This window comes from Variovorax sp. 01N429 (genome assembly GCF_056399425.1).
In genome coordinates this window covers 1-57671 of record NZ_JBFTRG010000026.1, presented here as the reverse complement: position 1 = coordinate 57671, position 57671 = coordinate 1, and the positions used below count along the sequence as shown (strand labels likewise).

The following is a 57671-nucleotide window of genomic DNA, read 5'->3' as shown; positions in this document are numbered from 1 at the left end:
ATGCACAACAAGCTGTTCATCGCCGACAACGTCATGGCTGTCGCGGGGGGCCGCAACCTGGGGGATGCCTACTTCGGCAACGACAAGAGCGCAAACTTCATTGACCTCGATGTGCTGGCGGCAGGACGGATTGTGCGCGACCTTTCACGGACCTTCGACGCCTATTGGAACAACGAGCGAGCCTATCCGGTGCAGTCCCTCGTCACGCGCAAAGAGCTCGACAAGTTGCGCAGCGACGCACGGGCGGCGGACGCCACAGAGCGAGAACGCGCCCCGAGTGGCGCCGCACCGCCTCAGGTGGATGGTGCACCCCCCTCCGCCGCTCAGCGTGCTCACGCATGGGACGAACAACCGATGGATCTCCGCGAGGCCGCGTTCGTATGGGCTCCCGCGGTCGTACTCGTCGATAAGCCAAACAAGATTCCCCTCGACGGATCAAAATCAGATGCGAGCGACTCCAAACTTGCACAGGCCCCGGTCGTCAGCGGCAAGTCGGCACGTCCTCCAGGCTCGCGCCCGAACAGTTCCATGGATGCGGCAGCCAACGCTGCAGAAGACGGCGACACCGTCGTCGAAGGCCTTTTGCAACTGATCGGCCTCGCCCGACACGACCTGCTGATCATCTCTCCCTACTTTGTCCCCGGTCCGGAAATCAAACATGCCTTCGCCGCCGCTCGCGCACGCGGCGTCAGTATTCGCGTACTGACGAACTCGCTTTCATCAAATGACGCTCCCATCGCTCATGTGGGCTACGCGCGGCATCGGGAGGAACTTCTCTCGATGGGCATCGAACTCTACGAGTTGCGCAGCGAACAAGCGGGCCTGAGTAGCGCCCTCGGCGCAGGGAGCAACGTTGCCGGCGAATCACGGTCGATGCTCCATTCGAAGGTGCTGGTTCTTGATGGGCGTCTTCTGGTGGTCGGTTCGATGAACCTCGATCTGCGCTCGCAACTTCAGAACACGGAAATCGCATTGCTGATTCGAAGCAATGAGCTTTCACGGATAGCGACCGACAATATCGAGAAGGCCTTTCGAGAGGGTGCATGGCACGTTGAGCAACGCGATGGCCATCTGGTTTGGCGGGCGCCGGCAGGCAGCGGGGTGGCGGACGCCATGTCCGAGCCCGACACCAGTGCCAGTCTGCGTTTGCTGCTCAAACTGCTGGGTCCACTCGCCCCCGACAAACTGCTTTGAGAGGCGCTTCTCGGCGCCTAGACCTGATCCCGCACACGGGTGAATACTCGCCAGAATGCAGCATCCTGCCCCGTTGCGAAGTTGATGCGCATCAGCGTGGTCGGAGGTCGTCTTGCATGAAATAGCGAGCCTGGCGCGATCAGATAGCCCTCGTCGAGCATGCGTTGCGTCAGTACATCCGTGTCGACGCCCGTGTCGAGCCAGCCGAAAAGTCCAGCGGGTTCCGAAGCCAGCGTGCATCCCGCACCCAGGGCCAGCTTGACTGTGCGCCCGCGTGCGCCATCGAGGCGCAGTCGAATTCGCTCTGCGTGCCGGCGCAATTGACCTTGATCGATGCACCAGGCCAATGCTCGCTCCAACAACGACGGCGTGGTCAAAGTCGCGATCAGCTTCGTCTCCAGAAGTCGCCCGACCATCTCCGGTGAAGCCGCCAGAAAACCGATGCGCCAGTTGGGCGCGAGGATCTTTGCAAATCCGCTGACATAGATGGTGCGCTGCAAGCCGTCGAGCGCGCAAAGACGGGTCGCGTACTCGGGCGCGAGGTGGCTGTATGTGTCGTCTTCGACGATGTGAAAGTCGTGCTTGTTGGCCAACTGGAGGACGCGGTGGGCGCTGCCGGGCGACAGGCTGTACCCGGTCGGGTTGTGCAGCACGCTGACACTCACGAAGAGCTTGGGACGGTGACCTTCGCCCGCGTTGCAATAGCGCTCCATCACGTCCAGGTCCGGGCCGTCGGCATGGCGCGGGACGGGCAGGATTCGCATGCCGAGCGCTTGGAGCCGCGCGAACTCGAGCGCCCACCCGGGTTCCTCGACCATCACCGGATCTCCGGGCCGCAGCAATGTCCGGCTCACGATGTCCAGCGCATGCGTAGCGCCCACCGAGGTCACGATCTGCTCGGGACCCGCCGGTACGTTGATGCGCGCAAGCTTGGTGGCCAGGCTTCGCCGGAGCCCACTGTCGCCCGCTGGCTCGCCGTACTGCAGCGAAAACTCTTGCAGCGACTTGGTGTTCGTCACGCGACGCACGGCCGCAGGCATGAAGGTCGATTCCAGCCAATCGGGCGGAAACACACCCATGCCGGGCTGTGGCTTGTCGCTGGGCCGGTAAAACATGCCGCGGATCAACATGCTGGCGTCTGCTGCGACCGTCTGCGCCTGCGGTGGCTGCGCGGCAAAGGTCATGCGGGCAGGCGCGTTTCCGGCGGGCGCAGCAGAATCACGCACATAGAAGCCTTTTTGACGCCGCGCCTCGACCAACCCCTGAGCAAGAAGCTGGTCGTAGGCTGCAACCACCGTGTGCGCACTGACGCCCTGCTGCCGCGCACATTCACGGACAGAAGGCAAGCGCGCCCCCGGGGCGAGCAGGCGGTCCCGGATACGTTCGGCAAAGCGATCGGCGAGCTGCCCTGTGAGCGACTGTGTGGACGTTCGTGTCAGCATGCGATTCGGTTCTGTGTTGATCATCAGACCAATACAGACTGCCTTCATTGTTTGAGAAACTGTATAGGAACTGTAATGGTCATGAGTTTAGACTGTGGCCTATGAACTGGCAAGAATTCACCACGCTGCTGGTACTGGCCACGGCGATGAGTTTTTCGCCAGGGCCAAACACCACTCTGTCCACGGCTCTGGCTGCCAACAGAGGCTTGCCGCATGCCATGCGATTCGTGATCGCCGTCCCTGTCGGATGGACGCTGTTGCTGCTGCTTTGCGCAGCAGGCATCGGGGCCCTTGTGGTGGCGGCCCCATCCTTGCGGCTGGTCATCAAGGCCTTCGGCATCCTCTATCTCCTGTGGCTCGCATGGAAGCTCAGTGGAAGCGCCACGCTTGCGCAGGCAAACGGAAATAGCGAGCAACTCGACGTCGGCTTCAAGCAGGGCGTTCTGCTTCAGTTCCTCAACATCAAAGCGTGGCTTCTGGCATTGACGCTGGTTGCTGGCTGGATCGCGGGCCACGCTGATGCGTTGCACCGTTTCGCAATCGTTGCGCCCGTGATGCTCATCTACGCCTTCGCCAGCAACTTCAGCTATGCAGTGGCCGGCGCGTTGCTCCGCCACTGGCTGGCGCACGGCCGCCGGCTGCTCTGGTTCAACCGCGCCATGGCGGCCGTACTTGTGCTCACAGCGTGCTGGATGGTCGGCGTATGAAGATCAAGGACGAGACGCTTGGCATGTGGCTCGGCGTGCTCGGTGTCGCCTTCTTTGCCGTGACGCTGCCCATGACACGGCTCGCCACAGGCACGCAAGCGGCGCCGCAACTCTCGCCCTGGTTCGTGACGCTGGGTCGCGCGGCCCTCGCCGGCGTTCTTTCGGCCATCTTCCTGCTCGGCACGCGCGCTCCCCTGCCGCGGCCGCATCAATGGAAAGCGCTGGTCATGGCCGTGCTGGGCAATGCGATCGGTTACCCGCTGCTTCTGGCCTATGCGCTGCGTGTGGTCACTGCGAGCCATGCCGCCGTGGTCACGGCACTATTGCCGCTCGTGACAGCCGCGTGCGCTGCCTGGGTGCTGCATCAGCGTGCGAGGCTGGGCTTCTGGCTTTGCGCCATCGCAGGCAGTGCGCTGGTGCTGGTTTTTTCGCTGCTGCGCGCGAACAGCCAAGGCGCGAGCTTCGGCTTCGAATGGGCCGACGTGCTCTTGGTTGGAGCTGTGTTTGCGGCCTCTCTCGGCTACATATACGGCGCGCAAGTCACGCCTGCACTGGGCGCTGAACGTGTCATCTGCTGGGTCTGCGTACTTGCATTGCCTGTGACGCTGCCGGGAACGCTGTTGCTTTGGCCACAGCAACCGATTGCCGGGTCCGCCTGGGTCGGCTTCGTCTACGTCGGAGTGTTCTCGATGTGGGTCGGCTTCTTCGCCTGGTACCGCGGCCTGGCAATGGGCGGCGCCTTGCGCGTGAGCCAGACGCAACTGCTGCAACCTTTTCTTTCCATCCTCGCCGCCATTCCCCTGTTGGGCGAGCCGCTCGATATCGTTACGCTCGGCTTTGCCGCCGCGGTGGTCGCCACCGTGGTTGCGGGGAAGAAGCTTTCGCAACCGCGGGCCCGTGCCGCTCTCGCCACCGCTTCGCGATAACGATTCATACATTCACGGAGTCATGACATGAACTGGAAACTCGCCGCACGCGCCGAAAAGATGAATCCTTCAGTGATTCGCGAAATCCTCAAGGTGACCGAACGCCCAGGCATCATCAGCCTTGCCGGGGGCCTGCCCTCGCCCAAGACCTTCCCCATCAGCGAATTCGCCGAAGCCTGCGCCGAAGTTCTGCACAAGGATGGCCAGGCGGCCCTCCAATACGCTGCCAGTGAAGGCTACGGTCCGTTGCGCGAAACAGTCGCGGAAATGCTTCCGTGGAACGTGGACCCTGCACAGGTGCTGATCACGACCGGCTCGCAACAAGGTCTTGATCTGATCGCCAAAGTGCTGCTGGATCCCGGCAGCCACGTGCTGGTCGAAACGCCGACCTATCTCGGCGCGCTGCAAGCTTTCTCGCCCATGGAGCCCCTCCCCATCAGCGTCGCGAGCGACAACGAGGGAGTGGTCGTCGACGACATGGTTGCCAAATCGAATGACGCGCGGTTCGTTTACCTGCTGCCCAATTTCCAGAATCCGACCGGTCGCACGATGACTGAAGAGCGGCGTGCAGCGGTATCGGCCGCGGCGGCAAAGGCAGGCCTGCCCATCGTCGAAGACAACCCCTATGGTGAACTCTGGTTCGACGAAGCGCCGCCGCTGCCGCTCACCGCTCGCAACCCCGAGGGGTGCGTCTATCTTGGCTCCTTCTCGAAAGTGCTTGCGCCCGGCCTGCGCCTGGGCTTCATGGTGGCACCCAAGTCGATCTATCCGAAGTTGCTGCAGGCCAAGCAGGCGGCCGATCTGCACACGCCGAGCTTCAACCAGCGAATGGTCTCCGAAGTGATGCGCGAGGGCTTCCTGAGCCGCCACGTGCCGACCATCCGCGCGCTGTACAAGCGCCAGCGCGATGCGATGCTCGCAGCGCTCACTCGCGAAATGAAGGGCCTGCAGGTCGAATTCAACAAGCCTGCGGGCGGCATGTTCCTGTGGCTGCGCCTGCCCCAAGGCATGAACAGCGTCGAGCTCCTGCCCAGAGCGGTCGAACGCGGCGTCGCGTTTGTTCCAGGCCTCCCCTTCTACGCTGGCGAAGGCGATCCGCGCACGATGCGTCTCTCCTTCGTCACTGCAAGCGTCGACGAAATCGACACGGCCATTGCCGCCTTGGCAGATGCGGTTCGCGAGCAGCTTGCGCACAGTGCCGCGGCCGAAGTTCAGCGCCAGTTAGCCGCCAGCCCCACCTGAGATCGCACCAAGGTAGTCCGACATGCTCAACATCTGGGGGCGCATCAGCTCCATCAACGTACGCAAGGTAGTTTGGTGCGCACAGGAACTCGGGCTCGACTTCCAGCGCACCGAGGCAGGTGGAAAATTCGGTGTCGTCCAAACGCCGGAATACCTGCAGCTGAATCCGAATGCCATGGTGCCGGCGATCGACGACGGCGAAGGCGAGGACCGGGTCGTACTCTGGGAGTCGAACGTGATCGTGCGCTATCTCTGCGCCAAGCATTCGACAGGAAAGCTCTACCCGGAAGCCCTCGCTCAACGTTTCGATGCCGAACGGTGGATGGATTGGCAGCAAACCACCTTGAATGCGGTCAGCGGCGGCGCGTTCAAGCAATGGATACGCACCCCGGCATCGCAGCGACAGCCCGAAGTGATCGAATATTCAGTTCGCGCGACGGAGCCGTTATTCGCTTTGCTGGACGCCCATCTTTCGACGCGTGCTTTCATGCTTGGAGACCAGTTCTCGATGGCCGACATCCCGGTCGGTTGCGAAGCGCATCGCTGGTTAGGGCTGCCGCAAACCGAATATGCGCACCCCTCGTGGCCGAATGTGGAGCGCTGGTTTGCAGACCTGCGCAGTCGGACGGGTGCGCGCGGCGTGCTCGACCTTCCACTTGAATGACACAGATGAAAACTCGCCCGTTCAAACAAGTCGACGTCTTCACCTCGACGCCCTACTTCGGCAACCCCCTGGCGGTGGTGCTCGACGGGACCGGGCTCGACGACGTGACGATGCAACGCTTTGCGGCCTGGACACACCTGTCCGAGACCACATTCCTGCTGCCCCCCACCGATCCGGCGGCCGACTACCGCGTGCGCATCTTCACTCCTGGTGGCGAACTGCTCTTCGCGGGCCATCCGACGCTCGGCAGTTGCCACGCGTGGCTGCAGGCCGGCGGAAAGCCCAAGGCGGGCAACCGCATCGTCCAGCAATGCGAAAGCGGCCTGGTGCCGATGCACAGGGAGGGCGATCGCCTGACCTTCGCCGCACCGCCTTTGCGGCGCAGCGCACCCAGTCCGACGATGCTGGCGAAAGTGGCGGCAGCGCTGGGCATCCGCGCTCCACAGATCGTCTCGGCGCAGTTGCTGGACAACGGCACTGTCTGGCTGGGCCTGCTGCTGGCCGACGCTGACACGGTGCTTGCGCTCAAGCCCGACCATCGCGCCTTGTTCGAACTCGGCTACAAGGTCGGTGTCGCCGGATTGTCTGCAGCTGAATCACCCCAGCCAATCACGCGCTCGAATCGCGAAGCGCGAGCATTCGTGCGCTCGGACGAATCGGCCCCGGGCATCGAAGTACGAGGATTTGCAGCGCCGGTCGGCGTCGAAGAAGACCCGGTCACCGGAAGCTTCAACGCCAGCCTCGCGCAATGGCTGATCGCCGACGGCCATCTCCCGGAACGCTACGTGGCGACCCAAGGGCAAGTGCTGGGCCGCGATGGACGCGTCCACGTCATGCGCGACAGTGACGGCCAGGTCTGGGTGGGCGGCGACTCGGTCACCTGCATCGACGGAATCGTCACGCTCTAGGCTAGCGCGATGAAAGCGCGACTGGACCATCTGGTGATTGCCGCGGCGACCCTGGACCAGGGGGTGCAGTGGTGCGAGGCCACATTCGGTGTGCTACCCGGTCCTGGCGGCGCGCACCCTCTGATGGGCACGCACAACCGTCTGATGAAGATCGGCGCGGCAGATTCGCCGCGCCTGTATCTTGAAGTCATTGCGATCGATCCCGCCGCAGCATCGCAGCGGAACCCAATGAGACAGCGGTGGTTCGACTTGGACGATGCCGCACTGCAAGCGACGCTAGAGCGCGAAGGCCCACGACTGGTGCACTTCGTCGCAGAAGTCGCGGACGTTCATGCCGCAGTCCAGATGCTGAGCCAAGAGCGGCTCGATCGTGGCCGCGTGATCGAGGCATCGCGCGATACGCCAGCCGGTCGCCTGTCGTGGCAAATCACGGTACGCGATGACGGTCAGCGACTGTTCTACGGTGCATTGCCGACATTGATTCAGTGGGGCCCCGTGCATCCGAGCGACAGCATGAGCGATTCGCGAGTTGCCCTGCGTTCGCTGAGCATTGCACATCCGCGTTCGACGGACCTCGCCTCTGCGCTCCGCGCGATCGGCCTGACGGGCGTATCTCTGGCGAACGGCGCACCCGATCTTCACGCTGTGTTCGACACGCCGCGCGGCACCGTCGCGCTCCACTCCCGAGGAATCTGATCATGTTGACCGCCTCCGAATTCGCCTGGTTCAGCCTCGCCGCGCTCATACTGGTGCTGACGCCCGGGCCCAACATGATCTATTGCGTCTCGCGCGCGCTGTGCCAGGGCCGTGCCGCCGGCTTGATTTCGCTCGCCGGCGTGCTGCTCGGATTCGTCATGCACCTGATGGCAGCAGCGCTCGGCCTCACGGCGCTGTTGATCGCCGTTCCCTTCGCATTCGACGCCATCCGTCTCGCCGGCGCCGCCTATCTCCTATGGCTGGCCTGGCAAACCGTGAAGCCCAATGGCACCGCGCCGTTCGAAGCACGACTGCTGCCGCACGACAGGCCGGCCAAGCTTTTCAGCATGGGCTTCCTGACCAACCTGCTCAACCCCAAGGTGGCCATGTTCTATCTCTCCTTTTTCCCGCAGTTCCTGCATCCCGACCGCGGCTCCGTACTGTTGCAGAGCCTGGCGCTCGGCGCGGTTCAAATCCTCGTCAGCGGCGGGATCAATATGCTGCTGGTCTTGGGCGCGGCAAGCATCACGGGCTTTCTGTCGAGGAGCAAAGCTTGGCTCCTCGCGCAGCGGTACGTCATGGGCAGCGTGCTCGGCGCGCTCGCCGTTCGCATCGCCCTAATGGATCGCAAGTGATGAGATTCAGCCGCGAAGAGATCGAATCCGCGTTGAGCACCGTCCACTCGGCGATGCCGCCCACGCCGCAGTACGCATGGCCGTTGCTCGCGCAACGCCTGGGATGCACGGTTTGGACCAAGCACGAGAACCACACGCCGATCGGCGCTTTCAAGCTCCGCGGCGGACTCACCTATTTCGAGACGCTGGCACGCGATCAACCTCGGATTCGGCATGTCGTCAGTGCCACGCGTGGCAACCACGGCCAATCGGTCGGCTTTGGCGCTCGACGCCACGGTATCGCCGCCACCATCGTGGTGCCCCATGGCAACTCGCTCGAAAAAAATGCAGCCATGCGGGCGCTGGGCGTGACCCTGGTCGAGCATGGCGACGAGTTCCAGACGGCAAGCGAGCACGCCGCCGTGTTGGCCGAACGCGACGGATTGCATCGCGTCCCTTCGTTTCATCGCGAATTGGTGCGCGGCGTGGCAACCGGCTGGATCGAGTTCTTCGAGGCCCTGGCGCCTGCTCCGCCGGATGTCCTGTTCGTGCCGATCGGCCTGGGTTCCGGCTTTGCGGGCGCAGCGGCTGCCCGCGCACATTGCGGCGTGTCTACTCGGCTGATCGGCGTCGTCTCGTCGCACGCCACCGCATATCTCGACTCATTTCGAGCCGGAACGGTGGTCGAGGCACCCGTCAGCACCCGCCTGGCCGATGGCATGGCTTGTCGAACACCTGTCCCCGAAGCGCTGGAGGTGCTCAGGCGCGAGGCCGACGACATCGTCTCTGTCGCCGACGGCGAAATCGCCGAGGCGATGCGAATTCTTTTTACTGACACACACAATGTGGCCGAGGGCGCGGGTGCCGCCGCGCTTGCGGCCGCAATCCAACAGCGCTCCCGTTGGCAGGGAAAGACGGTCGGCATTGCGCTGTCCGGCGGCAATGTCGACGCCGATATGTTCGCGGGTGTGATCACCGGATCCTGATCCCAAAAGCACACGCAACCCCGCTGTTCGTTTGTCGTATGTAAGTGGTAGACGAAGACTACAATCCCGCTCCCTTCAGCAACCGACATGGGATTGCCATGAACAAGCGCGTCATCGTCGCTGACGATCATCCAATCATCAGAGCCGGCGTGCGTATGGTGTTGAAAGACGCCTTGGACATCTCCGTCGTCGCCGAAGCCGATTCGCCGCAAGCGCTGATCGCCGTGCTGGCCGAGACACCCGCTGACTTGCTGATCACCGATTTTTCGATGCCGGGCGGAGAAGAAGCAGACGGCCTCGCCCTCGTCCAGCGCATCCGCCGCCTGTACCCCGACATGCCGGTCATCGTGCTCACCATGATGAGCAACGTCGGCGTGCTCGGCGCCATCCTCGCCAGCGGTGTGCGCGGCCTGATCGACAAGGCCTCGGGCATGAACGAGATCGCGATCGCGATTCAGGCGGTGGGTCAAGGTCGCGACTACATCAGCACCACTTTCAAGCACAACCTTCAGCAAAGCCAGTTCGACACCGAAGTCGGCGCCTTCGCGCGCCTGTCGCCGCGCGAAGGCGAAGTCCTTCGACTTTTCGCTTCGGGATTGACCGTGTCCGCGATTGCGGAACGTCTTTCGCGCAGCATCAAGACCGTCAGCCGCCAAAAGTCCGATGCGATGGCAAAGCTGGGTCTCAAGAGCGATCTGGAGATCTACGTCTTTGCGCGCGAACACAACCTGATCTCCTGAGTATTCAGCTTTCCCGTCGCCGCCGCGACCTGAAGTTTCCGAACCACTGGTCAAAATCGAGCCATGGGAACTCTCTATCTCGTGCGCCACGGACAGGCCAGCTTCGGCGCAGCGGACTACGACAATCTCAGCGCGCTCGGCAAGAAGCAGTCGGTGCGCCTCGGCGAATACTGGCGCGAGCGCGGCATGCAGTTCGATGCCGTCATCACGGGCACCTTGAAGCGCCATCGGCAGACCTGGGAAGGCATCGCCGAAGGTTTGGGGTTGAAGCGCGACGACGTCCTTCCCTGGCCGGGACTGAATGAATACGACAGCGAAGCGCTGATTGCGACCATTCACCCGGACAAGCTGGAGCGAGCCGACACGCCGGAGATGTACCGGCACCATTTCCGCCTGCTGCGCCAAGGGCTAGACAGCTGGATGCAGGGTAGGACAGAGCCAACCGGCATGCCGACCTACGTCGATTTCCTCGCGGGCGTGACGAGCGCTCTGGACCATGTTCGAGACAAGCACCACGGCGCGAAGGTGCTGGTGGTGTCGAGCGGCGGCCCCATCAGCACCGCGGTGGGCCATGTGCTGGCTACCAGCCCCGCCACGACGATCGAGCTGAACCTGCGCATGCGAAACACGGCGGTGACGGAGTTTGCCTTTACGCCGAAGCGTCACATGCTCGTGACCTACAACACGCTGCCGCACCTTGATGGCCCGGCGTACGAAGACTGGGTGACCTACTCCTGAACGGGTGGGACACAGCCCCCTTCAACCCAGCTGAGATAGCCTGCCGATCCGCCGGCAACCGGCATGCGAATGATCTCGGGCGTCTCATAGCTGTGGCGCTCGAGGATGAAGGACTCCAGCGCCGCATAACGTGCCTCGAGCGTCTTGATGTGCAGCACCCACTCGGGCTCGCGATGCAACGTGTCCTGCCATCTGTACAGGCTTCGCACCCGCTGCACCGGCACGCAGGCGGCCAGCCGCTGCTCGACGATCTCGGCCGCGAGCGTTTCAGCCTCGTCTTCGGTGCCGAGGCTGGTGGTCACAATGCAAAAGGCGGAGTTCATGTCCTTCTCACTTCTCCATTCGGAACCTGTCCAGAACCTACCCTTGCCAGACGCCGTAGCCGGCCTGGCGCAGCGCGATGCCGAGTTCCACTTCCATGTCCCTGGCCGCCTCGTAGGGCATCGGGTTGTACATCGCATAGAGCGCCGGCAAAAGCCGAAGGCCATGATCACGGACAAAGCCATTGGCCTGGATGCCCGCCTTGTGCTTGTCAAAGCGCACGTCCGGATCAAGACCGGTCATCCCGACATAGACAAAGGGCATGCCCAGCTTGTAGTCGGGATTCACGCGGCGAAAGCGCGCGGCATTCCACACCTGATCGCCGAGTTCCACCACGTACACATGGTGGTGATGGCGACTTCGTGTTTTCCGAACCGGCATGTCCTGCACCCAGAGGCGGTGTCGCCGCCGCGCGAACTCACTTCCGCTTGATCAGGCCGTAAAGGACCAACAGCACGATCGCGCCGACCACCGAAGCGATGAATCCCGCGCCCTGACCCGCCGTGTACCAGCCCATGGCCTGACCCACGTAGGTCGCTATCAGCGAACCCGCAATACCGATCAGCGTGGTAACGATAAAGCCTGCGGAGTCATCTCCGGGTTTGATGGCGCGTGCCACAAGGCCCGCGACGAAGCCAATCAGAATGGTCCAAACGATGCTCATAGGGTTCCTTCGGCGAAGAGTCGCGGTGGGGTTTTCATGATAGCGCCCGAGCCCCCTGGCGTCCTACACACGCATGGGTCGGACCGCGCTATACAGGCAGCATGCTCGAAAAACTCCCCGATGTGATCGGCCACGCGCTGCACGACGTCCGGGCCGGTCTCGACCAGATAGCTTTCAACACACTCGGTTTGCGCCAAGGAATGGCTTCGATCAAGCTCGCCAGCCTGGCCTTTGCCGATCACGCCCCAGTGCCTTCGCGCTATACGGCCGATGGCGAGGGCGAGTCGCCACCGCTGCACTGGACCGAGGTGCCGACCGGCTCGACCTCGCTGGTCCTGCTGGTGGAAGACGCGGACTCTCCGACGCCGCACCCGCTGGTTCATGCGATCGCAGTCAATTTCCCGCCGGGCGATGGTAATTTGCCCGAGGGTGCGCTTTCGCGCGACGACGAAGAAGGAAAGGTGTTTCGTGCGGGCCTCAATTCGTATCTTCAGGCGAGTTGGCTTCCGCCCGATCCGCCGCCCGGTCACGGCGTGCATCGCTACGCTTTCCAGATCTTCGCGCTGGGCGCCCCGCATGACTTTTCGGCGACCCCTGGCCGCGATGAAGTTTTCGACGCGCTGAAAGAGCATGCCATCGCGAGCGGTCTCCTGATCGGCACCTGCGAGCGGCCCGACGGTTCGATCAAGATCAAGGATCTCGCGCCGACGGGGCCCTTGCCGGCCGGCTGAAGATCCGTGGGACCGCGGATCCGCTTTTCGAACGCTTCAGGGCAATGGCCCGGTGTTTGCTGTGGTCAGCGGCAAACGCGCCACTTCCGCCAGCAGGGCTGCCAGTTGCGCAGCGCTCGCTTCGACCAGCGCGCGGCCTTTTTCGGCGGTCGCCGCCGCGGCATTGCCGGCGGCGCCTTCTGGGTTGTAGTCTTCCATCGCCCAGCCGAGTTTGGCGCTCCGCCCGTTGCCAAGGACCGAATAGTCGACGGCCCGCTGTCGCGAAGTCGAGCCGAAATCGCGAGCGGCCTCCATGTCGACCTGACCGGGAGACAGGGCCAGCATCATCGAGGTCTCCATCTCGCCGGCATGGACGCCGAACCGATGCTCATCGTCGCTGAACTGAGTGGCAGCCTCTCCGAGCGGCAGGTTGAACCAGCTCGCGCTGTAGACGATAAGACCGTGCGCCGCACGAAGTTCGCGCGCCACGATGTCCATCGCACCGACGTGCCCGCCATGGGCGTTGAAGAGCACCAGCTTTCTGACGCCGGCACGCGCAACGCAGGCGCCAATCTCGCTCCACAAACGGATCAGCGTTTCCGAAGACAAAGTGAGGGTGCCGGGGAAGCGTGCGTGCTCGGGGCTCAGGCCAACATGCTGGGTCGGCAGGAACAGCACCGGCAGATCGGGCGGCAGCAGCGGAAGGGCAGCCTCGACGATACCATCCACAAGCGTCGAATCCACGCTGAGCGGCAAATGCGGACCGTGCTGCTCCGTGGCGCCCAACGGGAGCACTGCAACGGTGGTCGCCGGATCGAGCGCGCGAAAGTCGCGCGTCGTGAATCGAGACCAGTAGCGGCTGGGGGGAGCTTTCATCCGGGCAATCTTAGTGCCCTGCGAGGGGTTCCACTTCTGCTTCTGCTTCTACTTCTTCTTCGCCACCCGCCAAACCGTATTGCCCACGTCATCGGCGACCAGAAGCGCGCCGCTCTTGTCCAGTGCAACGCCGACGGGCCGACCCTGCGCCTTTTGGTCGGCATTCAAGAAGCCGGTGAGAAAGTCGACCGGGGGACCGCTCGGGCGACCGCCGACGAAGGGCACGAACACCACCTTGTAGCCCGCGAGCGGCTTGCGGTTCCATGAACCGTGTTCGCCGATGAATACGCCATTGGCGAACTGCGCCGGCATCCCTCGCGGGCTCGAAAAGACGACGCCGAGCGGCGCCCGGTGCGAGCCAAGGGCGTAGTCAGGTGCGATCGCCTTGGCGACCATGTCCGGTCGCTGCGGGACGACGCGATTGTCGACATGCCCACCGTAGTAGCTCCACGGCCAGCCATAGAACGCGCCCTCCTTCACCGAAGTGAGATAGTCGGGCACGAGATCGCTGCCAAGCTCATCACGCTCGTTGACGACCACCCAGAGACTCTTCGATTCGGGCTCCCAGGCCGCCGCGGCGGGATTGCGCAGGCCGCCGGCAAAGAGGCGCTTCTGCCCGGTCTTCGGATCGACCTCCCACACCGCGGCTCGTCCTTCTTCGGCCGCAAGACCGTTTTCACCGGCATTGCTGTTCGAGCCGACCGTCACGTAGAGCTTGGACCCGTCACTGTTCGCGACGACGTCCTTGGTCCAGTGATGATTGATGCCCGCGGGCAGATCGGTCACCCGCGTCGGAGTCGCCGTGACGGTCGTCTGGCCTTCGGCGTACGGAACCTTCACCAGCGCATCGGCGTTCGCGATGAACAACTCGTTGCCGACCAGGACCACGCCAAAAGGCGAGTTGAGGTTCTCCATGAACACCTGCCGCACATCGGCCACGCCGTCGCCGTTGGAATCCCGCAGGAGCGTGATTCGGTTGGCACTCGGCACGCCCGCCCCCGCGCGGTTCTGGACGACCTCCTGGACCTTTGCCCTGATGCGCGCCATCAGGCCGTCGCCGCCGTCATGGCTGCCTTCCGGCGGGGGCGGCTTGTTGCTTTCGACGACGAGGACATCGCCGTTTGGCAATGTGTAGACCATCCGCGGATGGTCGAGCCCCCGGGCAAGCGGTGTCACCGCAAACCCTTCGGGAGCCGTCGGGCCGGCAGTGTCCGTCCAGCCGATGGCAGGCGCGATGTTGAGCGTGGGGATCAGCGTGCTCGTGGGCGGAGGCAATTCGGGCGTTGCGCCGATGCCGGCGTCCGGCGGCAGTTTCGCGGCCTCGCCACAAGCGCTCAACGAGATCGCAATAACCAGCGGCAGGGCCAGCGGGGCGATCGCGGAGCGGGCATGAATGCGGAGCATGGTCTTCATGGGTCGAGGTCCGTCCAATCTCAATCTGTAACCATGCATCTTGAGGCATTCGCCGCGTCCGACTGTCGGCGACGGGCGCTTTCGAGCGTGGGCACACCCCGCCGCGCCCGCACCGCTACCATCGGGCAATGACCGACGATCTTTTTCGCGCCGACGCGTATCTGCGCGATTGTGAAGCCCGCATCCTGAGGATCGAGGAAGGTGCCGTCGTGCTCGACCGTACCGTGTTCTATCCGCAGGGTGGCGGCCAGGCGGGCGACAGCGGATGGCTCGAACCCAGCAGTGGCCGCCGGTTGGCCATTGCCGATACACGCAAGGCCAAGGATGTCGAGGGCAGGCCCACCACGGACATCCTGCACGTGCCGGCGCCCGAACAGTCCGCGATTCTCGATACCCTGAAGCCCGGCGAACCCGTAGCCGCGCACATTGACTGGGAGCGCCGCCACAAGCTGATGCGCTTTCACACCGCCACGCATCTGCTTTGCCATTTGGTTCCTCAGCCGGTCAACGGCTGCTCCATCACCCCCGAGTACGCTCGCCTCGATTTCCACATGACGGAGCCGCTTGACAAGGAGACGCTCACCGCCGGTCTCGCAAGGCTTGTTGCTGCCGGCCATCCTCTCGCAGTGGGCGCCATCACGGATGACGAACTGGACGCCAACCCGGCGCTGGTCAAGAGCATGAGCGTTCAGCCGCCGCGCGGTTCCGGAACCGTTCGCACCATCCGCATCGGCGAATCCGAGCAGATCGACTTTCAGCCCTGTGGCGGAACGCACGTGGCGAACACGCGCGAGATCGGCTCGGTCGTCGTGACGAAGATCGAGAAGAAGAGCGCCAACAGCCGGCGCGTGGTGCTTGGATGGGCATCCTGATTTCGCACTGGAACTTCGCCCTGAACACCCGCTCGGACTGACGGCATGGAATTTTTATCCTCTCTACGCATCGCGGGTTTCGCTTTTGCGGCGCTTTCCGCGCTCACAACCTGCATGCCGGCGGCCGCGCAGTTGAGCTCCAAGGTGGGCTCGGTGGTCACGACACCGCACGTGCGCGCCGAACTGATTGCGAATGCGCCGGACGGCGTTTCGCCGGGGGCGCCCGTCTGGGTCGGGTTGCAGATCACGCATCAGCCTGAATGGCATACGTACTGGAAAAACGCTGGTGATTCCGGCCTTCCGACCGAGCTCACGTGGTCACTTCCACCTGGCGTGTCGAACGGCGACATCGCTTGGCCAGTGCCAAGAAAGATCCCCATCGGCAATCTCGCCAACTACGGCTACGAAGGGACAGTGTTGCTCCCCGTGCAACTCACGGTAGCGCCCGACTTCAAACCGGCCACGGCGCCCACCGGCGCCGGCGAACTCGATGTGCGGCTCAAGGCATCCTGGCTCGTATGCCGCAAGGAATGCATCCCGGAAGAGGGCGAGTTCCGGCTCAAGCTGCCGCTGCAAAGCTCGACAGCACTTCATGCAGGCGAATTCGAATCGGCATGGGCTGCGCAGCCCGTGCCTCTCGCGAAAGCCGGCCAAATTTCCATCGCTGGCGACAAGCTCGAGGTTCGCGTCGAAGGCCTGCCTGATCCGGCGCACGGAAAGACGCTCGAGTTTTTCCCCGAAACGGGCGAGGTGATTCACACCGCCGCGATACTCGGAAAGGACTGGAATCAATCGTGGGACGGCGCGACCTGGACTGCGACCGTGCCGCTCGCCGAGCAACGCAGCGCCAGCCCCGCGGTGATGCCCGTCGTGGTCGCACTCTCCGAAGGCGATCGGCAGCCCGGCAAGCCATTTGCGTGGAGAACCGAAGCTCCCGTCAGCGGCAATTGGCCTACCGTCGCGGCCAAAGCACAGGTGACACCAGCGCTTCAGGCAGCGCTCGACGCCAACAGCAGCGGAAGTGGCAACGCCCCAGTGAGCCGCCCTTCCGGCACGCTCTGGGTCGCGCTGCTTGGCGCCCTTTTAGGAGGCTTGCTCCTGAATCTCATGCCCTGCGTGTTTCCGGTGCTGGCCATCAAAGTGCTCAGTTTTACCCGGCGAGCGGAAGACCAGCGCGGCCACCGCGTGGCTGCGCTCGCCTATGCAGGCGGCGTCATCCTGTCCTGCCTCGCGCTCGGCGGCGCGATGCTGGCCTTGCGGGCTGCGGGAACCCAGCTGGGTTGGGGATTCCAGTTGCAGTCGCCTGCGGTCGTCGCGGCACTGGCGGCGCTGTTCACGCTCATCGGGCTCAATCTCGCCGGACTGTTCGAATTCGGAAACTTTGCATCGCCCTCCCTGGGCGCTGTGCAGGCGCGGCATCCAGTGGCCAACGACTTTCTTTCGGGGGTGCTCGCAGTCGTGATCGCCTCGCCTTGCACTGCACCTTTCATGGGCGCGTCGCTGGGCTTCGCGATCGGATTGCCGGCCGTCGAGGCCTTGCTGATGTTCGGGGTGCTCGGCTTTGGGCTGGCGCTGCCCTATCTCGTCGCTGGATTCGTGCCTGCAATCGCCCGCCTGTTGCCGAAGCCGGGGCCCTGGATGGACACGCTGCGCCGCCTGCTCGCCTTCCCGATGTTCGCCACGGTGGCGTGGCTGGTCTGGGTCCTGGGCCAGCAAAGCGGCATCGACGGCGCGGGCGCGCTGCTCGGCCTGCTGATCTGCCTGGCCGCGATTGCGTGGGCACTGACGCTGGGTGGCCGCACGCGCGTCGCCATGACAGGGCTCGCCCTTGCGGTGACAGCGGTACTGGCGGTCGCGATCGGCGGGAACGTCGTCAAGACGACGGAGCCGCGCCAGAGCGAAGCTGCTGCCGGCGAACGCTGGCAGCCTTGGTCCGCTCAGCGGGTTGCGGCGTTGAACGCGGGCGGCCAGCCGGTGTTTGTGGACTTCACCGCCGCCTGGTGCGTGACCTGTCAATACAACAAGAGAAGCACTCTTTCGGATGATGCCGTGCTGGCGGACTTCGCCGCCAGGAACGTCGCGTTGCTCCGCGCCGACTGGACGCGCCGCGATCCGTCCATTACCGCCGCCCTGACGGCATTGGGGCGCAGTGGCGTGCCCGTCTATGTGCTTCAGGCGCCGGGCAAGGCGCCGATCGTGCTGACCGAAATCCTGAGCAAGAATGAGGTGCGCGCGGCGCTGGCGGCGCTTTGACCCTGCGGCAATACGGGTTGTCACATGCGCTTGAAGAATCCGTTCTAAGCTGCGGTGGTTGTTGCGTATTTCTCATTGGAGGTCAAAGCTGACCATGTCACCATCGTCATCTTCCGAATCCCGTTCTTTTCGCGCCGCACGCCAAGCCAGGGCGGCCCTGACCCGGGCTTCACGGCGCGCTGTCATGACGGCTGCCGTCGCGCTCGGCGCGACTTTCCTCATGAACGCCCAAGCCATGGCTGCCCCCGCTGTCGGCCAGCCGGCTCCCGATTTCATTGCCGTCGACACTGCCGGCAACCAGCATCGCCTCTCAGACTTCACCGGCAAGTACGTGGTGCTCGAATGGACCAACCCCGGCTGCCCGTTCGTGCGCAAGCACTACGGCAGCGGCAACATGCCAGCCACCCAGAAATCGGCAACGGGCAAGGGTGTCGTCTGGCTGGCCATCAACTCGACCGAACGCGCTGCCAGCGACTACCTGAAGGCCCCCGAACTGGAAGCCTGGATGCACGAACAGTCGGGTGCGCCGACCGCCGTGCTGATGGACGAAGACGGTGTGATCGGTCGAGCCTACGGTGCACGGACGACGCCGCACATCTTCATCATCGACCCGAAAGGCACGCTCGTATATGCCGGCGGCATCGACAGCATCGCTTCGGCGCGCCCCGAAGACATCAAGACAGCTGCCAACTACGTGAACCAGGCGCTCGGCGAGGCTTTCGACGGCAAGGCGATCAGTGCCGCGACGACGCGGCCCTACGGCTGTTCGATCAAGTACAAGACCTGAGTCACAAGACCCGGGTCGCCGAAGGCTGCGGCCAAGCCCCTGCGACAATCGCGGGATGCCTTTTGCCCCCTTGAAGAACGACACTTTCCTGCGCGCCTGCTGGCGCCAGGCCACTGACCACACGCCTGTCTGGCTCATGCGCCAAGCTGGGCGCTACCTGCCAGAGTACGTTGCCACCCGTGCAAAGGCCGGCAGCTTCATGGGCCTGGCGACCAATGTCGACTACGCGACGGAAGTCACACTCCAGCCGCTCGAGCGCTACCCGCTCGACGCTGCCATCCTGTTTTCCGACATCCTCACTGTTCCCGACGCCATGGGACTCGGGCTTTCGTTCGAAGTGGGCGAAGGGCCGCGCTTCGCACGACCCGTGCGAGACGAGGCGGCAATTTCGGCCCTCGAAGTGCCGGACATGGCCAAGCTGCGCTATGTGTTCGACGCGGTCGCATCGATTCGAAAGGCCCTTGACGGCCGCGTACCGCTGATCGGGTTTTCAGGCAGTCCCTGGACCCTGGCCTGCTACATGATTGAAGGCGCGGGTTCGAGCGACTACAGGCAGGCCAAGACGCTGCTCTACAGCCGCCCCGACCTCATGCACAAGCTGCTCTCCGTGAACGCGGATGCGGTGGCCGCTTATCTGAATGCCCAAATTGCGGCCGGTGCCCAGGCCGTGATGGTGTTCGACAGTTGGGGTGGCGTGTTGGCTGACGGCGCATTCCAGGAATTCAGCCTCGCGTATACGGCGCGCGTTCTATCGCAGGTTCAACGCAATGGCCCTGACGGCGAACCCGTGCCGCGGATCGTATTCACCAAAGGCGGCGGCCCGTGGCTGACAGACATGCGCGCGCTGGATTGCGAAGTATTGGGCCTCGACTGGACGACCAATCTAGGCAAGGCACGAGCGCTGGTCGGCGAAGGCACCGGTGGCAAGGTGCTGCAAGGAAACATCGATCCCAACGTGTTGTTCGCGCCGCCCCGGCAGATCGAGGCTGAAGTGGCGAAGGTCCTGCAAAGCTTTGGGCGGCCGCACACTGACATCCAAAGCACAGGTCCGACCCACATCTTCAACCTTGGCCACGGTATTAGCCAGTTCACCCCGCCGGACCAGGTCGCGGTGCTCGTCGATGCTGTTCACGCGCAGTCGCGGGCACTTCGCGCCTGAGACGATTGTTATCAGTTGTAAACACAAGACGAGCGATCAGCGCTTTGTCAAGGGGGCAAAAAGCGTAAGGGCCGACTGACTTATGCACAAAACACCTGTTGCGGTGCGCAAAAAATATCTGAGGTCCGATGCCGATGCTCCTAAAGGGATAGCGCAGCTAAGTCATTGATTCATAAGGGGATTGAACTTTGCGGTTTTTGCGAGCATTCCAACGGAAGCCTTGATTTTCAAGGGCTGCCGTTGAATCCAGACCCGATATCAACAAAGTTATCCACAGAAAATCTGGATGAACCGCAAAGCGCATCAAAATCAACAACTTAGGTCGTTTTGTTCAAAGTACCTTTAACAAACAAGCGCAGCGGAGATCGCGGTTGAACTGGCGCGTCGACGTCGCAGTTCAGACTCCTGCCCATAGCGCACTAGGGGATGTCCTTAGTTACGCAAGTGGCGCGCCGGTGACGCCGGGCGCTTTGGTGCGGGTGCCATTGGGACGCCGTGAGGTGCTTGGCGTGGCTTGGGCGACGCATGCGGAGGCCGCCGAGGCTGCCGAATCCGGAGCACCGGGCGTGGAATTGAAGTCCATCGGCGCGGTCCTTGATGCGCTCGCGCCGCTCGGCGATGCCTGGCGAGATCTGGTGGCCTTTGCGGCTCGCTATTACCAGCGTTCCCTGGGTGAAATCGCGCTGGCCGCCTTGCCACCGCAGCTTCGCGACTTGTCGAGCGTGCAATTGGCTCGGCGCCTGAAGCGAAAGAGCACGTCAGCGCCCTCGAATGCCGACGCTTTCGCTCCTGTTTCCGTGATCCTCAGTGACGAGCAAACCGCGGCCTTGGCGCGCTTCGAGGCCGAACCCGGGCCGTTCTTGCTTTTCGGTAGCACTGGAAGCGGAAAGACCGAGGTCTATCTTCGCGCCGTAGCGGCGCTCCTCGACCGCGAACCCGAAGCACAGGCGCTGGTGATGGTGCCCGAGATCAACCTGACCCCACAGTTGGAGGCCCGCTTCAAGGAGCGGTTCGCAAGCCGCTTCGGCGCGGATGCGGTCGTCTCGCTGCACAGCGGCATGACGAATCCGCAGCGTCTTGCGAGTTGGCTCGCCGCTCACAGCGGCGCGGCTCGTATCGTGCTCGGGACCCGGATGGCGGTGTTCGCCTCCATGCCCACGCTGCGACTCATCGTCGTCGACGAAGAGCACGACCCCAGCTACAAGCAGCAGGAGGGCGCTCGCTATTCCGCACGCGATCTGGGGGTGTGGCGCGGTCATCGCGAAAACGCGAAGGTGATCCTCGGCTCCGCCACCCCCTCACTCGAAACCTGGCACCAAAGCCGGCCGCCGTCAGGAGAAGATGCAGGCGGCCGCTATGCGCGGCTGGCAATGCCTTCGCGCATCGGCACCAGCTTGCTCCCCACAGTGCGACTGGTCGATATGAACCTTCAGCCGCCCAGGACGGTCTTGTCGGTCGCCCTGCTCGATGCCATCGGCCAGCGCATTGCGCGAGGCGAGCAAAGCATGGTGTTCCTCAACCGGCGCGGCTACGCACCCGTACTGGCATGCGGCGACTGCGGTTGGAAAAGCGAATGTCCACACTGCAGCGCTTATCGGGTGTTCCACAAGATCGATCGCACGCTGCGCTGCCACCACTGCGGTTTTGCCGAACGCGTGCCGCGCACGTGTCCAGCCTGCGGCAATCCCGATATCGCGCCAGTCGGCCGCGGCACCGAACGGCTTGAAGAACACTTGGGCGAGCTTTTCGCGCCCGTCCAGCGACCGGATGGAAGCGCAGTGCGAATCGCCCGCATCGATGCCGACAGCACTCGCAAGCAGGGCGCCCTCGAATCGCAGCTGGCGGCAGTGCATGCAGGCGAAGTCGATGTGCTCGTGGGCACGCAGATGATCGCCAAGGGGCACGACTTCAGGCGAATCACGCTGGTGGCGGCCGTCAATCCGGATGGGGCGCTGTTTTCGAGCGACTTTCGAGCGCCGGAGAGGTTGTTCAGTCTGCTCATGCAATCTGCGGGACGGGCGGGCCGTGACGCGGCGTACTTGATGTCGCAAGGTGCGACCGCCGAAATGTGGATTCAGACGCACCATCCGCAGCATCCGCTTTTTGCGGCCTTGCGGCGCCATGACTACCCCGCCTTTGCTCAGCGCGAACTCGAAGACCGCGCCGCCGCCGGCATGCCGCCGTTCGCGTTCCAGGCGCTTTTGCGCGCGGACGCTCGATCGCAAGAGGTTGCGCAGGCGTTTCTCGCTTCAGCGAGTTCCGCGGCTGAAAGCCTCGCTGGGTCGGAATGGGTCACGCGCTACCCGCCGGTTCCGCTCGCGATTCAGCGCGTTGCCAATGTGGAGAGAGCGCAGATGCTGGTCGAAAGCCAATCCCGGGCAGCCTTGCAACGGTTGCTCGCAGCCTGGCAACCGCTGTTGCATGAGCTGCGGCGGACGCCCGAAGGCAAGGGGGTGATCCGCTGGCTGGTCGACGTCGACCCGCACAGCATCTGATCGCCCCCGCAAAATCGCTCGGTCCTACAGCAAACCGACCGGCTCCTTGCCCATTTCCACGTACTGCAAACTGGAACGCCGTCTTCGATTTGCCGCCCCTGGCCACGCCAACAACACCGCAGCGAGCAGGTAAATGGCGAGCGCCACGCCCGTACCGAGGGCACCCACGTGCCACAGCCAGGTGACGACGGCCAGGCAAACCAAGGAAAGCACCCCTCTCATCAAAGTTGTCATGTCAACTCTCCCGATCAGGAACTCACTTTAGCAGCGACTTTGAGAACCTAAGAACTATCCACAGGCAATATTTCGCATTACCTCCGGCCGCCTCCAATGTGCGGCCAAAGAAATACTCCAAACGGGGCTTGACGATGCGCAGGGGCGATGTCAAATCTATGTAGATGGCGGGCTCATTTCGAGTCCTGCAAGGGGTGGAATCGTGAAATCGCCGTTCGGAGTACTGTGGGGACTGTCGCTCGCATGTCTGGTCTGGGGGGCGCAAGCGGCCGATCTGGAATTGGAAGGCGACCGGCTGCTGGTTAGCGGAATGCTCGACGGCAGCGCGATCAAGTTGTTCGAGGAGCATCTCGCCAGCGGGAAGGTGCGAACCGTCGTCTTCGAGAACTCCCTGGGCGGCACCCCCGAAATCGCCAGCGACTACGCGCGCACCATTCGGGCCAAAGGGGTCAATACGGAGGTCCGCGGCCAGTGTCAGGCGGCGTGCGCTTACGCCTTCCTGGCCGGCCGGGAGCATCGCTTCGGGCGCGGGTTCCAGGTCAATGGCTTGCTCATACCGGTTTCCGGCCGGCCGCGCCCCGCCGACCTCACGGGTCGCTGGGATGGAGAAGACAGCTACCGCACCCTTGCCGAATTCATCGGTCCCGCGCCCGGCGCTCCTGCAGCGGGACAGGACCCGGCCGGTGCGAGCACAGCAAGCGTTGCCACTGGCACCGCCACGGCCATCTCAGCGTCCGCGTCCAGCCCGGCCGTCGCGCCAAGGGAGCGCTGGCAACCGAATCAGGGCGTGCTCTTCGTCTCCACGCCCACATTGTTCGGCCGCGTATACAACAGCTTCTATTGCGACGGCACGCAGGGGCGTGACATGTCCCGATGCGAGTTGCTCCCCGATGCCGACCCGTACAAGCTGGGCGTCCTGACGCCGTGAGTCGAACCCGCCTCAGTGGATCAAGCCCGCCGCAAGAGGGAAGGTAAAGAAGGCTGCAACCGTCGTCCAGAGAATGATCCGGGCGATGCGGTCGTTGTCGGCGCCGAATCGCTCGGCGAGCATCGACACATTGCTGGCGCTTGGGAGCGCCGCCACGAGCACGATCGCGACCAGTGCCGGCCGCGCCAAAGGCACGCCTAGCGCCATGGCGCCGCGCGCGATGCCGTAGACCACGAGCGGATGCGCGACCAGCTTGATCGCGATGATCGGCAAGACGTCGCGCAATGGCGCGGGGCGCGGCGATGCCCGTGCGCTGCCCATGGCCTGCGCAACTGCGGCGCTGGCCTGGTGTTCGCGCGCCAGCAGCGAAGCACGCGCGAGCACCGCGCCAATGGTGAACAAGGCCACGGGCGATGCGGCGTCGGCCAGCATTGCGATGGTGCGGTCCAACGGGCCCGGCAGGATGGCGTGCGTCGCCGATGCCAGCACGCCGAGCAGAATCGCCCACGGCAGCGGATTCTGCAGAACGCCACGCAGTGCCTGCCGCAAGGCCTTGCCACCGCCGTGCTCATGGGCCGCGTCGAGGCGCGACAGGGCGATACAGAGCGACGAAGTCACGATCATGTCGAACGAAATACTGATGATCGTCGGCGTCGCGGCCTGCGCACCCAGGATCGCCACCAGCAGCGGAACCCCCATGAAGCCGGTGTTCGGAAAAGCGGCGACCAGCGCGCCAAAAGCCGCATCGTTCCATCCAATGCGCTCATTGCGGCTCACGGCAACGGCGGCGCCCACGACCAGCAGTGCGCTGAGACCCCACACCAGCGCGACGCCCGCATCGAGCAGCTGCCCGACGGGTGCGCTCGCGCCGAAGCGAAACAACATGCACGGCAGCGCAAAGTAAAGAACGAAAACGTTCAGGCCTGGAATGGCCGCCAGCGGCAGGGCTCCGCCGCGGGTGGCGGCATAGCCGGCGGCTATCAAGGCAAAGAAGGGAACGGTGACGAGGAAGATCTGGAGCACCGGGCAATTGTCCCTGGCACGACTTAACGCAAAAAGCTGCGTCGGTCTACCACATCTGCTCGCCGCGCGCGAAACGGGCCGCCCGTATCATTGCGCGCTTTGCGCTTCCCGATCTCTCGCCTCCATGTCTTCCGGTCTCAATCTCGCGCAGCAAGAAGCGGTCAACTATATGCACGGGCCTTGCCTGGTCCTCGCAGGCGCGGGTTCCGGCAAGACGCGCGTCATTACCCACAAGATTGCGCGGCTGATCCAGGCGGGACTGGAGCCCAAGCGCATCGCGGCCATCACCTTCACCAACAAGGCCGCCGCGGAGATGCGCGAACGTGCAAAGAGCCTGATCGGACGCGAAGCGAAACACGTGATGGTCTGCACCTTCCACGCGCTCGGCGTACGCATGATGCGCGAGGACGGCGCGGTGCTGGGGCTGAAGCCGGCCTTCAGCATCCTCGACAGCGACGACGTGACCAAGATCCTCAAGGATGCGGGCGGCACCACCGATGCGGCCACGGCGCGCATCTGGCAGTGGACCATCAGCAAATGGAAGAACATAGGCCTGAACGCCGCGCAGGCCGAAGCGCAAGCGGCCGACGACAACGAGCGCATCACGGCGCGCATCATGGCGCGCTACGAAGAGCGGCTCGTCGCCTACCAGAGCGTCGATTTCGATGACCTGATCGGCATGCCGCTCAAGTTGCTGCAGCAGTTCGATGAGGTGCGCGCAAAGTGGCAAGCTGCGCTCGGCCACATTCTGGTCGACGAATACCAGGACACCAACGCCACGCAGTACGAAGTCCTCAAGGCCCTGGCGGGCGAGCGCGGGCGCTTCACCGCCGTTGGTGATGATGACCAGTCCATCTACGGCTGGCGAGGCGCCACGCTCGACAACCTGAAGAAGCTGCCGGTCGACTACCCCAAGCTCAAGGTGATCAAGCTCGAGCAGAACTACCGCAGCACGAGCGCGATCCTGCGAGCGGCCAACAATGTCATCGGCCCGAATCCCAAGCTCTTTCCCAAGACGCTGTTCAGCGAACTCGGCGAAGGCGAGCCGGTTCGTGTCGTCGATGCGGACAGCGAGGCGCACGAAGCCGAGCGCGCCGTCGCACGCATCCAGAGCCTGCGAGCCGGCGACGCCATCACGCAGGGGCAGCAGCACAAGGAGTTTCGCGACTTCGCGATCCTCTATCGTGCAAACCATCAGGCCAGGGTGATCGAGCAGGCGCTGCGCAAGGCGCAGATTCCTTACAAGGTCTCAGGCGGGCAAAGCTTTTTCGATCGAGCCGAAATCAAGGATCTGTGCGGCTGGTTTCGCCTATGGGTCAACAACGACGATGATCCGGCCTTCCTGCGCGCCGTGACCACGCCCAAGCGCGGCATCGGACACACGACGCTCGCGAGTCTCGGCACCTTCGCCAGCCAGTACAAGCTGAGCCTTTTCGAGGCGTTGTTCAGCCCTTCGCTGCCGAGCGTCATGCCCAAGCGCGCGCTGGAAGGTCTTCACGAGTTCGGCCGCTACATCAATGACCTGGAGTACAAGGCGCGTCGCACGATGGGCGCCGAGGACTCGCGTGCATTCCTTGCCGAGTGGCTCAAGGAAATCGACTACGAGAAGCACCTCTACGACGGCGAGGAAAGTGAACAAGCCGCTGCGAGCCGTTGGACCAACGTGCTGGAGTTCTGCGACTGGATGTCCCAGCGCTGCGGCGGGCAGATCGACGACGCTTCCGGAGCGACCGTCGAGAGCGAGCGCAAGAGCCTGCTCGAAGTCGCGCAGACGATCTCGCTGCTGTCGACGATCAGCGAACGCGAGAAGGACCAGAACGTGGTCACCCTCTCGACGCTGCACGCATCCAAGGGATTGGAATGGCCCCATGTGATGCTGATCGGCGTCACGGAAGGGTTGCTGCCCTTCAAGCTCGACGACGATGGCGGCCGTCAGGAAAAGATCAGCGAAAGCACGCTGGAGCGCCTGCAGGAAGAACGGCGCCTCATGTATGTGGGCATCACGCGCGCACAGCGCAGTCTCGCAGTGAGCTGGACCAAGCGACGCAAGCAGGGCCGCGAGATGGTCGCCGCGCAGCCGAGCCGCTTCATTGCCGAGATGGCGCTCGACAAGACGACGGCCAAGGAAGACCCGCGGGAAAAGCTCAAGGCATTGCGCGCGGAATTCGCGAGGAAAGTTCAGGACAACGCAGCAGCCGCCGCGGCTGCCGCATCCGCGCCATGAAGCGAACGACCTGGGTCTGGATGGCAGCTTGCTGCCTCTTTTCGGGGTGCGTTGCCGTTCAGGACTCCGCCAGGTCGGCAGGGCCGGCGCCGGTGCGTTCGGCCGAACAGATCGCGAACTGCCCCGCCAGCGGATCGGAGATGCCGCTTGACGCGCTCTTTGGTGAATGGGAAGCGCGCTTCGAAGGCATCGCTGGCATTGCCAAGGTGCAGCTTGCCAAGCATCCCGACTATGCAGGTGTGCGGGGCACCATCACGCGCGGCGAAGGAACTGCCGTCACCGTGGCCCAACTCGCGGGCGACATCGACGACCAAGGCATGCTGAGCCTCGACGAGTCGCAGGACGGCAAGGCCATCAGCGGAGTCTGGCTCGGTGAACTGGGACCCGGCTCTTGCGGCAGCCAATGGCGGGGCATCTGGCGCAACGCCGCCGACGACAGCAATCACCCTTTCACGTTGACCAAGATCGGCAACGCCGGGACTGAACGATGAATTCACGTTTTCTCTATATCGGTGCACTCTTCTGCGGGTTCGGTGCGACGGGCGCCATGGCAGAGGCCGTGGACAAGCCACCGAGCCCGTTGGCTCAATCCGAACTGACATGGCAGGCCTGCCAAGGGCTCTCGGGGCCGGCCAACAGCGAAGCTCGACTCGCCTGTTTCGATCGATGGGCGCAGCAGCAGACGTTGCCGGCCGCTGCAGTGCCACCCGCACCTCCGGTGCTCGCGGAAACGCTGCCGCCCGTGGATGCCACCGTGCCCGCCACGCGCGTGATCACCCTCACCAGCGAGGATGGCTGCCGCGATCGCCAGTACTCTCCCCTGTCGCGATTCTGGGAACTGGAGGCAGGCAGCAATTGCGGCACCTTCGGCTTCCGCGGCTACAGACCTCTCAGCGTGGGCATCGGCGCGGCGGCCCAGGCTCCGGAAACCGCGACTTCGCCGGCACCGAACCACACGGGCGTCGACAGGCCTTACCAAGCACAGGACATGCGCATCGGCCTGTCCTTGCGCACCAAGCTCGCGCAAGGCTTGCTCACGGGGGATGATCCGGTCAAGAAGGACGCTCTCTGGTTTGCTTATTCGCAGGCATCGACCTGGCAGGTGTTCAACGAAGAGCTTTCGCGCCCCTTCCGCACCACCGATCATGAACCGGAGGTGATGTACACCTACCCGTCCGATTACCAACTCCCCGGCGGCTGGCGCCTGCGCTATACAGGCCTGGGACTGGTGCACCAATCGAACGGCCAGGACCTGCCGTACTCAAGAAGCTGGAACCGCGTCTACCTGATGGCGGGTGCGGAGTTGGGAGACCAATTCGTGATCACGGGACGCGTGTGGAAGCGAATCAAGGAAAACGCAGCCGACGACGACAACCCCGACATCACCAAGTACCTTGGCAACGCCGACCTCAGGGTCGGCTGGCAGGTCGACCGCCTCAACCAACTCGGGGTGTCGGTTCATGGCGGCAAGGGCGGCATCAAGCTCGAATGGTTGAAGGCGATCGGCGATCCGGTGAAGAGCAACCTGCGCTTTCAGACGCAGCTCTTCTATGGCTATGGCGACACGCTGGTCGACTACAACCGCAAGCGCACGGTGTTCAGCGTCGGATTGGCGCTGGTCGATTTCTGAGGCTAGTGCGGCACTTCGACTGCCGCAGCGCTTGCGGCCGCGCGACGCGGACTGCGAATAAGCAGCAGCAGTGGAATCGCCGCCAGGGTGACGACCATCATGATCCCGAAGTCGTCCAGGTAGCCGATCAGCACACCTTGCCGCGTGACCTCGCTGTTCAGCATGGCCAATCCGGTGGAAGTGGCAGGATTCAACATCTGCGGCAGGTTTGCCAAAGCGTGATTGCCGGGCCCGACCGTCGCCGCCAAGGTCGCGTGAGCCTTGCTGGAGCCTTCCGTCAGTAGCGCCTGGACGATCGAGATACCGACGCTGCTGCCGATGTTGCGCAGCAGGCTGAAGATGGGCGTGCCCTGGTTGCGCAACCGCGGCGCCAACGTCGCGAAGGTCGCCGTGGACAGCGGCACGAACGTGAATCCGATTCCCAGGCCCTGGATGAACCCTGAAGTAATGATCAGCGTGCTGTCCATCTGAAGGGTCATGCTGGTCATCTGCCAGAGCGAGAACGCTGTCAGGCTGAAGCCCACCGCCATGATCGCCCGCACGTCGACGCGCTGCACCAGCCGACCCACGGCAATCATCGCGATCATGGTTCCGATGCCCCGCGGCGCGGTGACTTGGCCGGTGTAGATCACCGGGTAGTCCATCAGCCCCTGCAGAAAGCTCGGCAGCAGCGCCATCGTGCCGTACAGGATCATCCCCACGATGAAGGCGAACAGCAGGCCCGTCACGAAGTTGCGGTCCTTGAGCAGGTCGCGATCGAAGAAGGAAACTCCCTGGACGGTCCACGTGTGGACCACGAAGAACGCAAAAGCAACCAGCGCAGTCACGGCTTCGAGCCGGATCTCCCAGGAATCGAACCAGTCCATCTGCTCTCCGCGGTCAAGAAAGAGCTGCAGCATGCCGATCGCGATGCTCAGCGTGATGAAGCCGAACAGGTCGAGGCGCTCGCCCTGTGGACGGCTTTCCGGCAGATAGCGCACGATGCCCCACAGCGCGAAGATGCCGACCGGCAAGTTGATGAAGAAAACCCAGCGCCAATCGATGTTCTCGGTCAGCCAACCGCCCAGGAGCGGGCCGAGAATCGGCCCGACCATGATGCCGGCGCCCCAGATCGCCATCGCCTGGCCGACCTTCTCGCGAGGGTTGATGTCCAGCAAGACGGCTTGCGACAGCGGCACCAGCGCCGCGCCGAACACGCCTTGCAGCAGTCGCGCGGCAACGATCTCGACCAGCGAGGTCGCAATTCCGCACATGGCGGAGGCGATCGTGAAGCCCACGATCGAGACGATGAAAACCTTGCGCCGGCCCCAGTGGCCGCAGAGCCAACCCGTGAGCGGCAAAGCAATGGCCGCTGCCACGATGTATGACGTGAGCACCCAGGTGATCTGATCCTGCGACGCTTGCAGGCTCCCCTGCATATGAGGCAGCGCGACATTGGCAATGGTCGTGTCGAGCGCCTGCATGATGGTGGCAAGCATGATCGAGACCGTGATCAGCCCCCGGTGCGCGACAGCATTGTGAAGGCTCGGCGTCGTCATTTGCCGGCTCCTGCGGCCGCCGCGTCCAAGGCGATCAGCCCATCGCGCGCCTTCCCGAGGAGGATGAGAAGCTGAGCACGCTCTGCCGGCGTCATGTGCGCGAGCGCCCGCGCATGCAAGCTGTCGCCGATGGTCAGCGCTGCGTCGAGCGCCTTCTCCGCGCTGGGGGCCAGGCGAACTTCATTCATGCGTCGGTCATTGGCGCTTGCCTGCCGATAGACCCACCCCGCCGCTTCCAGCCTGTCGCACAGCCCGCCGACGGCCATGGCGCTCAGATCCAGGCGCTGCGCCAGTTCGACCTGCGAAAGCGGTCGCTCATCGTCATGCATGGCCAGCACCCCAAGCAGACGGCATTGCGCACGAGAGAGGCCGATGCGCTCACGCGACAGCCGGTCGAATTGTTCACCATAGCGCTTGGCGACATCGTTGACCAGGAAGCCGAAGCGCTGGGAGAAGTCTCTTTTCATAAGCGCCGTGATTATAAATATGCTTATGAATTCTGGCCTGCGACCGACAGGGCCGGGCGTGCGACCGCGCCTACCAGGTCGGTTCGCGTTCGGGAGTCGCCGTGATGTGATGGATCGACAGATCCGCGCCGTCGTATTCCTCTTCCTGCGACAACCGCAAGCCCAAGGTCGCCTTGAGCGTGCCGTACACCGCCGCGCCTGCCAGCGCAGCCCAAGCCACACCGATCGCGACGCCGATCAACTGGGCCATCAGGCTCACACCGCCGATACCGCCGAGCGCCTTGCTGCCGAAGATGCCTGCCGCGAGACCGCCCCAGGTTCCGCAAAGGCCATGAAGGGGCCAGACGCCAAGGACATCGTCGATACGCCACTTGTTTTGCGTGAGCGTGAACATCACCACGAAGATTGCGCCCGCCACGCCGCCGACGACCAATGCCCCCAAAGGGTGCATGAGGTCGGAGCCCGCACAAACGGCCACCAGGCCGGCCAAAGGGCCGTTGTAGACGAACCCTGGGTCGTTCTTGCCCAGTGCCAGCGCCACCAGCGTGCCTCCGACCATGGCCATTAACGAATTCACCGCCACGAGTCCTGAAATCCTGTCGAGCGTCTGCGCGCTCATCACGTTGAAGCCGAACCAGCCGATGCAAAGGACCCACGCGCCCAAGGCCAGGAAAGGAATGCTCGACGGCGGATGAGCGCTCAGCGAGCCGTCGCCGCGATACCGGTTGCGGCGTGCCCCAAGCAGGAGTACCGCGGGCAGCGCCAGCCACCCCCCGACCGCGTGGACGACCACGGATCCGGCGAAATCGTGGAACTCGCTCCCGGTCACCGAAGCGATCCAGGCCTGGATGCCGAACGCCTTGTTCCAGGCAATGCCCTCGTACAGAGGGTAGACAAATCCGACGATCACCGCCGTGGCGATCAACTGCGGCCAGAACTTGGCACGCTCCGCAATGCCTCCCGAAATGATCGCGGGGATCGCAGCAGCGAAGGTCAGGAGGAAGAAGAATCGCACCAACTCGAAGCCGCTCTTCGCGGCGAGTTCCTCGGCGCCCACAAAGAAATGCGTGCCGTATGCCACCCCATATCCGACCAGGAAATAGACAACCGTGGAGACGGAGAAGTCCACGAGGATCTTCACGAGCGCGTTGACCTGATTCTTCTTGCGGACTGTGCCGAGTTCAAGAAATGCGAATCCGGCATGCATGGCGAGGACCATGACTGCGCCCAAGAGGAGGAACAGCGCGTTCGCGCCCTGTGTTAGTGCGTCCATGAAAGCTTGCGGGAGTTTTGGCGTTGAAGTGGTGCGCTTTGCCTCTATTGGCAAATGCGCCGCTTCCGCAAGCAAAAGTGGTGCCTACAGCGCGCAAAGATGGTGCCGAATGGTCCAAATCACTGCACGTCGCACCGAATCGGCCCGATCTATCGGGGCGAACGTTCAGACCGCTGTACGTTCGATCGCGTCCCTGATCCGCTGGAACACCCTCGGGCTGCTGAAGTTCTGCACTGAGTCGCGAACCGCATCGGCAGTAGGGAGCAAGGAGCGGTCGCTGGCGACCCGCTGTATGAGATCGCTCAATGCCTCCACATCGCCCACGGCAAACAGCCATCCGTTCTCGCCGGGACGGATGATGTCGCTCGGCCCGGACGGGCAATCGCTGCTGATGCACGGAATGCCGCGCGCCATCGCCTCGATCAAGACCAACGGAAAGCCTTCATAGGACGAGCAGAGGACGAGGGCATCCGCCTCTTGGATGGAATGCCAGGGCTCCTCTTGGCGGCCGAGCCAATTCAGTCGATCCGCGATGCCCAACTCCTCAGCCAGGGATTGAAGCTCCGCCAACTCCGTTTCCGGACTGCCCGAGCCGATCAGGTCCAGTCGCCAGTCCGCTTGCACCCGAGCGAGCGCGCGCAAGAGGTCGTCAGTGCACTTTTGGTCGCCGCGCATGAGCCGCCCGACGTGCAGCAGGCGCAACGGACCCTGCTCTGACCGGGGAATCGGCACAACCGATTCCATACGCGTGCCGTTGTAGACGAGGTGCACAGCTTCGGGTCGAACACCTGGCACAAGCTTGGTTGCATCGGCGATTTGCGGACTGATGCAGAGGTGCCCGTCTGCAAACCTGAGAAGGTCGGTTCGCTGCCGATGGACCGTTGAAAAATGCAGCCACGCCAAAACCGGACGTTTGAGGCGCGCAAGCCACAGCCCCAATTTGACGAGCAGAAGCGTGGAGCTGTAGATGACGACGACAGCGTCCGGCAGCTGCGTCTTGCAGGTACGAACAAAGGCCGGCAGGCCCCGCAGCATCTGGGTCTTCAACGAGGTCGAACCGTTTTCGACTTCCGTATAGGCGATCCCTTCATGCCATTTGGGATCTCGAACACTGGGACACAACGCGAGCACGCGAACGCGGTCGCCGTGCGCCTGCGCTTCCTCCGCCAGGGACCGGACACACACTTCGATGCCCCCCAAGCCTGACAGGGTACCGACGACAACGAGAATTTCCATAGATGTAGGTGACCCGCATGCGGTTCATCGCCCGCTAACCTAGGGTGCGGGACGTAAGGCAAACGTCGGACACCAAGGCGGTGCCGTGTCAGCCAATTCATCGGCGAGCCATGATTCGATACATGTAGAAACGGCCTGGAACACCGGGCGCGGCCTGGACCCAGGCGATTCCCTCAGGTCTTTCAATGCCAAAGGCTGGGGTATCCGGCCTTGCGAAGTTCGGGCGTGACGCGCTCCCAGCGCCAGGCACCCTGATACGCGCCATGCACGAGGCTCCGCATCAATGAATCCACCGATGCTTTGCGAATCATCGATGATAGTGATAGCATCGATTAATTATGGCGAATCAACAGAATCACCATGAGGTCTGCCCTGTCGACGCACAGACCCAGTTCGTATGGATCGTCGGGCACCCCATCGATCAGGTGAAGGCGCCTCAACTTATGAATCCGCACTACATGGCAGCGGGCGACAACGTCCTCGTTTTGCCAGCTCGAGTCAGGCCCGATGACCTCCGGAAAGTCTTCGAAGGCGCCCAACAGCTCGGCAATCTGCGCGGATGGATCGTCACGGTTCCGCACAAGATTGCGCTGGCGTCCTGGATGGACGAGCTTTCGGTGGCCGCGCGCGTCGCCGGCGCCGTGAACGCCATTCGCTTTCGCAACGGCAAGGCCTGTGGCGATCTCTTCGATGGCTACGGCTTCGTGTCCGGTCTCGGTGCGCGGGGCTTCGAGATTGCCGGTTGCTCGGCACTGGTACTGGGCGCAGGTGGCGTCGGCTCTGCCATTGCGCTCGCGCTCTCGGAAGCGGGCGCCGCACGCGTGTCCGTCTCCGACATCGATGTCTCGCGCGCGCAACGGCTTGCATCGCGTCTCTGCGAACTCGGCCCAGCGGGCACGCGCTTCGATGCCGGAAGGGCTACATCGACCTCTGGGTTTCAGCTGGTCGTCAACGCCAGCCCTGTCGGAATGGCCGGCGACCCGCGTCTTCCTATCGACCCCGGGTTGCTGCGTAGCTCGCATGTTGTCGCCGAGGTCGTCATGACCCCGGAACTCACGCCGCTCCTGCTTGCCGCGCGCAGCTTGGGCTGCGAAATCCATCCGGGCAAGCAGGTGCTGGAGGGCCAGCTTCAGAAGCTGCTCGATTTCTTTCGCTGATGCGGAACCGCCCCATCTCAAGCATATTGGAGACATCGCATGACAACCATCGCCCCTGAACTTTCCAACACGTCCGAGCGCGAATGGTTTCCGCGAAGGCGGGCGTTCCTGGCTGCCGCGGGCCTTGCCGGCCTCGCCCCGCTCGCCGGCGCCGAACAGGCCTATCCTTCGCGACCCGTCACGATCGTCGTGGGATTCGCGGCCGGCGGCATCGCCGATTCGCTCGCCCGGATCTCGGCCCCGCTGCTTGCGGCGCAGCTCAAGCAGAGCGTCATCATCGACAACCGGGCAGGTGCCGGCGGCACCATCGCCGCAGCGTTGGTCGCGAGGGCGCCCAAAGACGGGTACACATTGCTCATGGCCTCCAACGGGCACGCCATCAACGCCACGATGATGAAGCCCTTGCCCTTTGACGCGATCGCGGATTTCGCCGCAGTCGGCGGCGTCGCGGCGACGCCGCTTGTCGCGGTCGTGCGCTCGGATTCCCCCTATAAGACGTTCGCCGACGTCATCGCCGCAGCCAAGTCCAAACCCATCCCGTACGGATCGGGCGGCGCAGGCACGTTGACGCATCTGTTGCCGGAGCTCGTCGCATCGAACACCGGCGCAAACTTCACCCATGTGCCCTATCGCGGCACGGGTCCCGCCATCATCGACCTGATGGGGGGTCAGATCGAGTTCGTCATGGACCTGGTGCAGACGGCGCTCCCGCAAGTCCAGAGCGGGAAGCTGCGCGCCCTCGCGGTCAGCAGCCGGCAGCGCTCGCCGCAATTGCCCGACGTGCCCACCTTGGCAGAGACGGCGATGCCCGGCCTCGACGCCCAGGGATGGTATGGGCTGCTCGCCCCGGCGGGCACGCCCGTAGCGATACTGGACAAGCTCAACGCCGCGCTCAACAAGGCGCTCGGCGATCCGGCCGTCGTCGCGCGCATGACCGGCCTGGGCTCAACACCCATTGCGGGCTCGCGAGATGCATTCATGACGCTGCTGCGCTCCGAGGTCAAGCGATGGGGCGACATCGTCATCGCCAAGAAGATTACCGTCTGAGATGCCCATGCTTGATATCACCCGTGAAATCGAATGCGACGTTCTGGTCATCGGCGGCGGCAGCGCGGGCATCGCGGCGGCGATCAGCGCCGCACGCAATGGCGCGAAGACACTGCTCGTCGAGGCATCGCCCATGGTCGGTGGAGAACTCGTCAGCGGCATTTCCATGCTGGGGATGATTTCCACGCGCGGTGAGTGGATCGTGGGCGGCATTGCGCGCGATCTGCTGCGCGAAGTCGAGGAGCTTGGCGGCTACATCGGCCCGGTGTTCGACTACCGCTCGCTGCATCTGGTGTGCTTCGACCCGGAACTGATGAAGTTCGCGGTGGTCGGCCTCTTGGGCAAGGCTGGTGTCGAAGTCATGCTCTACACGCTGGCGACAGGCGTTCTATCGGCCGGCGGGGATGTGCGTGGTGTCTTCGTCCAGAACAAATCCGGTCGCCACCTGGTGCGTGCCAAGGTCATCATCGACGCCAGTGGCGACGCGGATCTGGTGGACGCCGCCGGCGGCAAGACCGAACTCGGCAAGGATGGCCGCTTCTTTCAGCCGCCCTCCCTGATCTTTCGCATGACCGGCGTGGACACGCCTCGCCTGCTGGAGAATGTCCGGACCCATCCCGAAGAATACGGACTCGCGGAGTTTCCCGGCATGGGGATGTCGCGCGAACAATGCGCCGAAGGACTCTGGAAGCAGGGCCAGCCGAAAGTGGTCCTTCTCGGGGAGCGCGGCATTCTCAAGCGCGCAGTGGAAGCCGGAGAGATGTTTCCCACATCGATCGTCGCCGTCGTGCCGGTCTCCACGGCGCGCCGGGAAGTCAGCATCAACTGCACGCAGATCGGCAATGTGGACGCCACCGACACGCGCCACCTGAGTGCAGCAGTGCCCACCTTCTTCGGCCAGATCCAGCAATCGATGCGCTTCCTCAAGGAGCGCGTGCCCGGCTTCGAGGACGCGCACTTCTCGGGCGTCGCTGGCAAGATCGGTGTGCGCGAGACGCGTCGCATTGTGGGGGACTACATCCTCGACGAGGAAGACGTGCTGGGCGCACGCAAGCGCGATGACGTGGTGGCCAAGGGCGGCCATGAGATCGACCTGTTCGCGGTGTCGTCTCATCGCCGCCAGACCATCAAGGACGGCGGCTCCTACGACCTGCCCCTGTCCGTCGCCATTGCGAAGGGTGTGCGCAACCTCTTCGTGGTCGGCCGCTGCCTGTCCGCCACGCGCGAGGCGCAAAGCTCGGCGCGTGTGATGGGGACCTGCATGGCGATGGGCCAGGCGGCAGGGGCTGCTGCCGCGATGTGTTCGGCCGATGGGCACTGGGGCGGCGACGTCCGCGAGGTCTCCATTCCCGAGTTGCAACGCCGCCTGCGCGAGCAAGGCGCCATCCTCCAGAGCGAAGCCTGATGGCTCAGGCGCCAGACTTCGACGTCCTGGTTGTCGGCGCAGGCGCAGCCGGCATGACGGCCGCGCTGTCTGCCTCGTCCCGCGGCCTCAGCGTGCTGCTGGTCGAATCGACCAACCAGGTGGGCGGCACGAGCGCGACCTCGGCGGGCACGCTGTGGATTCCCTGCGCCTCGCCCCAAGACGCCGATGACAATTGCCGCGGAACGGCGCGTGCCTACCTGGAGGCCAGCATCGGGCCGGGGGCCGACAGCGCGAAGATCGAAGCGTTGCTCGAGTCGGCGCCCGAGCTTCTGCGGTTCCTGCGCGAAGAGACAGCGGTGCGCCTTGATCCCGTGGCACGGCATCCAGACTATCTTCAGGCTTTGCCCGGCGCCACGCTCGGCGGTCGGGCGTTCGCGCCGTCCACGTTCGACGGGCGGCGTCTCGGTCGCGACTTTGCACGTGTGCGCCCGCCCCTGCCGGAGTTCATGGTGCTGGGTGGAATGATGGTCGCCAAGGCCGACATCCCGATCCTTCTGAACGCCATGCGAGAGCCGCGCGCTTTTCTCGGCGCCGCGCAACTGGTCGCGCGCCATGCGAGGGACCGGCTCACGCGGCCTCGCGGCACCCGGCTGGTCATGGGCAATGCGCTTGTCGCCCAACTCTTCAGCAGCCTGCTGCACTCCAACGTCAAGATCGCATTCGACACTCGGGTCGCGCGCATGGCGCGGACAGCATCGGGATTCGACTGCGTAATGGCCGGCCCGCAGGGTGAACAGCGGGTTCGGATCGGAAAAGCCGTGGTGCTGGCGACCGGAGGCTTCTCGGGCAACGTAGCGATGCGGCAGCGCTGGTTGCCCGCCCTTGCCCGCGACCACAGCGTCGCACACGCAGGCGACGCCGGCGGGGGCATCGACCTGGGACTTTCACTCGGCGGCGCGGTGGAGGACGATCATGTACCGCCCGCGTTCTGGATGCCCGTCTCGACGATGAAGCGCGCGGATGGCAGCGTGGCGACGTTCCCGCACATCATGCTGGACCGGGCCAAGCCCGGGCTTCTCGCAGTGGACGCGACCGGCAACCGCTTCGCCAATGAAGCCGACGCCTACCACCACTTCTGCGAAGGGATGCTCGAATCGAATCGCCGCACGGGCAGCAAGCGATTTTTCCTGATTGCTGACGCCGCATTTGTCAGCAGCTATGGCATCGGCATGGCTCGCCCAGGCCTGAAGTCGCTGCGGCGGTTTGTGCAGGCCGGCTACCTTACGCAGGCCGATTCGCCAGCCCAACTCGCAGAGCGCCTCCATCTCGAAGCCGGCGCCCTCGAGCGCACGCTGACCAGATACAACGAACTCGCCGCGCGCGGCGTGGATCTTGACTTTCATCGTGGCGAGTCGGCGCTCAACCGGCACAACGGCGATCCGCTCCACGGGCCGAATCCGTGCATGCGCGTGCTCGACACGCGCTCGTTGCATGCGGTCGAGATTCATGTCGCCGATTTGGGCACGAGCGTGGGCCTCCGAGCAGACGAAGACGCACGCGTCCTGGACGCTGGAGGGCAACCGGTGCCGGGCCTCTATGCCTGCGGCAACGACATGGCGTCCATGATGCGAGGAGCCTATCCAGGTCCGGGAGCGACGCTGGGTCCCGGAATGACCTTCGCGTGGCGCGCCGCGCGCCACATGGCGAACCGCTAGGGCCTCGCCCGGGTCCGCGTCTTTGCCGCCGGCGCAGGCGCGCCGCCCATCACGGCGATCAGTTGCTGATGCGTGCGGTCGATGTGTTCGAGCGCAAGCTTCTCCGCCAGCTTGGCGTTGCGACCCAGGCACGCGTCCAGCAGGGCCAGATGCTCGCCCTCGGCACGGCGCGAATAGGCCCCATCCTTCGTGAGCTGCAGGCGATAGCGGTCTTGCAAGTCCATGAGCGTGCTGCAAAAGTGCATGAGCATGGGCATGCCGCAGCCGGAGAGCACAGCCAGATGGAATTTGCGATGGGCGCTTTCCCATTCGGCCGCCGAAGTCGGCCCAGGTTTTGCCGCAACGCGCTTGCCGAGCATGTGCGCAGCCGCCGCCACGCGCTCTTCCCAGTCGTCGTCGCCATGCAAGACCGATTCCCGAATCGCGACAGGCTCGCAGAGCTTTCTGATGGTGACTATCTCCCCGAGGTTGGCGCGCGACATTTCGCTGACGCGGAACCCACGCTTGGCCTCGAAGCGCACGAAGCCTTCCGCCGTGAGCCGGGACAGCGCCTCCCGCAGGGGGCTCAAGCTCACGTCGTATCTGCCTTTCATCTCATCGAGGTTCAGACGCGAGCCAGCGGGGTTGTCTCCTCGAAGGATGCCGATACGGATCTGTCGGGCCAACCGATCGGACAACAAGTCTTCCGATTCCCCTTCCACGATCGTCCGCACGGGCGGATCCACGAGCGAGGGTTGGCCCGCTGCCTGGGCCGATGTGTTGGTAGAACGCTTCTCGATGGATGCCATGGTGGCGATCATAGGCCGGCAGTCATGGATGCCGGATCAGGACTTCGCGCTCCGGCTGACGGCCCCGTCCGCTACGGCAGACGCGAGGAAGTCCCGCGCCGCGACGCAACCGGCGGGTAGCAGTTTCTCCTGCCTCACCGAGGCGCGATGGACTTAGCGTTAGCCATACAGTCCTGTTCGATAGCCTGTGCTGCCTTTGGCAGGTGCTTTGTTGGCAATTGAAAAAAAAATTGCCAAAAAAAAGCGGCCTCTTTTGGGAGGCCGTTTTCTGTGTGCCTCTTGCTAACCTGTTGAGTTGCAAGGGACGATGACTGGTGGCCTGGGGCGGAATCGAACCACCGACACGCGGATTTTCAATCCGCTGCTCTACCAACTGAGCTACCGGGCCATGGTGTGCAGCCGGCGATTATACAGTGCTGCGGCGGCCTCTCGACAGGTCGACACCGAGTTGCTTCAGCTTTCTGTATAGATGGGTTCGCTCAAGACCTGTCTTTTCTGCCACGCGAGTCATAGAGCCGTTCTCCATCGCGAGATGGAACTCGAAGTAGGCCTTTTCGAAACCGTCACGTGCGTCGCGCAGCGGTCGATCGAGATCGAAGCTCTGCGTGGCTTGCGGGCCCAATTCGGCCGGTGACAACTGAGGTGCGGCGGGTACCAGAGCGCTGTCACCTATGGTTGTGACGACGGCAGAGAAACTGCTCGCCGGCGGCACGACGCTGGCAGCCGCGCGGCGGGCGTTTTCACGGGCCAAGCCCTGCTCCACTGCCTTGAGCAGTTTCTGCAGAGTGATGGGCTTCTCGAGGAACGCGAATGCGCCGATCCGAGTGGCATCGACTGCCGTATCGATCGTGGCGTGCCCGCTCATCATGACGACAGGCATGCTCAGAAGGCCGGCGGCGGACCACTCCTTCAACAGCGTCACGCCGTCGGTGTCAGGCATCCAGATGTCGAGGAGAACGAGATCGGGACGCGCGCGCTGACGCGCTGCACGCGCCTCGGCTGCGTTCTCCGCGAGTTCCACGTTGTGGCCTTCGTCATTGAGAATTTCGAAGAGCAGGTCTCGGATACCCAGCTCGTCGTCGACCACGAGGATGTTTGCCATGTGTGCTTGAGATGTGCGCCGATGTTTGTGTAGTTAGGGGAGTCGTCTCGCTGCCCTTCCGACCGAGCCGTCATGTGCGCTCAGGTGACGGATGACTTCAAGTCCTCGGTGTGAGCAACCGCTCCCTGCGGTCCTCCCGCAAGCGCGAATGATAACGAGACTTGCGCGCCAACCACAGCCCCATCGACCATACGATTGGAAAGTTCGATGCGCGCTCCGTGTTCGTCGGCGATTTTCTTGACGACTGCCAGACCGAGGCCCGTGCCCTTGGACTTGGTCGTGACGTAGGGCTCGAAGGCGCGCTTGAGGATGTGCTCGGCAAAACCCGCGCCGTTGTCCTGTACGGTCAAGCGTACTCTCTGGCCGGATTCGCTAAGCCGAGTGCGGACGACGACCTCGCCCTTGTGCCCCGTCCGCGCGGCGTTGACCTCGGCAGCATCCTGGGCGTTTTGCAACAGGTTGTGAATGACCTGCCGGATCTGCTGTGCGTCCGCACGAATGGGCGGACAACGATCATCCAGTTCAGGGTGCAGGGGGACCGAAGAGCTCTCGGACGGATAGAGATGCAGTACGTCCGCCACCAGTGCATTGAGGTCGACTGCCTTCAGGTCGGCTGCCGGAAGGCGCGCGTAGTCCCGGAACTCGTTGACCAGCCGCTTCATCGCATCGACCTGGTCGACGATGGTCTTGACCGACTTTGTGAGAATCGCCTGCTCAGGAGCCGCGACCTTGCCGGAGAGCTTCATCTCGAGGCGCTCCGCCGAAAGTTGGATGGGGGTGAGCGGATTCTTGATCTCGTGCGCCAGTCGTCGCGCCACCTCGCCCCAGGCTTGCGCACGTTGTGCCGACACGATTTCCGAGATGTCGTCGAACACCAGCAACCTCGTTGCCTCTGGCAATTCCGCTCCGCGCGCCACAATGTTGATGGCGTCTTCCGACATCGCATCGCCTTGCGCGTGAAGCTCGAACGCGTGCTGCCAATGATCGAGACCATGCTGAAGCCGTTCCACGTCGAAGTCGTCGAACTGCTGCTGCACGCTTTGAGCGAATTCGGACAAGCCCGGCACTTCGGACAAGTGCTGGCCTTCGTAAGCTGCCAGTGGCACCCGCAGCACGCGCGTGGCGCCCGGATTGGTGGAGACGATGACTCCGTCGGCATGAAGCACGATCACACCCGACGTCAGGTTATCCAGAATTGTTTGCAGATTCGAGCGGGCGGCATCCAGTTCGCCCATCGTTTTTTCGACCGCCCCCCTCGCATCGGCCAGTTGCTGGGTCATGACGGCGAACGAACGAGTCAGCCCCCCGAGTTCATCCTTGCCCTGCAGTACGGCAGTGGGACGAAGATCCCCCCCGGCCACTTGGCGCACGCCGTCGGCCAAGACGAGAAGGGGCCGCGCAAGCTGATTGCCAAAGAGCACGGCCAACAGCACCGCGCCGAACACCGCGAGAAAGAGCGTGAGCGTGAGCGTGCCGATGTACATCCGGCGCAGGCCTTCACGGGCGAGCGCCCGTTCCTGGTACTCACGGTTGGCCTCTTGCACCGCCAAAGCGTTCGCGACGACTGCCGGCGGAAGAGGCTGCGTGACCTGCAGGAAGCGTGGCTCCGTGTTGAATTCGAAGCCCTGTCTTTGCACCAGAGCAATGGCCCGCACGCTCGCAGGCGGTGGCGCTGCCGCGCCTGGCGCCGGTGCTTCGTCAAGCCCTTCGATGTGCGCGACGGCGCGATCGGCGCGCACCTGCCGCAATTGCTGCTGCGTAGGCCGCTCGGGATTCAGCTGAAAGCGCGACGCGCCTGCACCAGCGACCAATTGGCCATTGCCGGTCCAGAGCACAACGTCGGTGGCTCCCAGCTGGTCGCGGATGCGTTCGAGCACCAGCCCGGCGCCTGCGTCCGAGACGTTGGCGAGCTGCGCGCTGGCCGTCTTTGTCTTGCTCATCAGGTCGTCTGACAGCGAGTCCAGGGTGGCGCGGCCGAGGTTCAGGCCTGCATCAAGAGCGCCCTCCACCTTGACGTCGAACCAGCTCTCGATCGAGCGCGCGACGAACTGATAGGACACCACGTAGACGAGCATGCCCGGCACGACGCCGACCAGCGCAAAGATGGCGGCGAGCTTGATCAGCAGCCGACTGCCGAACTTGCCCTGCCGCAAACGGCTGAGAAGCCTGAACGCCACCCAGCCGATGACGAGGATCAACACCACCGCCACAACCACGTTGATGTAGAAAAGCCGCGCGTAATTGCGCTCGTAGAACGCGCGGTTGTTGGTGGCTTGCGCCAGCAGGAACATCAACACGAGGCCGATGGCGGTCACCATCGCGGCACCGACGCCGATGGCCCATCGGACAGCGCGAGAGCGACGTGCCGCCGGAGACCGGGAGCCGCTGCGCGGTTCGGTGCTCACCGGGCCTTCTCCAGCGGGAGCCGCGTGGTCTTTTCAACGGAGATATCCCAGTCCGACTGGCCGAAAGCGCCAATCTGGAATGGACGCGGCAGCTGCGAAGTGTCCAGGCGAAATCGGAACATGACCGGATGACTCGGCCCGTCACCGATCTCGGAAATGTCGCCCAAGCGCATGCGGCCGACTCGGCGCACGCCCTCGAGGGCTTCCGCGAGAGTCTCGAAGTTCTGGTTCAACGAAACGCCGAAACCTGCGTTGGTGATAGGTACGGGTGACACGTTGAGGCGCCATCGACGGCTGAGCGGCTGATAGGCCAGCCGCATGTATCGGGAAGCTTGTGCCACTTTGAGATCCGTCCAGTACCAGCGTTCCCGGTAGAGTTCCGCCTCTGCCACGAAATAGATCGCGATACCCTTGTCCAGGACCTCTTCGACCAGAGGTGACAGTTCAAACTGCACTTGAGCGGTGAGATACACGCCGTCATCGGCCTCCTCGAGCCGCATCTGGGTCACGGAGGCGCCATGTGTCTCTGCTGCGACCGCTCCCGGAAACCAGGCCAACACCCAGACGAACGCCAGCAGCACGGCCAGCCAGGTCGCGGAATGTTTGTCAGCGCTGCAGCCTCTCGAGCAGGGCGTAGAAGAAACCGTCGTGATCACCCAACGGATTGTCCGGGACGCCACGCGCATTCACCCCGCTTTGGGGGAGCAAATGCCCGGGCGAAGGCAGTAAACGGGCGTCGGTGTTGTGCGCAAGGAACGCCTCAATTTGGTGCGAGCCTTCTTCGCGAAACACCGAACAGGTGCAATACAGCAATCGGCCTCCCGCCCGCACCAGCGGCCAAAGGGCGGCCAACAGCATCGCCTGCTGGAGCGCGAGCTGGCCAATATCGCTTTCCCGCCGCAGCCAGCGCACGTCAGGGTGCCGCCGGACGATGCCTGAAGCAGTGCACGGCGCATCGAGCAGAACGGCATCGAACGGTAAACCGTCCCACCATTCCGCAGGACGAGAGGCGTCAGCAATGACAACTTTCGCGCTCATTCCCAGACGCGAGAGGGTTTGGTCGATTCGGCGGCTGCGGCCCGCGTCCACCTCGAGCGCGGTGACGTCAATCCTGGCCGACGCGCCCAGCTCAAGCAGATGCGCAGTCTTGCCGCCGGGCGCGGCACACGCGTCCAGCACGCGCAATGGCGCCGACCCTTTCTCGAGGCCGTCCAGAAGAAGTGGCGCAGCGATCTGCGCTGCGGCATCCTGTACTGAGCACGCGCCGTCGAGAAAGCCGGGCAGCTGCTGGACCGGTCGGGCGCGTACCAGCTGGATACCGCTGGCACCAACAGGCATCCCGGGCAGGTCTGCTGCCTCCAGCGCGTGCAGATATGTCGCCACATCCGTCTTCAGCAAGTTGACGCGCAGTGTCATGGGCGCTTGCGCGTTGTCCGCGGCCAAGACGCGTTGCCATTCGCGGGGGTGATCTCGCTTCAGCCGCTCGATCCACCAGCGCGGATGATTCCATTGCGCCACGGGCTCGTGTTCGGTAGCCGCCACCAATTCTTCGCGCTCGCGCAAGAACCGTCGAAGACAGGCATTGATGAAGCTTGCCTGGGCCCTGGTGCCTGGATTGCGCTTGGCGGCCTCGACCGCCTGGTCAACCAGCGTGAAGGGTTCATAGGGTGACCGCTCGGGATCCCACGCCAGCGCGAGCGCGGTGCAAAGCAGCGCGTCCGCGGCCGGCGGAGGCGTTCGCTTCGCCAGGTGCCGGCGTAGCGCTTCGGCACGGCCGAGCCACCGCAGCACCTGAAATCCGAGCGCCTGCACGCCTGGCCGCAGGGCGGGCTCTACTCCTTCAAAGGCGGCAGAGCCGGAAACGCCGGCGCGGATCGAAGCCAAGGCCGACGAGGCAAGCTGGAGCTGGCGCCAGAGCGGCGGCGATGCGAAGTTGGAATCTGAAAGATCTGGCAAATGAGGTCAATGGTAATTGGGCTAATGGGCAATGCGTCAGCCGCAGCAGGTGATCAGCGCAGCGGGGCTGCGGCTTTGAGCTGCATGATCCACGCCACCAGGAGAGCTGGAAACTGGGTAATGGCGGCGTTGTACCTGCCGACCGCAAGATTGAACTGGCTGCGAGCCATTTCGGCAGCCGCCGAGGGTTCCGGCCAAGCAATGGGGACGGAGCCTTCGGAAGACTCATCTTTGCCCTCCAGTGTGGCCGGTCGCGACAACGTGCCGTCGGCTTCGAAACTGACCACGGCGTCCGGATACAAGCGCTGCCATGCGCTGACCATCACGTGCATCGCGGTGCTCATTGCGGCAACACTTGCCGGGTCCAAAGGACGAAGGCGAGTGGTCGTCATAAGGGTCGAGAGCTGATTGGCGGCAGCTTGCAGCGACGCACCCGGAGCCGCCTGCACTGCGGAGGGCTCTTCATCCTGGGCGGAGCGGGCGAGGACGAACTCGAGCTGACGAGCCAGCGCCGCGTCAAGAATCGCGTATGCATTCAATGCCGCTGAGCGTAGCCGCATGAGCCGGTTGTAGGCGCCGACGAACCAGAACAGCGCGAGGGCGCCGCCAATCCAGTACGGCAGAGAGTCGGGCAGGCCGTTCATCTAGTCAAGCATGGCGTTGAAGAAAAAGAAAAGCCCCCGATCCGCGAGCGGAAAGGGGGCGTTTGCTACCGGTCATGTCCGGCGATGCTAACCAACTATTCGGTTGCGGCGCCTTCGCTGGCGTCGGCCGTCGTGGTGGCTTCGTCCGCGGCGGCTGCCGAACCGGACAACTCGGCTGCTTCGGCCTCAGCGATCGCGCGACGTTCGGCTTCGTCCATCGCGTCCTTCACCTTGCGTGCCTGGTGGTAAGCCATGCCGGTGCCTGCGGGGATCAGGCGGCCAACGATGACGTTTTCTTTCAGACCGCGCAGTTCGTCGCGCTTGCCCATGATCGCGGCTTCCGTCAGCACGCGCGTTGTTTCCTGGAACGATGCCGCGCTGATGAAGCTGTCGGTCGAGAGCGATGCCTTCGTGATACCGAGCAGCAGGTTGGTGAACGTCGCGGGGATCTTGCCGTCGGCGCGCAGGGCGTCGTTGGTGTTGAGCATCTCGCTACGTTCGACCTGTTCACCGGCGATGTAGTTGGTATCGCCGGGGTTCTCGACCACGACGCGACGCAGCATCTGGCGAACGATCACCTCAATGTGCTTGTCGTTGATCTTCACGCCCTGCAAGCGATACACGTCCTGCACCTCGTCGACGATGTAGCGCGCCAGCTCTTCGGAGCCTAGCAGGCGCAGGATGTCCTGCGGGTCTGCCGGGCCATCGACGATGGACTCGCCCTTGTTCACGACTTGGCCTTCGTGCACGAGGATGTTCTTTTCCTTCGGCACGAGTTCTTCCCAGACCTTGCCTTCCGGGTCGGTGATCTGCAGGCGTACCTTGCCCTTGGTCTCCTTGCCGAACGACACCGTACCAGTCATCTCCGCCAGCATGCCCTTGTCCTTCGGCGAACGCGCCTCGAACAGCTCGGCCACCCGCGGCAGACCGCCGGTGATGTCACGAGTTTTCTGGCCTTCGACCGGAATACGCGCCAGCACTTCGCCGGGGCCCACGTCCTGGCCGTCGCGCACCTGCACCAGGGCGCCAATCGGGAAGCCGATGGTCACCGAGTGATCGGTGCCGGGGATCTTGACCTCGGCGCCGGACGCATCGATCAACTTCACCTGCGGGCGCACGACCTTGGCCGCACCGCGACGCTTCGGATCGATCACCACCAGTGTCGACAGGCCGGTGACTTCGTCCACCTGCTTGGCGACCGTGAGTCCTTCCTCGACGTTCTCGAACTTCGACGTACCGGCGAATTCCGTGATGATGGGGCGCGTCAGCGGATCCCAGTTGGCCAGTACGTGGCCCGCCTTGATCTGCTGATCGGCCTTCACGGCCAGCGTGGCACCGTACGGCACCTTGTGACGCTCGCGCTCACGGCCATGCTCGTCATGGATGACGATCTCGCCCGAACGCGCAATCACGACCAGCTCGCTCTTGCTGTTGGTCACGTAGCGCATGGTGGCATTGAAGCCGATCACGCCGTTGGACTTCGCTTCGACACTCGAGGCAACAGCCGCACGCGATGCCGCACCACCGATATGGAAGGTGCGCATGGTCAGCTGAGTGCCGGGCTCGCCGATCGACTGGGCAGCAATCACGCCGACCGCTTCGCCGTTGTTCACCAGGCCACCGCGGCCCAGGTCGCGGCCATAGCACTTTGCGCACAAGCCGAAGCGTGTCGCGCAGGTCAGCGCCGTGCGAACCTTGACTTCGTCAACGCCTTCGGCTTCGAGCGCCTCGATCACATCTTCGTCGAGCATGTCGCCTGCTTTCGCCAGCACTGCACGCGTTTCCGGGTGCAAGATGTCCTCGGCTGCAGTGCGACCCAGGATGCGCTCGCGCAGGGATTCGATGACCTCACCCCCTTCGACGATCGCGCGCATCACTGCGCCGTCTTGCGTGCCGCAGTCCTGTTCGATGACCACCAGATCCTGGGTGACGTCGACCAGGCGACGTGTCAGGTAGCCGGAGTTCGCGGTCTTCAGCGCAGTGTCAGCCAGGCCCTTACGGGCACCGTGAGTGGAGATGAAGTACTCCAACACGTTCAGGCCTTCACGGAAGTTGGCCGTGATTGGCGTTTCGATGATCGAGCCATCCGGCTTGGCCATCAGACCCCGCATACCTGCGACCTGGCGAATTTGCGCTGCGGAACCGCGCGCGCCCGAGTCGGCCATCATGTAGATGGAGTTGAAGGACTCCTGCTCCACTTCCTTGCCATGGCGATCGAGGACCTTCTCCTTCGACAGCTTGGCCATCATGACCTTCGACACCTCGTCGCCGGCCTTGCCCCAAATGTCGACCACCTTGTTGTAGCGTTCACCCGACGTGACGAGACCGGACACGTATTGCTGCTCGATCTCCTTCACTTCCTTGGCGGAGCGGTCGATGATGCCGTGCTTCTCGGCGGGCACCAGCATGTCGTCGATTGCAATCGAGATGCCTGCCTTGGTCGCCAAGCGGAAGCCGTTCTGCAACAGCTTGTCGGCGAACACGACGGTCTCCTTCAGGCCGCACTTCCGGAACGAAGCATTGATGAGCTTGGAGATTTCCTTCTTCTTCAGTGCCTTGTTGATGTTCGAGAACGCCAAGCCCTTCGGCAGGATCTCGGACAGCAACGCGCGGCCGACCGTCGTGTCGACGAGGGAGGCCGATGGAGTGAATTCGCCCGTGTCCTTGTCCTTCGTGTATTCCGTGATTCGCACGCTGACCTTCGCGGTGAGCTCGACCACATTGGCGTCGAGCGCGCGCTGGACTTCGCCGATGTCCGAGAACATCAGGCCTTCGCCCTTGCCGTTGATGCGATCGCGGGTGGTGTAGTACAGACCCAGCACCACGTCTTGCGATGGCACAATCGACGGTTCGCCGTTGGCGGGGAACAGCACGTTATTGGATGCCAGCATGAGCGTGCGGGCTTCCATCTGCGCTTCCACCGACAGCGGGACGTGGACGGCCATCTGGTCACCGTCGAAGTCGGCGTTGAAGGCCGCGCAAACCAGCGGATGCAGCTGGATTGCCTTGCCTTCGATCAGGATCGGTTCGAAGGCTTGAATGCCCAGGCGGTGCAGCGTCGGTGCGCGGTTCAGCATCACCGGGTGTTCCTTGATCACTTCTTCAAGGATGTCCCACACGACTGGCGTGCCGCTTTCCACTTCCTTCTTCGCCGCCTTGATGGTGGTTGCAATGCCCATGGCTTCGAGGCGCGAGAAGATGAAGGGCTTGAACAGCTCAAGCGCCATCAGCTTCGGCAAGCCGCACTGATGCAGCTTGAGCGTCGGCCCCACCACGATGACCGAACGTCCCGAGTAGTCGACGCGCTTGCCCAGCAAGTTCTGGCGGAAGCGACCGCTCTTGCCCTTGATCATGTCGGCCAGCGACTTGAGTGCACGCTTGTTGGCACCGGTCATGGCCTTGCCGCGGCGGCCGTTGTCCAGAAGCGAATCAACTGCTTCCTGGAGCATCCGCTTTTCGTTGCGCGCGATGATCTCCGGCGCCTTCAGTTCGAGAAGGCGGCGAAGGCGGCTGTTGCGATTGATGACCCGGCGATAGAGGTCATTCAGGTCGGAGGTCGCAAAACGGCCGCCGTCCAGCGGCACCAGCGGACGCAGGTCCGGAGGCAGCACTGGCAGCACGTCGAGAACCATCCACTCGGGCTTGATGCCCGACTTGCGGAAGGCTTCCAGCACCTTGAGGCGCTTGGAGTTCTTCTTGACCTTGACTTCGGAACCCGTCAGGTCGCCGCGCAGCTTCTCGATCTCGCTGTCGAGTTCGATGCCCATCAGCAGATCCTTGATGCCTTCTGCGCCCATCTTGGCGATGAATTCGTCGCCGTATTCCTTGCGCTTCGCGTCATAGTCGTCCTCGGACATGATCCCGAACTTCTTGAGCGGGGTCATGCCAGGATCGGTGATCACGTAAGCTTCGAAGTACAGCACGCGTTCGATGTCGCGCAGGGTCATGTCCAGCACCAAGCCCAGACGCGACGGCAACGACTTCAGGAACCAGATGTGAGCACAGGGAGCGGCCAGGTCGATGTGACCCATGCGCTCGCGCCGCACCTTGGTCTGGGTGACTTCAACGCCGCACTTCTCGCAGATCACGCCGCGGTGCTTCAGGCGCTTGTACTTGCCGCACAGGCACTCGTAATCCTTGATCGGACCGAAGATCTTCGCGCAAAAAAGGCCATCGCGCTCAGGCTTGAAGGTCCGGTAATTGATCGTCTCGGGCTTCTTCACTTCGCCGAAAGACCACGAGYGGATCTTCTCGGGCGAGGCCATGCCGATCTTGATGGCATCAAAATGCTCATCCGGAGTGAATTGCTTGAACAGGTCGAGTAGCGATTTCATAAGACTCTTTCCCTTTTCAATTAAGAACGCTCGAGCTCGATGTCGAGCCCCAGTGAACGGATTTCCTTGACCAGCACGTTGAAAGACTCCGGCATGCCGGCTTCGATCGAGTGCTCGCCCTTGACGATGCTTTCGTACACCTTCGTACGGCCTTGCACGTCATCGGACTTCACGGTCAGCATTTCCTGCAGGACGTAGGCAGCGCCGTAAGCTTCCAGCGCCCACACTTCCATTTCGCCGAAACGCTGGCCGCCGAACTGCGCCTTGCCGCCCAGCGGCTGTTGCGTGACGAGCGAGTACGGGCCGGTCGAGCGAGCGTGCATCTTGTCGTCCACCAAATGGTGGAGCTTCAGGAAGTGCATGTACCCAACAGTGACAGGGCGCTCGAACTGGTCGCCGGTACGCCCGTCGTACAGGTAGGCTTGGGTACGGGTCTCTGTCAGGCCCTTGAGCTTGGCGATGTCCTCGGGATAGGCAAGCTTCAACATGCCGCGGATTTCTTCTTCCGAAGCACCGTCGAACACCGGCGTCGCAAAAGGCACGCCCTGCGACAGGTTTTCTGCCATTTCGAGCACGTCGGAATCGCTCAGCTTGCCGAGGTCTTCCTTGCGACCGGAACCGTTGTAGAGCTGGTCCATGAACTTGCGCAGTTCAGCCACCTTGGCCTCAGCCTGCAGCATGTCGCCGATACGCTGTCCGATGCCCTTGCCGGCCCAACCCAGATGCACTTCCAGCACTTGACCCACGTTCATGCGCGAAGGCACGCCCAACGGGTTCAGGCAGATGTCGCATGGCGTACCGTCGGCCATGTGGGGCATGTCTTCGACCGGAACGATCTTCGAGACGACGCCCTTGTTGCCGTGACGGCCAGCCATCTTGTCGCCAGGTTGCAGCCGGCGCTTGACCGCCAAGTAGACCTTGACCATCTTCAGCACGCCCGCGGGCAATTCGTCGCCTTGCGTCAGCTTCTTGCGCTTTTCTTCGAACGCGAGGTCGAAGCTATGGCGCGTCTGCTCGAGCGAGTTCTTGATCGACTCGAGTTGCGCAGCGACTTCGTCTTCCGCCGGGCGAATGTCGAACCAGTGGAACCTTTCGATTGACGACAGATAGGCCTTGTCGAGCTTTGTGCCCTTGGCCAGCTTGTTGGGGCCACCGTTGGCGACCCTGCCCGTCAGGAGCTTCTCGATGCGGTCGAATGCGTCGGCCTCAACAATGCGCAGTTGATCGTTCAGGTCGAGGCGGAAACGCTTCAGCTCGTCGTCGATGATCTGCTGCGCGCGCTTGTCGCGGGTAATGCCTTCGCGCGTGAACACTTGCACGTCGATGACGGTGCCCTGCGAGCCTTGGTCAACGCGCAGCGAGGTGTCCTTCACGTCGGAAGCCTTCTCGCCGAAGATCGCGCGGAGCAGCTTCTCCTCAGGCGTGAGGGTGGTCTCACCCTTGGGGGTGACCTTGCCGACGAGCGTGTCACCTGGCTGCACCTCGGCGCCGACGTAAATGATCCCGGATTCGTCCAGCCGATTGAGCTGCTGCTCGGCGAGGTTCGGAATGTCACGCGTGATTTCCTCTGCACCCAATTTGGTGTCGCGGGCCATCACCACCAGTTCCTCGATATGGATTGAGGTGTAGCGGTCTTCGGCAACCACACGCTCGCTGATCAGGATCGAGTCCTCGAAGTTGTAGCCGTTCCAGGGCATGAAGGCGATCAGCATGTTCTGGCCAAGCGCCAGTTCGCCAAGATCAGTCGACGCGCCGTCAGCCACGACGTCGCCCTTGGCGATCTTGTCGCCGCGCTTGACGATGGGCCGCTGATGGATGTTGGTGTTCTGGTTGGAGCGCTGGTACTTGATCAGGTTGTAGATGTCCACCCCGACTTCGCCGGCCGCCGCTTCAGCGTCGTTCACACGCACTACGATGCGGGTCGCGTCGACGTAGTCGACGGTTCCGCCGCGGGTGGCGGTCACCACGGTGCCCGAATCGACTGCCGAGACGCGCTCGATGCCCGTACCGACGAAAGGCTTTTCGGGGCGCAGCACAGGCACAGCCTGACGCTGCATGTTGGCGCCCATTAGCGCGCGATTCGCATCATCGTGCTCGAGGAATGGCACGAGCGAAGCAGCCACCGAAACGATCTGGGCGGGCGACACGTCCATGTACTGGACGCGTTCGGCGCTCACCAGGATCGACTCGCCAGTCTCGCGAGCTGAAACCAGGTCGCCCGTCAGCTTGCCATCCTTGTCGAGCGCGGCATTGGCCTGAGCGATGACGTACTTGCCTTCTTCGATGGCGGACAGGTAGTCGATCTCGTTCGTGACCTTTCCATCCACCACGCGGCGATACGGGGTCTCGATGAAGCCGTACTCATTCAGGCGAGCGTAAAGAGCCAGCGAGTTGATCAGACCGATGTTCGGCCCCTCAGGCGTTTCGATCGGGCACACGCGGCCATAGTGCGTCACGTGCACGTCGCGCACTTCGAAGCCAGCGCGCTCACGAGTCAGACCGCCCGGGCCGAGGGCCGAGACGCGACGCTTGTGCGTGATCTCGGACAGCGGATTGGTCTGGTCCATGAATTGCGACAGCTGGGACGCACCGAAGAATTCCTTCAGCGCTGCCGAAATCGGCTTGCTGTTGATCAAGTCGTGCGGCATCAACGGTTCTTGTTCCGCTTGGCCGAGACGCTCTTTCACAGCCTTCTCGATACGGGCGAGGCCGGTACGGTACTGGTTCTCGGCCAGTTCGCCGACGCAACGAACACGGCGGTTGCCAAGGTGGTCGATGTCGTCGACTTCCCCACGGCCGTTGCGCAGGTCCACCAGGATCTTGACGACCGCGAGGATGTCCTCGTTGGTCAGGACCATCGGGCCCGTCGATTCGTCGCGGCCGACCTTGGCATTGAATTTCATGCGGCCGACGCGCGACAGGTCGTACGTGTCCGGGTTGTAGAACAGGCGCTGGAAGAGGGCTTGCACCGCATCTTCCGTCGGCGGTTCGCCGGGACGCATCATGCGATAGATGGCCACACGCGCAGCGAACTCATCGACGGTTTCGTCGATACGAAGCGTTTGCGAAATGTAGGCACCTTGGTCGAGTTCGTTCGTGTAGATCGCCTGCACGTCCTGCACGCCGGCGGCGCGCAGCTTCTTGAGCAGCGCTTCGGTCAACTCGTCGTTGGCCTTCGCCAGGATTTCGCCAGAATCGGGGTCCACAATGTTGCGGGCCACGACGCGACCGACCAGGAAGTCTTCCGGCACGCTGATGTGCGTGGTGCCCGATTGCTCGAGTTCACGCGTGTGGCGAGCAGTGACCCGCTTGTCCTTGGCGACCACGACCTTGCCCGACTTGTCAGTGATGTCGAAGCGCGCGACTTCGCCGCGGAGACGTTCGGAGACGAACTCCATCTGCGCGCCGCTGTCCATCAGACGGAAATTGTCGTTCACGAAGAAGTTCGCGAGGATCGACTCCGGGTTCAGGCCGATCGCCTTCAGGAGGATCGTGACTGGCATCTTGCGGCGACGATCGACGCGGAAGTACAGCATGTCCTTCGGATCAAACTCGAAGTCGAGCCAGGAGCCACGGTACGGAATCACCCGAGCCGAGAACAGCAGCTTGCCCGAACTGTGCGTCTTGCCTTTGTCGTGCTCGAAGAACACGCCTGGAGAGCGGTGCAACTGAGAGACGATGACGCGCTCGGTGCCGTTGATGATGAACGAGCCCTTGTCCGTCATGAGCGGCACTTCGCCCATGTAGACCTCTTGTTCCTTGACTTCCTTGACCACCTTCGACTGTGAGGTCGACGACTCACGGTCATAAATGATCAGTTGGACCTTGGCACGAACGGCCGAAGCAAACGTGAGGCCGCGGGTTTGGCATTCGCGCACATCAAACGCAGGCTTCGCGAGGTTGTACTCGAGGAACTTCATCTCGACGAAACCGTTGTGCGAGACGATTGGAAACGCTGCGTCGAACGCAGCCTGCAAACCTTCGACAGTGCGTTTCTGGGGCGGCACTCCGGCTTGCAGAAAAGCGGTGTACGCGTCTTTCTGCATCTGCAGCAAGTAGGGGATTTCGACGACGCTGTCGCGGTTACCGAAATTCTTTCGGATGCGCTTGCGTTCGGTGTAACTGTAAGTGGACGTTTGGGCCATGAGAGCTCCGGAGCTTGAGATCTTCAGCGACTTGTCAGCAATGCTTTCGCATCACTGCTTGGCGGCTGGCCACTACCAGCCGTTGGCGGACAGTGATGCGTTGCACATCACCCGAACCAAGGGGTCTTCTGCAGTCGGGGTCAGAAAACACTCAAAAACCGTGCAACCGCAGCGGCTTTTGGGTGCGCTCTGAAAGCGGCAAAGGCTGGAGGGCCTTCCGGCACACTCCAGCCCTCAAGGGAAGCTGAATTACTTCAGTTCCACCTTCGCACCAGCGTCTTCCAGCTTCTTCTTGGCGGCTTCGGCGTCAGCCTTGGACAGACCTTCCTTGACAGCCTTGGGAGCCGCCTCCACCAGGTCCTTGGCTTCCTTGAGGCCCAGGCCGGTGATTTCGCGAACTGCCTTGATCGCCGAAACCTTATTCGCGCCTGCTTCCATGAGCATGACGTTGAACTCGGTCTTTTCTTCTGCAACGGGAGCAGCGGCGCCGCCACCAGCGGCAGGAGCGGACATTGCCGCGGCGCTCACGCCGAACTTCTCTTCGATGGCCTTAACCAGGTCGTTGAGTTCCAAGACCGTCATGCCGTCGAGCGCGGTCAGAAATGCGTCTTTATCGAATGCCATTTTTGTTTCCTAACAATTGGGTTGAATTATCAAAACGCAAGGCTCAAGCGGCCTGCGCCTCCGCCGGTGCTTCGGCTTGTGCTTCGCCACCACTGCGCTTCTCTGCGAGAGCGGCCAAAACACGGGCCGTGCGCGAGATTGGGGATTGCATCAAGCCCAGCAACTGCGCCAACAACACTTCCTTCGAAGGAATGTTTGCCAGTTGCTTCACGCCGTCGACGTCCAAGGCCTTGCCGCCGAAGGCGCCGCCGCGAATGACCAACTTGTCGTTGGTCTTCGCGAAATCGGCCACCACCTTCGCGGCGGCCACAGCGTCTTCGGAGAAGCCATAGATCAGCGGACCGGTCATCTGGTCGCCGATGATCTCAAATGAGCTACCGGCGACAGCACGGCGTGCCAGAGTGTTTTTCAACACGCTGAGGCTCACGCCCTTGCTGCGCGCGTCGGTGCGCAGTTTGGTCATATCGGCAACCGTGATTCCACGGTATTCCGCCATCACGAGCGTTTGAGCTTTTGCGGCGAGGCTGGTCACATCACTGATGACCGCTTCTTTCTCACTGCGATTCAGACTCAAGGTCTACTCCTTTTAAATGCGCCCCTCGGCTGGAGCCTCAGAACGCGCTTCACGCAGCGACCAACTGTTCCGGAAATGAACTCCATTGCAGCGGGATCGCCATCTGCGCTGGCCGCCACACGAAGTGGAGCGATTAAGTACAGGCATCCCTGCACGCCAGCGGTCTTGGATGGCCCGGGGTTGCGATTGACGCGACTCCGACCCACCACATCGTCCGGCCACCGCAGATCGGCAGCCGAACAAATACATCAGCCCTGGGCGATAGTCTGCGTGTCCACCCGGACACCCACACCCATCGTCGAAGACACCGCCACCTTGCGCAGGTAAACACCCTTGCTGGTCGCCGGCTTGGCCTTGACCAGGGCGTCGATCAGCGCAGCCAAGTTGCCCTGCAGCTTGTCGTTGTCGAACGAACGGCGGCCGATCGTGCCGTGCACGATCCCAGCCTTGTCCACGCGGAACTGGACCTGGCCAGCCTTGGCGTTCTTGACGGCGGTCGCGACGTCGGGCGTCACCGTGCCGACCTTCGGGTTCGGCATCAGGCCGCGCGGGCCGAGGATCTGGCCCAGCGTGCCGACCACGCGCATCGCGTCCGGCGCGGCGATCACGACGTCGAAAGGCATGTCGCCAGCCTTCACCATCGCGGCCAGGTCGTCCATGCCGACGATGTCGGCGCCAGCGGCCTTGGCTTCTTCAGCTTTGGCGCCCTGGGCGAACACGGCCACGCGCTTGGTCTTGCCGGTACCGTTGGGCATCACCACGGCGCCACGCACAACTTGATCAGACTTCTTCGCATCGATGCCGAGCTGCACCGCAACGTCGATGGACTCGTCGAACTTCGCCGTGGCGGCTTCCTTCACGAGACCGAGCGCATCAGCGAGCGGATACAGCTTGCCGCTATCGACCTTACCCTCGAGGGCCTTTTGCTTCTTGGTGATCTTTGCCATTTACACGCCCTCCACATTCACGCCCATCGAGCGAGCCGAACCGGCGATGGTACGAACCGCGGCGTCGAGATCGGCAGCAGTCAGATCCTTCATCTTGGTCTTGGCGATTTCTTCGAGCTGTGCCCGAGTGATTTTTCCGACCTTGTCGGTATGAGGACGTGCAGAACCCTTATCAAGCTTGATCGCCTTCTTGATCAAAGTGACGGCCGGAGGCGTCTTGATGATGAAGGTGAAGCTCTTGTCCGCGAATGCCGTGATGACCACGGGCAACGGCAAGCCTGGCTCGACACTTTGGGTCTGCGCATTGAATGCTTTGCAGAACTCCATGATGTTCAAGCCGCGCTGACCCAAGGCGGGTCCGATTGGCGGCGATGGATTGGCCTTACCAGCTGGCACTTGCAGCTTGATGAAGCCGACGATTTTTTTCGCCATGCTTTTCTCCTTGCGGGTGATAACGCCTAGGCTTCTTTAGCCTTGGCTCCCCGGGGTTAACGACTCTTTGTCCAAGTTTCTTGCCGAGCCGGAGAAGCAAGAAACAAAAATCTCGCGGCCACACGGTGCGGATCGCGCTTGTTTCACTTAGGTTTTTTCGACCTGCGCAAACTCGAGCTCGACTGGCGTGGCACGGCCAAAAATCATGACCGAGACGCGTACCTTGCTCTTCTCGTAGTTGACTTCCTCGACAGTGCCATTGAAGTCAGTGAATGGGCCTTCCTTAACGCGCACGAATTCGCCCACCACGAACTCAACCTTGTGACGCGGCTTTTCAGTGCCCTGCTGCATTTGGCTGACGATGTCTTCGACTTCTTTCTGCGAAATCGGAGCAGGCCTATTCTTTGCGCCGCCAACGAATCCGGTGACCTTGTTGGTGTGCTTCACCAGATGCCAACTTTCATCGTCCATGATCATTTCGACCAAGACGTAGCCTGGAAAGAAGCGTCGTTCCGTCGTGCGCTTCTGACCGTTCTTGATTTCGACTACTTCCTCAGTCGGAACCAGGATTCGGCCGAACTTGTCCTGCATGCCGGCGCGCGCAATGCGCTCGGTGATGTTGCGCTCAACCGCCTTCTCCATGCCTGAATACGCATGAACCACATACCAGCGGAAGTCGGGATTGGCGGCTGGAGCCAGCACAGGCACACCTTCCGGCGCAGCTTCGACCACATCGTCAGTCATTTATTTTCTCCAACCCAGAATGAGATCGAAAAATACCCATTCAAGAGTCTTATCGGTGAGCCACAGGAAGATGGACATGATTGCGACAAAGGCAAACACATAGGCGGTCATCTGGATCGCTTCCTTACGCGTCGGCCAGACCACCTTCTTGACCTCTCGCCACGCATCACGACCGAAGGCCCACAGCTGGCGGCCGCTTTCGGAACTCGCAAAAGCCCCCACAGCGGCAGCAAGACCGATGAGCAAAGCCACCCACTGCACCACCGCGCCCTGTCGAGCCAGCAAGTAGAACGCCACGATGGCGCCCACGGCCAGGACAACGGCCATAGCCAGCTTGGCTTTGTCCGCATTGGTGCTAACCGTTTCGATTTGAGAAGAAGCCATCTTGGGCAATATTCCTGGGCCTTTCAGCCTTCATTCAAAGCGCCATCTGAGACGCCGAAGCCCGTCAGGGCATGACGGGCTTTTAGAGGCCACCCTCAGGTGGCAGGGGCAGTAGGAATCGAACCTACAACCTTCGGTTTTGGAGACCGACGCTCTGCCAATTGAGCTATACCCCTTCGCGATCCTTAAATCAGATGTCGAGGATCTTTGCCACGACGCCCGAGCCGACGGTGCGGCCACCTTCGCGAATTGCGAAGCGCAGGCCCTCTTCCATGGCAATCGGGTTGATCAGCTTCACTGTGATCGACACGTTGTCGCCCGGCATGACCATTTCCTTGATTTCCTTG

At 63.1% G+C, this 57671-nt stretch carries 52 protein-coding genes and 2 tRNA genes (1 of these 54 running past the window's edge); 25 read left to right on the top strand and 29 right to left on the bottom strand.

Features of this window, described 5'->3' with window-relative positions; genetic code table 11:
- Positions 1-1194, top strand: the 3' portion of a protein-coding gene (locus AC1DSF_RS28765) for a phospholipase D family protein (protein WP_478128759.1). 513 nt of this gene lie to the left of the window's left edge; the window shows 1194 of its 1707 coding nt (coding positions 514-1707); the start codon falls outside the window, past its left edge; the stop codon is at positions 1192-1194.
- Positions 1195-1211: 17 nt separating this feature from the next.
- Here AC1DSF_RS28765 and AC1DSF_RS28760 read toward each other — a convergent pair whose 3' ends face one another.
- Positions 1212-2636: an aminotransferase-like domain-containing protein gene (locus AC1DSF_RS28760; RefSeq protein WP_478128758.1), complete on the bottom strand. Its 1425-nt coding sequence runs from the start codon at positions 2634-2636 to the stop codon at positions 1212-1214.
- A 101-nt stretch (positions 2637-2737) separates the two neighbouring features.
- On the opposite strand from AC1DSF_RS28760, the gene AC1DSF_RS28755 reads away from it, so the two are divergent.
- From AC1DSF_RS28755 to AC1DSF_RS28710, 10 genes are all read left to right on the top strand, one after another.
- Positions 2738-3343 carry a LysE family translocator gene (locus AC1DSF_RS28755; protein WP_478128757.1) on the top strand — a complete coding sequence of 202 codons (606 nt, stop codon included), beginning with the start codon at positions 2738-2740 and terminating at the stop codon, positions 3341-3343.
- Positions 3340-4269, top strand: a complete 930-nt coding sequence (locus AC1DSF_RS28750) for a DMT family transporter (protein ID WP_478183914.1) — start codon at positions 3340-3342, stop codon at positions 4267-4269. The genes AC1DSF_RS28755 and AC1DSF_RS28750 overlap by 4 nt, the downstream gene beginning before the upstream one ends.
- Positions 4270-4296: 27 nt before the next feature.
- Complete coding sequence (locus AC1DSF_RS28745) at positions 4297-5511, top strand: aminotransferase-like domain-containing protein (RefSeq protein ID WP_478128755.1); 1215 nt, start codon at positions 4297-4299, stop codon at positions 5509-5511.
- A 22-nt stretch (positions 5512-5533) separates the two neighbouring features.
- Positions 5534-6175, top strand: a complete 642-nt coding sequence (locus AC1DSF_RS28740) for a glutathione S-transferase family protein (protein WP_478128754.1) — start codon at positions 5534-5536, stop codon at positions 6173-6175.
- Between the two features lie 5 nt (positions 6176-6180).
- Positions 6181-7083: a PhzF family phenazine biosynthesis protein gene (locus AC1DSF_RS28735; RefSeq protein ID WP_478183913.1), complete on the top strand. Its 903-nt coding sequence runs from the start codon at positions 6181-6183 to the stop codon at positions 7081-7083.
- Between the two features lie 9 nt (positions 7084-7092).
- The gene (locus AC1DSF_RS28730; protein ID WP_478146331.1) at positions 7093-7779 is read left to right on the top strand and encodes a VOC family protein; all 687 of its coding nucleotides are present in this window, start codon (positions 7093-7095) and stop codon (positions 7777-7779) included.
- 2 nt (positions 7780-7781) lie between these two features.
- Positions 7782-8414 carry a LysE family translocator gene (locus AC1DSF_RS28725; protein WP_478128750.1) on the top strand — a complete coding sequence of 211 codons (633 nt, stop codon included), beginning with the start codon at positions 7782-7784 and terminating at the stop codon, positions 8412-8414.
- Complete coding sequence (locus AC1DSF_RS28720; protein WP_478128749.1) at positions 8414-9379, top strand: threonine dehydratase; 966 nt, start codon at positions 8414-8416, stop codon at positions 9377-9379. Before AC1DSF_RS28725 ends, AC1DSF_RS28720 begins: the two co-directional genes overlap by 1 nt.
- A gap of 98 nt (positions 9380-9477) precedes the next feature.
- Complete coding sequence (locus tag AC1DSF_RS28715) at positions 9478-10119, top strand: response regulator (protein WP_478128748.1); 642 nt, start codon at positions 9478-9480, stop codon at positions 10117-10119.
- A gap of 63 nt (positions 10120-10182) precedes the next feature.
- Positions 10183-10857 (top strand): histidine phosphatase family protein, encoded by a 675-nt coding sequence (locus AC1DSF_RS28710; RefSeq protein ID WP_478128747.1) that lies wholly within the window; start codon positions 10183-10185, stop codon positions 10855-10857.
- Here AC1DSF_RS28710 and cutA read toward each other — a convergent pair.
- Genes cutA through AC1DSF_RS28695 form a run of 3 tightly spaced genes read right to left on the bottom strand, consistent with a single transcriptional unit; the run spans position 10848 to position 11842 of the window.
- Complete coding sequence (cutA, locus tag AC1DSF_RS28705) at positions 10848-11180, bottom strand: divalent-cation tolerance protein CutA (protein WP_478183912.1); 333 nt, start codon at positions 11178-11180, stop codon at positions 10848-10850. The two genes, AC1DSF_RS28710 and cutA, sit on opposite strands and share 10 nt — an antisense overlap.
- 37 nt (positions 11181-11217) lie before the next feature.
- Positions 11218-11559 carry a hypothetical protein gene (locus AC1DSF_RS28700; protein WP_478128745.1) on the bottom strand — a complete coding sequence of 114 codons (342 nt, stop codon included), beginning with the start codon at positions 11557-11559 and terminating at the stop codon, positions 11218-11220.
- Between the two features lie 37 nt (positions 11560-11596).
- Entirely contained in the window at positions 11597-11842 is a 246-nt protein-coding gene (locus AC1DSF_RS28695) for a GlsB/YeaQ/YmgE family stress response membrane protein (protein ID WP_286571615.1), read from the bottom strand.
- 101 nt (positions 11843-11943) lie between these two features.
- Between AC1DSF_RS28695 and AC1DSF_RS28690 the strand changes: the two genes are divergently transcribed.
- Positions 11944-12573, top strand: a complete 630-nt coding sequence (locus AC1DSF_RS28690) for a YbhB/YbcL family Raf kinase inhibitor-like protein (protein ID WP_478183911.1) — start codon at positions 11944-11946, stop codon at positions 12571-12573.
- Positions 12574-12609: 36 nt separating this feature from the next.
- On the opposite strand, the gene AC1DSF_RS28685 is transcribed toward AC1DSF_RS28690, so the two are convergent.
- On the bottom strand, positions 12610-13428 hold the full coding sequence (locus tag AC1DSF_RS28685) for a creatininase family protein (RefSeq protein WP_478128743.1): 819 nt from the start codon (positions 13426-13428) through the stop codon (positions 12610-12612).
- Positions 13429-13476: 48 nt separating this feature from the next.
- Positions 13477-14832 carry a PQQ-dependent sugar dehydrogenase gene (locus AC1DSF_RS28680; protein WP_478146339.1) on the bottom strand — a complete coding sequence of 452 codons (1356 nt, stop codon included), beginning with the start codon at positions 14830-14832 and terminating at the stop codon, positions 13477-13479.
- 137 nt (positions 14833-14969) lie between these two features.
- Between AC1DSF_RS28680 and AC1DSF_RS28675 the strand changes: the two genes are divergently transcribed.
- From AC1DSF_RS28675 to priA, 5 genes are all read left to right on the top strand, one after another.
- Positions 14970-15713: an alanyl-tRNA editing protein gene (locus AC1DSF_RS28675; protein WP_478183910.1), complete on the top strand. Its 744-nt coding sequence runs from the start codon at positions 14970-14972 to the stop codon at positions 15711-15713.
- A 114-nt stretch (positions 15714-15827) separates the two neighbouring features.
- Positions 15828-17966 (top strand): protein-disulfide reductase DsbD family protein, encoded by a 2139-nt coding sequence (locus AC1DSF_RS28670; RefSeq protein ID WP_478146338.1) that lies wholly within the window; start codon positions 15828-15830, stop codon positions 17964-17966.
- 94 nt (positions 17967-18060) lie between these two features.
- Positions 18061-18753 (top strand): thioredoxin family protein, encoded by a 693-nt coding sequence (locus AC1DSF_RS28665; RefSeq protein ID WP_478183909.1) that lies wholly within the window; start codon positions 18061-18063, stop codon positions 18751-18753.
- A 55-nt stretch (positions 18754-18808) separates the two neighbouring features.
- Complete coding sequence (gene hemE / locus AC1DSF_RS28660) at positions 18809-19912, top strand: uroporphyrinogen decarboxylase (RefSeq protein WP_478146324.1); 1104 nt, start codon at positions 18809-18811, stop codon at positions 19910-19912.
- Between the two features lie 371 nt (positions 19913-20283).
- Positions 20284-22407 carry a replication restart helicase PriA gene (priA, locus tag AC1DSF_RS28655; RefSeq protein ID WP_478128739.1) on the top strand — a complete coding sequence of 708 codons (2124 nt, stop codon included), beginning with the start codon at positions 20284-20286 and terminating at the stop codon, positions 22405-22407.
- Positions 22408-22431: 24 nt separating this feature from the next.
- Here the strand turns inward: priA and AC1DSF_RS28650 are convergent, their stop codons facing one another.
- Entirely contained in the window at positions 22432-22641 is a 210-nt protein-coding gene (locus tag AC1DSF_RS28650) for a hypothetical protein (RefSeq protein WP_478128738.1), read from the bottom strand.
- A gap of 202 nt (positions 22642-22843) precedes the next feature.
- Between AC1DSF_RS28650 and AC1DSF_RS28645 the strand changes: the two genes are divergently transcribed.
- The gene (locus tag AC1DSF_RS28645) at positions 22844-23569 is read left to right on the top strand and encodes a hypothetical protein (RefSeq protein ID WP_478146323.1); all 726 of its coding nucleotides are present in this window, start codon (positions 22844-22846) and stop codon (positions 23567-23569) included.
- A gap of 12 nt (positions 23570-23581) precedes the next feature.
- Here AC1DSF_RS28645 and AC1DSF_RS28640 read toward each other — a convergent pair whose 3' ends face one another.
- The gene (locus AC1DSF_RS28640; protein WP_478183908.1) at positions 23582-24592 is read right to left on the bottom strand and encodes an AEC family transporter; all 1011 of its coding nucleotides are present in this window, start codon (positions 24590-24592) and stop codon (positions 23582-23584) included.
- Between the two features lie 124 nt (positions 24593-24716).
- Between AC1DSF_RS28640 and AC1DSF_RS28635 the strand changes: the two genes are divergently transcribed.
- From AC1DSF_RS28635 to AC1DSF_RS28625, 3 genes are read left to right on the top strand one after another with little or no spacing between them, the layout of a single operon-like run.
- On the top strand, positions 24717-26816 hold the full coding sequence (locus tag AC1DSF_RS28635; RefSeq protein WP_478183907.1) for an ATP-dependent helicase: 2100 nt from the start codon (positions 24717-24719) through the stop codon (positions 26814-26816).
- Complete coding sequence (locus tag AC1DSF_RS28630) at positions 26813-27307, top strand: hypothetical protein (RefSeq protein ID WP_478146320.1); 495 nt, start codon at positions 26813-26815, stop codon at positions 27305-27307. Before AC1DSF_RS28635 ends, AC1DSF_RS28630 begins: the two co-directional genes overlap by 4 nt.
- A complete protein-coding gene (locus AC1DSF_RS28625) occupies positions 27304-28446 on the top strand; it encodes a phospholipase A (RefSeq protein ID WP_478128733.1) in 1143 nt (380 codons plus the stop codon). The genes AC1DSF_RS28630 and AC1DSF_RS28625 overlap by 4 nt, the downstream gene beginning before the upstream one ends.
- A 2-nt stretch (positions 28447-28448) precedes the next feature.
- Here AC1DSF_RS28625 and AC1DSF_RS28620 read toward each other — a convergent pair whose 3' ends face one another.
- The 4 genes from AC1DSF_RS28620 to AC1DSF_RS28605 form a co-directional block, all read right to left on the bottom strand.
- Positions 28449-29984, bottom strand: a complete 1536-nt coding sequence (locus tag AC1DSF_RS28620; protein ID WP_478183906.1) for a DHA2 family efflux MFS transporter permease subunit — start codon at positions 29982-29984, stop codon at positions 28449-28451.
- The gene (locus AC1DSF_RS28615; RefSeq protein WP_478146317.1) at positions 29981-30451 is read right to left on the bottom strand and encodes a MarR family winged helix-turn-helix transcriptional regulator; all 471 of its coding nucleotides are present in this window, start codon (positions 30449-30451) and stop codon (positions 29981-29983) included. Before AC1DSF_RS28615 ends, AC1DSF_RS28620 begins: the two co-directional genes overlap by 4 nt.
- A 70-nt stretch (positions 30452-30521) precedes the next feature.
- Complete coding sequence (locus AC1DSF_RS28610; protein ID WP_478128730.1) at positions 30522-31724, bottom strand: ammonium transporter; 1203 nt, start codon at positions 31722-31724, stop codon at positions 30522-30524.
- A gap of 165 nt (positions 31725-31889) precedes the next feature.
- Positions 31890-32960 carry a glycosyltransferase gene (locus AC1DSF_RS28605; RefSeq protein WP_478128729.1) on the bottom strand — a complete coding sequence of 357 codons (1071 nt, stop codon included), beginning with the start codon at positions 32958-32960 and terminating at the stop codon, positions 31890-31892.
- 338 nt (positions 32961-33298) lie between these two features.
- Between AC1DSF_RS28605 and AC1DSF_RS28600 the strand changes: the two genes are divergently transcribed.
- From AC1DSF_RS28600 to AC1DSF_RS28585, 4 genes are read left to right on the top strand one after another with little or no spacing between them, the layout of a single operon-like run.
- Positions 33299-34117, top strand: coding sequence for a shikimate dehydrogenase family protein (locus AC1DSF_RS28600; protein WP_478128728.1), 819 nt, complete (start codon positions 33299-33301; stop codon positions 34115-34117).
- A 39-nt stretch (positions 34118-34156) separates the two neighbouring features.
- Complete coding sequence (locus AC1DSF_RS28595; protein WP_478128727.1) at positions 34157-35164, top strand: tripartite tricarboxylate transporter substrate binding protein; 1008 nt, start codon at positions 34157-34159, stop codon at positions 35162-35164.
- 7 nt (positions 35165-35171) lie between these two features.
- On the top strand, positions 35172-36569 hold the full coding sequence (locus tag AC1DSF_RS28590) for an FAD-dependent oxidoreductase (RefSeq protein ID WP_478128726.1): 1398 nt from the start codon (positions 35172-35174) through the stop codon (positions 36567-36569).
- Positions 36569-38245 (top strand): FAD-dependent oxidoreductase, encoded by a 1677-nt coding sequence (locus tag AC1DSF_RS28585; protein ID WP_478128725.1) that lies wholly within the window; start codon positions 36569-36571, stop codon positions 38243-38245. Before AC1DSF_RS28590 ends, AC1DSF_RS28585 begins: the two co-directional genes overlap by 1 nt.
- Here the strand turns inward: AC1DSF_RS28585 and AC1DSF_RS28580 are convergent.
- The 17 genes from AC1DSF_RS28580 to AC1DSF_RS28500 all read right to left on the bottom strand — a co-directional run.
- Positions 38242-39033, bottom strand: coding sequence for a GntR family transcriptional regulator (locus tag AC1DSF_RS28580; RefSeq protein WP_478128724.1), 792 nt, complete (start codon positions 39031-39033; stop codon positions 38242-38244). The two genes, AC1DSF_RS28585 and AC1DSF_RS28580, sit on opposite strands and share 4 nt — an antisense overlap.
- A gap of 312 nt (positions 39034-39345) precedes the next feature.
- A tRNA-Phe gene (locus AC1DSF_RS28575) sits at positions 39346-39421 on the bottom strand.
- A gap of 18 nt (positions 39422-39439) precedes the next feature.
- Complete coding sequence (locus AC1DSF_RS28570) at positions 39440-40135, bottom strand: response regulator (RefSeq protein ID WP_478105071.1); 696 nt, start codon at positions 40133-40135, stop codon at positions 39440-39442.
- A gap of 80 nt (positions 40136-40215) precedes the next feature.
- Positions 40216-42540, bottom strand: a complete 2325-nt coding sequence (locus AC1DSF_RS28565; RefSeq protein ID WP_478128723.1) for a sensor histidine kinase — start codon at positions 42538-42540, stop codon at positions 40216-40218.
- Positions 42537-43118 carry a DUF4390 domain-containing protein gene (locus AC1DSF_RS28560; RefSeq protein ID WP_478183916.1) on the bottom strand — a complete coding sequence of 194 codons (582 nt, stop codon included), beginning with the start codon at positions 43116-43118 and terminating at the stop codon, positions 42537-42539. Before AC1DSF_RS28560 ends, AC1DSF_RS28565 begins: the two co-directional genes overlap by 4 nt.
- 28 nt (positions 43119-43146) lie before the next feature.
- Positions 43147-44496, bottom strand: coding sequence for a 16S rRNA (cytosine(967)-C(5))-methyltransferase RsmB (rsmB, locus tag AC1DSF_RS28555; protein WP_478128721.1), 1350 nt, complete (start codon positions 44494-44496; stop codon positions 43147-43149).
- A 53-nt stretch (positions 44497-44549) separates the two neighbouring features.
- Positions 44550-45140: a LemA family protein gene (locus tag AC1DSF_RS28550; protein WP_478128720.1), complete on the bottom strand. Its 591-nt coding sequence runs from the start codon at positions 45138-45140 to the stop codon at positions 44550-44552.
- 95 nt (positions 45141-45235) lie between these two features.
- Positions 45236-49474 (bottom strand): DNA-directed RNA polymerase subunit beta', encoded by a 4239-nt coding sequence (rpoC, locus tag AC1DSF_RS28545; protein WP_478183905.1) that lies wholly within the window; start codon positions 49472-49474, stop codon positions 45236-45238.
- Between the two features lie 20 nt (positions 49475-49494).
- On the bottom strand, positions 49495-53619 hold the full coding sequence (gene rpoB / locus AC1DSF_RS28540; RefSeq protein ID WP_478128718.1) for a DNA-directed RNA polymerase subunit beta: 4125 nt from the start codon (positions 53617-53619) through the stop codon (positions 49495-49497).
- 249 nt (positions 53620-53868) lie between these two features.
- Positions 53869-54243 (bottom strand): 50S ribosomal protein L7/L12, encoded by a 375-nt coding sequence (gene rplL, locus AC1DSF_RS28535; protein WP_478128717.1) that lies wholly within the window; start codon positions 54241-54243, stop codon positions 53869-53871.
- Positions 54244-54286: 43 nt separating this feature from the next.
- Entirely contained in the window at positions 54287-54817 is a 531-nt protein-coding gene (gene rplJ / locus AC1DSF_RS28530) for a 50S ribosomal protein L10 (RefSeq protein ID WP_478128716.1), read from the bottom strand.
- Positions 54818-55065: 248 nt separating this feature from the next.
- Positions 55066-55764, bottom strand: coding sequence for a 50S ribosomal protein L1 (rplA, locus tag AC1DSF_RS28525; protein ID WP_478128715.1), 699 nt, complete (start codon positions 55762-55764; stop codon positions 55066-55068).
- Complete coding sequence (gene rplK / locus AC1DSF_RS28520) at positions 55765-56196, bottom strand: 50S ribosomal protein L11 (RefSeq protein WP_478128714.1); 432 nt, start codon at positions 56194-56196, stop codon at positions 55765-55767. It lies immediately after the preceding gene.
- 147 nt (positions 56197-56343) lie between these two features.
- Entirely contained in the window at positions 56344-56940 is a 597-nt protein-coding gene (gene nusG / locus AC1DSF_RS28515; RefSeq protein ID WP_478128713.1) for a transcription termination/antitermination protein NusG, read from the bottom strand.
- Positions 56941-57324, bottom strand: coding sequence for a preprotein translocase subunit SecE (secE, locus tag AC1DSF_RS28510; protein WP_478128712.1), 384 nt, complete (start codon positions 57322-57324; stop codon positions 56941-56943).
- A gap of 100 nt (positions 57325-57424) precedes the next feature.
- Positions 57425-57500, bottom strand: a tRNA-Trp gene (locus AC1DSF_RS28505).
- Positions 57501-57514: 14 nt separating this feature from the next.
- Positions 57515-57671: EF-Tu C-terminal domain-related protein (locus AC1DSF_RS28500; protein WP_478183915.1), on the bottom strand; the 157-nt coding region annotated here is incomplete at its 5' end.

Coding starts and splice junctions, on each gene's coding strand:
- AC1DSF_RS28760 (WP_478128758.1), bottom strand. CDS start 2,636: ATGCTGACACGAACGTCCACACAGTCGCTCACAGGGCAGCTCGCCGAT.
- AC1DSF_RS28755 (WP_478128757.1), top strand. CDS start 2,738: ATGAACTGGCAAGAATTCACCACGCTGCTGGTACTGGCCACGGCGATG.
- AC1DSF_RS28750 (WP_478183914.1), top strand. CDS start 3,340: ATGAAGATCAAGGACGAGACGCTTGGCATGTGGCTCGGCGTGCTCGGT.
- AC1DSF_RS28745 (WP_478128755.1), top strand. CDS start 4,297: ATGAACTGGAAACTCGCCGCACGCGCCGAAAAGATGAATCCTTCAGTG.
- AC1DSF_RS28740 (WP_478128754.1), top strand. CDS start 5,534: ATGCTCAACATCTGGGGGCGCATCAGCTCCATCAACGTACGCAAGGTA.
- AC1DSF_RS28735 (WP_478183913.1), top strand. CDS start 6,181: ATGAAAACTCGCCCGTTCAAACAAGTCGACGTCTTCACCTCGACGCCC.
- AC1DSF_RS28730 (WP_478146331.1), top strand. CDS start 7,093: ATGAAAGCGCGACTGGACCATCTGGTGATTGCCGCGGCGACCCTGGAC.
- AC1DSF_RS28725 (WP_478128750.1), top strand. CDS start 7,782: ATGTTGACCGCCTCCGAATTCGCCTGGTTCAGCCTCGCCGCGCTCATA.
- AC1DSF_RS28720 (WP_478128749.1), top strand. CDS start 8,414: ATGAGATTCAGCCGCGAAGAGATCGAATCCGCGTTGAGCACCGTCCAC.
- AC1DSF_RS28715 (WP_478128748.1), top strand. CDS start 9,478: ATGAACAAGCGCGTCATCGTCGCTGACGATCATCCAATCATCAGAGCC.
- AC1DSF_RS28710 (WP_478128747.1), top strand. CDS start 10,183: ATGGGAACTCTCTATCTCGTGCGCCACGGACAGGCCAGCTTCGGCGCA.
- cutA (WP_478183912.1), bottom strand. CDS start 11,180: ATGAACTCCGCCTTTTGCATTGTGACCACCAGCCTCGGCACCGAAGAC.
- AC1DSF_RS28700 (WP_478128745.1), bottom strand. CDS start 11,559: ATGCCGGTTCGGAAAACACGAAGTCGCCATCACCACCATGTGTACGTG.
- AC1DSF_RS28695 (WP_286571615.1), bottom strand. CDS start 11,842: ATGAGCATCGTTTGGACCATTCTGATTGGCTTCGTCGCGGGCCTTGTG.
- AC1DSF_RS28690 (WP_478183911.1), top strand. CDS start 11,944: ATGCTCGAAAAACTCCCCGATGTGATCGGCCACGCGCTGCACGACGTC.
- AC1DSF_RS28685 (WP_478128743.1), bottom strand. CDS start 13,428: ATGAAAGCTCCCCCCAGCCGCTACTGGTCTCGATTCACGACGCGCGAC.
- AC1DSF_RS28680 (WP_478146339.1), bottom strand. CDS start 14,832: ATGCTCCGCATTCATGCCCGCTCCGCGATCGCCCCGCTGGCCCTGCCG.
- AC1DSF_RS28675 (WP_478183910.1), top strand. CDS start 14,970: ATGACCGACGATCTTTTTCGCGCCGACGCGTATCTGCGCGATTGTGAA.
- AC1DSF_RS28670 (WP_478146338.1), top strand. CDS start 15,828: ATGCCGGCGGCCGCGCAGTTGAGCTCCAAGGTGGGCTCGGTGGTCACG.
- AC1DSF_RS28665 (WP_478183909.1), top strand. CDS start 18,061: ATGTCACCATCGTCATCTTCCGAATCCCGTTCTTTTCGCGCCGCACGC.
- hemE (WP_478146324.1), top strand. CDS start 18,809: ATGCCTTTTGCCCCCTTGAAGAACGACACTTTCCTGCGCGCCTGCTGG.
- AC1DSF_RS28650 (WP_478128738.1), bottom strand. CDS start 22,641: ATGACAACTTTGATGAGAGGGGTGCTTTCCTTGGTTTGCCTGGCCGTC.
- AC1DSF_RS28635 (WP_478183907.1), top strand. CDS start 24,717: ATGTCTTCCGGTCTCAATCTCGCGCAGCAAGAAGCGGTCAACTATATG.
- AC1DSF_RS28630 (WP_478146320.1), top strand. CDS start 26,813: ATGAAGCGAACGACCTGGGTCTGGATGGCAGCTTGCTGCCTCTTTTCG.
- AC1DSF_RS28625 (WP_478128733.1), top strand. CDS start 27,304: ATGAATTCACGTTTTCTCTATATCGGTGCACTCTTCTGCGGGTTCGGT.
- AC1DSF_RS28620 (WP_478183906.1), bottom strand. CDS start 29,984: ATGACGACGCCGAGCCTTCACAATGCTGTCGCGCACCGGGGGCTGATC.
- AC1DSF_RS28615 (WP_478146317.1), bottom strand. CDS start 30,451: ATGAAAAGAGACTTCTCCCAGCGCTTCGGCTTCCTGGTCAACGATGTC.
- AC1DSF_RS28610 (WP_478128730.1), bottom strand. CDS start 31,724: ATGGACGCACTAACACAGGGCGCGAACGCGCTGTTCCTCCTCTTGGGC.
- AC1DSF_RS28605 (WP_478128729.1), bottom strand. CDS start 32,960: ATGGAAATTCTCGTTGTCGTCGGTACCCTGTCAGGCTTGGGGGGCATC.
- AC1DSF_RS28600 (WP_478128728.1), top strand. CDS start 33,299: ATGGCGAATCAACAGAATCACCATGAGGTCTGCCCTGTCGACGCACAG.
- AC1DSF_RS28595 (WP_478128727.1), top strand. CDS start 34,157: ATGACAACCATCGCCCCTGAACTTTCCAACACGTCCGAGCGCGAATGG.
- AC1DSF_RS28590 (WP_478128726.1), top strand. CDS start 35,172: ATGCTTGATATCACCCGTGAAATCGAATGCGACGTTCTGGTCATCGGC.
- AC1DSF_RS28585 (WP_478128725.1), top strand. CDS start 36,569: ATGGCTCAGGCGCCAGACTTCGACGTCCTGGTTGTCGGCGCAGGCGCA.
- AC1DSF_RS28580 (WP_478128724.1), bottom strand. CDS start 39,033: ATGGCATCCATCGAGAAGCGTTCTACCAACACATCGGCCCAGGCAGCG.
- AC1DSF_RS28570 (WP_478105071.1), bottom strand. CDS start 40,135: ATGGCAAACATCCTCGTGGTCGACGACGAGCTGGGTATCCGAGACCTG.
- AC1DSF_RS28550 (WP_478128720.1), bottom strand. CDS start 45,140: ATGAACGGCCTGCCCGACTCTCTGCCGTACTGGATTGGCGGCGCCCTC.
- rpoB (WP_478128718.1), bottom strand. CDS start 53,619: ATGGCCCAAACGTCCACTTACAGTTACACCGAACGCAAGCGCATCCGA.
- rplL (WP_478128717.1), bottom strand. CDS start 54,243: ATGGCATTCGATAAAGACGCATTTCTGACCGCGCTCGACGGCATGACG.
- rplA (WP_478128715.1), bottom strand. CDS start 55,764: ATGGCAAAGATCACCAAGAAGCAAAAGGCCCTCGAGGGTAAGGTCGAT.
- rplK (WP_478128714.1), bottom strand. CDS start 56,196: ATGGCGAAAAAAATCGTCGGCTTCATCAAGCTGCAAGTGCCAGCTGGT.
- nusG (WP_478128713.1), bottom strand. CDS start 56,940: ATGACTGACGATGTGGTCGAAGCTGCGCCGGAAGGTGTGCCTGTGCTG.
- secE (WP_478128712.1), bottom strand. CDS start 57,324: ATGGCTTCTTCTCAAATCGAAACGGTTAGCACCAATGCGGACAAAGCC.